The organism is Rhizobium terricola, from assembly GCF_012927355.1.
Lineage (GTDB): Bacteria > Pseudomonadota > Alphaproteobacteria > Rhizobiales > Rhizobiaceae > Allorhizobium > Allorhizobium terricola.
On record NZ_JABBGK010000003.1, the window covers coordinates 57672 to 115342 of the forward strand.

Genomic DNA, 57671 nt, shown 5'->3' on the forward strand with positions numbered 1-57671 from the left:
AGGAAGTCATCGGTGATGCCGTGCACCGCGAGCGCGTCCGGATGGACGCGGCGATCGCCCGGATTGATAAAGACATGGAAGCTGCGGCCGGTCGGAAAATGGTTCAGAAGTTCGATGCCACCGATTTCGATGACGCGGTCATTCTTGAATTCGAGGCCTGTCGTTTCCGTATCGAAGACGATTTCACGCATTGGGTCAGTCCCCTCTTCTTCCTGCTCGCAAGGCAGCAATGATTTCCGCGACACGTCGCCGGGCCGCATCTATGCCATGGCCGGTATCGACAATGAAGTTCGCCCTCTTACGCTTTTCCGCGTCCGGAACCTGGCGTGAAAGGATCATGGCGAATTTCTCCTGGGTCATGCCCGCCCGCTCCAGGACCCGCTTCTTCTGGACCTCAGCATCTGCGCTCACGACGACAACCACGTCCACCCGCTTCTCGCCACCAGTCTCGAAGAGCAGCGGAATATCGAGCACGACCATATCGTCTCCCGCCTTCTGACGGCTTTCGAGGAATGCGCGCTCACGAGCACGCACGAGCGGATGGACAATCGCCTCAAGTTCTTTGAATTTAGCCGGATTCTTCGCCAGATTCTCGGCCAAGACGACCCGGTTGACCATTCCATCGGTAACCGCATCGGGGAAGGCCGCGCGGATCGGTTCGACGGCTTCGCCGCGATAGAGCTGATGGACTACCTGATCGGCATCGTTGACTGCGATGCCCGCCTCGGCGAAGAGCCCGGCAGTGGTCGACTTACCCATGCCGATCGATCCTGTCAGGCCGATCACGATCATCAATGTTTCTCCATGTCGGCAATGATCAGGGCGCGGAGTTCCGCATCGACGACCGGCTTTTTGCCGAACCACTTTTCAAACCCCGGTGCCGCCTGATGAAGGAGCATGCCGAGACCATCGACGATCGGAACACCTGCCCTTTCAGCCTGAAGCAGAAAGGGTGTCTTCAGCGGCACATAGACAATGTCGGTGGCCACGGCCCCATCGGCGAGAGCAGCGAACGGCAATTCGGGCGCCGGCTCACCGTCCATTCCGAGCGAGGTCGTGTTGACGAAGAAGTTCGCCCCGGTCATCAGTTCGCCGCAAGCGGCAAACGGATGGGCCCGGACTTTAGCGCCGAAGCGATCGGCCAGTTCCCTTGCCCGTTCGATCGACCGGTTGACCACATGGATCTCGGCAAAGCCGCGTTCCCGGAGCGCCTGTATCACTGCGCGGCTGGCGCCTCCGGCACCGAGGACGACGGCACTGCCCCCTCTATCCCAACCCGGATGACGATCGTCGAGATTCGCCAAGAAGCCAACACCGTCGGTGTTCGTCGCGATCAGGCGCCCGCCTTCGAGCCATAAAGTGTTGGCCGCCCCAAGCTCCTGCGTAAGCGCGTCGGTCTGGTCAGCGAGACCATAGGCCGCCTCCTTGTGGGGGATCGTGACATTGCCACCGCAGAAGCCGGATGTCCCGTCCTTGAGGCTCCCGACGAAGGCGGCAAAGCCATCCGGCGCTACCTCGATGCGTTCATAGCTGCCGGCGATGCCGAGCTTGTTGAGCCAATGGGTGTGGATCAGCGGAGAGCGCGAATGCTTGATAGGGTAGCCGACAACGAAAGCCCGATGGTTAATTGTTTCACGTGAATCAGACATTCAGCACCCCTAATGAACGAAGCTCCGACAGGAGCGGCAATAGAGGTAGGCCCAGGATGGTAAAGTAGTCACCAACAATATCGTCGAAGAGCTGGATGCCGATACCCTCCAGCTGATAACAGCCGACGCTTCGCATCACCGCATCACCACATCGATCAAGATAATCCTCCAGGAATGCATCAGAGAAATCGCGCATCCTGAGATCGGCAACCGACAAATCCCGCCAGATCTCCTTTCCGTCGCTCACCAGCACCACGGCACTGTTCAACCTGTGGGTCCTGCCTCGCAGCGTGGCTAGATTGGCCCGCGCTTCCTCGCGGTCTACGGGCTTGTGATAGACACGCTCGCCCAACGACATCGTCTGATCGCAGCCGACAACCAGGGAACCCACATTACGAGTGCTCACATCCAGTGCTTTGCGAAGAGCAAGTTCCAGCGCGAGTTCACCCGGACATAGCGCCTTGTGCGCGATGTCTTGCTCTACCGCTCGTTCATCGATCTGCGCCGCTTCGGCCTGGAAAGAGAGCCCGGCATTCTCCATCAACATCCGGCGTGACGAACTTGCAGACGCAAGCACGAGTGTCTGTGGCATGCCAATCGCCTCCTCTGGTCTTTCCGATGCGGGATTCGGCTTATCGCAGCTTTACCCGCAGGGCAACGATCGCGGCGGCCGTCTCTTCAATGGAGCGGCGTGTCACGTCTATGAGCGGCCAGTTGTTCCGCGCACAAAGCGAGCGTGCATATTTCAGTTCCTCGGCAATCGTCGCCCGATCGGTGTAATCGCTCCGGTCGTAACCGGGCGTAGCCCCCAGTTCGCGATTTTCGCGAACCTGTGAGATGCGATCCGATGTCGCGATCAATCCGACGATCAAAGGCTTCTTCGCCTTCAACAGATTGTCCGGCAGAGGGACACCGACTACGATTGGAATATTGGCCGTCTTTATGCCGCGGTTGGCAAGGTAGATGCTGGTCGGTGTCTTCGACGTCCGGCTGATCCCGATAATGACAACGTCGGCTTCATCATAACCGTCAGGCGCCTGCCCGTCGTCATGATCCATCGTGAAATTCAGTGCCTCGATGCGCGCAAAATATTCGGCGTTCAAGACATGCTGCGCACCAACCCTGCCCCGCGAAGGGGTCCCGAGATAAGACTGGAATTTCTCGATGACCGGCGCAAGGACATTGACGCTTGGAAGCCCCATCTCGCGGCATGTCGTTTCCAGCAGGTTCGCAAGATCGGGATCCACGATGGTGTAAAGCACGATGCCGGGTTCATCGTCGATCGCCTGCAGCACAGGCAACAACTGTTTCTTCGAGCGGATCAGTGGATACACGTGCTCGATCGCATTGGAGAACTTGAACTGCGCTGCAGCCGCCCGACCCGTGGAGATGAGAGTCTCGCCCGTCGAGTCAGAAATGAGATGGAGATGGAAGAAGTTTTTGCGGTTCTCCACGTTCTTCTCAGCCACCTGTTGATAATCCTGGACAAGGAGAGGTAGCGGTCCGACCGAGCCGGAGGCAAGAGGAAAAGTGTCGACTTATCCACATCGGCGGGTCGGCGGGGCAGTTTTCTGGCAGGCTGTGGATTGTGGTAAGAAGCCGCAGTAGCCGTAAAAAATTCACAGCTTTTCCACAGAACGATTCCAATCGGCACCACTAAACAAGGTGCTGAATCTTCAGCGGAAATAGCAATTGTTCACGGACTTTTCCAGAAACATGAGAGACAACTGGTCTAACGGCGTCAATGCTCACCTTCTGGGGGTGGATCTGTGGAGCCGGTTTAAAGCTTGATACTCACAGACTCTTAGAAATAGAAGAAGATTCAATATCTCTTTTCTTTTTTGAAAGGGCTTAGGCCTTGAGCGCTACCGAACGGAAAATCCTCGACGTCCTGAACGGCAAGACCGTGACACCACCGCCGATCTGGCTGATGAGACAGGCAGGGCGCTATCTTCCGGAATATCGTGAGACACGTGCCAAGGCCGGCAGCTTTCTCGATCTCTGTTATACGCCTGACTTCGCCGTCGAGGTGACGCTGCAGCCGATCCGTCGTTATGCCTTCGATGCCGCCATTTTGTTCTCGGATATCCTGGTCATCCCGGATGCCTTGAAGCGCAATGTGAGGTTCAGCGAGGGTCACGGCCCGCAGATGGACCCGATCGATGAGATTGGTATCCGCCAGCTGGTCGCCGGCGATTTCATGAAGCATCTGGACCCGGTGATCGAAACCGTGCGGCGTCTTCGGAAGGAGCTCCCTGCTGAGACGACGCTTCTCGGTTTCTGCGGCGCGCCATGGACGGTTGCGACCTACATGATCGCCGGCCATGGAACGCCGGATCAGGCCCCTGCCCGTCTGTTCGCCTACCGGCATCCTGAAGTGTTCGAATATCTCCTGAACTTCCTTGCGGACATGTCGGCGACCTACCTGGTGGCGCAGATCGATGCCGGCGCCGATGCCGTGCAGATCTTCGATTCCTGGGCCGGCGTGCTCGGTGAGGAAGAATTTGATCGCTACTGCGCCAAGCCTGTGGCTCGGATCATTGCCAGCGTGCGGGCGCAGCGGCCGGATGCGAAGGTCATCGCCTTTGCCAAGGGTGCGGGATTGCTGTTGCGCGACTATCGCCAGAAGACAAAGGCGGATGCGATCGGCCTCGACTGGACGGTACCCTTAGACTTTGCAGCCGAATTGCAGAAGGAAGGCCCTGTTCAGGGAAATCTCGATCCGATGCGGGTCGTTGCAGGCGGAACGGCGCTCGAGGAAGGCATAGACCGGATTCTGGACAAGCTCGGCAATGGTCCGCTCATCTTCAATCTCGGCCACGGCATCACGCCGCAGGCCGATCCAGAACACGTGACGGCGCTGATCAACCGTGTTCGTGGCAAGAGGGCCTAAGCGTGACTACCGAGCGGCAGACCAGTGCGAAGGCGGGGCGAAAGGCGGCGTTCAGGGCTGCCACCGCGCTGCTTTTTTTTGGTGCTATTGCGGTCGCGGTGGCCGTCTTCGGTGCAGATGCGGCCTATCCCTGGATCAAAGCACTGCATGTCGTTGCCGTGATCTCCTGGATGGCCGGCATGCTCTACATGCCACGGCTGTTCATCTATCACAGCGACAGTAAGCCGGATTCGGACCAGGCCCGCACATTCTCGATCATGGAAGAGCGGCTGCTCAAAGTCATCATGAACCCGGCCATGATCATTTCGTGGGTTCTGGGTCTCTATATCGCCTGGACCGTTTTCGGCTTTCAGGGGGGCTGGCTTCATACGAAACTTGCCGCGGTGTTCGCCCTTTCCGGTGTTCACGGCTACTTCGCCAAGGCGGTGAAGTCCTTCGGCAACGGAAACTACGTGAGGACACCGCGTTTCTGGCGCCTGATGAACGAGTTGCCGACGCTTTTGATGATCATCATCGTCGTGCTTGTGGTTGTCAAACCGTTCTGAACCAATCCGGTGACCGGTCGATATTTTCGATAAATTCTGCTTTTCGCTTGCGAGGCACAGGCGGACTCGCTATTTTCGCGCCATCTCATCTTATCGGCTTGCGTAGCATTCAGTCATTTGCGGCCTTCGCGGATCGTACCGAATTCACCCGGCTCGCCTTCCCCTTAAAAAATAGAACGTGGTCCTTCTTCATGGCTGAAATGAAGCTACAAGAACTCAAAAGCAAATCGCCGACTGATCTCCTGACGTTTGCCGAATCGCTGGAAGTTGAAAATGCCAGCACGATGCGCAAGCAGGAGCTGATGTTTGCGATCCTCAAGATGCTTGCCAGCCAGGATGTGGAAATCATCGGCGAAGGCGTCGTTGAAGTTCTGCAGGATGGCTTCGGATTCTTGCGTTCGGCTAATGCAAATTACCTGCCCGGTCCGGATGATATCTATATCTCCCCCTCGCAGATCCGCCGCTTCTCCCTGAAGACGGGCGATACGGTCGAGGGCCCGATCCGCGGCCCGAAGGAAGGCGAGCGCTATTTCGCACTTCTGAAGGTCAATACGATCAATTTCGAGGATCCGGAAAAGATCCGTCACAAGGTCCATTTCGACAACCTGACGCCGCTCTATCCGAACGAGCGCTTCAAGATGGAACTCGATGTTCCGACGTCCAAAGACCTGTCGGCGCGTGTGATCGACCTGGTCGCTCCGCTCGGCAAGGGTCAGCGCGGGTTGATTGTGGCGCCGCCGCGTACTGGTAAGACGGTGCTGCTGCAGAACATCGCGCACTCGATCACCGCCAACCATCCGGAATGCTACCTGATCGTTCTGCTGATTGACGAGCGTCCCGAAGAAGTCACCGACATGCAGCGTTCGGTGCGCGGTGAAGTCGTGTCCTCCACCTTTGACGAACCGGCCGTCCGTCACGTGCAGGTCGCGGAAATGGTCATCGAGAAGGCAAAGCGTCTTGTCGAACACGGGCGCGACGTTGTCATCCTGCTCGATTCGATCACGCGTCTCGGTCGGGCCTACAACACGGTTGTCCCCTCTTCCGGCAAGGTTCTGACCGGTGGTGTCGACGCAAACGCACTGCAGCGCCCGAAGCGCTTCTTCGGTGCCGCCCGTAACATCGAAGAAGGCGGTTCGCTGACCATCATTGCGACCGCGCTCATCGATACCGGCAGCCGCATGGACGAAGTCATCTTCGAAGAATTCAAGGGTACCGGTAACTCCGAAATCGTTCTCGATCGTAAGGTCGCGGACAAGCGCATCTTCCCGGCGATGGACATTCTCAAATCCGGTACGCGTAAGGAAGATCTGCTGGTTCCGCGCCAGGACCTCCAGAAGATCTTTGTCCTGCGGCGCATTCTGGCGCCCATGGGTACCACCGATGCGATCGAGTTCCTGATCGACAAGCTCAAGCAGACGAAGAACAACGGTGATTTCTTCGACTCGATGAACACCTGAATTCAGAGAGGCAATTCAGGTTTGGTGACGAATGAGCGAGCGGCGGGGCAACCTGCCGCTCGATTCGGTTCCGGTATGTTCTGTGCTACTGAATAGGCCAATAGCCATGCACCTTCCCCGAACGGAAACAATTTTCGCACTGTCATCCGGTGCGCCGCCATCGGGCGTCGCGCTGGTTCGCGTCAGCGGGCCTGCCTGCGAGGCCATTTGCATCGCGATGGCTGGTTCTGTGCCGGAGCAGCGGCGGGCAGCGCTGCGAACGATTCGTACCCGAAATGGCTTGCTACTGGATCAGGGACTTGTTGTCTGGTTTCCCGGTCCCAATTCCTTTACCGGTGAAGATTGCTTGGAATTTCAAATACATGGCGGACGCGCTCTGGTGCGGGCCATTTTGGAAGAACTGTCTGGCTTTCCAGATTGCCGGCTCGCGGAGGCCGGTGAATTCTCTCGTCGCGCCTTTGAGCACGGAAAATTGGATCTGGTCGAGATTGAAGGCCTTTCGGACCTTCTAGCAGCCGACACCGAGATGCAGCGGCGTCTGGCGATCGAACAGAGTTCTGGTCATCTGTCTGCCGTCTATGAAGGTTGGCGGGAGAAGCTGGTCTTCGCCCGTGCAATGATCGAGGCAGAACTCGATTTCTCCGATGAAGGCGATATCCCTGGATCCGTGTCGGAGCGGGTCTGGGGGGACATGTCGATGTTGCTCGAGGAACTGGAGCGCGTCCTGGCTGGTCTGAGGACGGGCGAGATCATCCGAGACGGGTACAAGGTTGTTATTGCCGGCAGGCCGAATGCCGGCAAGTCGAGCTTGATGAACCGGTTGGCGGGACGCGACGTGGCGATCGTTACCGAATATGCTGGCACAACACGTGACGTCCTGCATTGCGAGCTCGATATTGGTGGTTTCGCTGTCCACTTTTACGATACCGCCGGTTTGCGGGATACCGATGAACCTGTTGAGCGGTTGGGTATCTCGCGTGCGCTGGAGAAGCTCGAGGAAGCGGATCTGGTGCTGTTGCTTTTAGACGTTTTGGACCGCGAGGAATTTTCTGTCTCTGTTTCGGATAGCCAGGCGCTCTTGGTGGTGCGGACGAAGGCAGACCTGCTTACCGATTCGGATCCGAAACCAGAGTGTGACGTTCTGTTGTCCAGTGAGACGGGGACAGGATTCGATGTACTGAGGCAGCGTATTCAACACGCTGTGGAGGAAAAGGTCGGCGCGTTTTCTCTTGCGATTCCCAGCCGGTTGAGGCATGGACAGCGGCTTCGGGAAGCCATGGATGAAATACGATATGCGATTTCCGGCCAGGATCTTGGTCTGGAAATCCGGGCGGAGCACCTGAGGCGTGCTTCCGACTGTCTCGGCAGGATTACGGGGCGTATCGATGTAGAGATGTTGCTCGGAAAGATCTTTTCGGAGTTCTGCGTCGGCAAGTGATTCACGTGAAACACTGATTCCTGCGTTTGCAACGCGGGACAGGGAGGACAAAGACATGACCGACGATAACTTTGATGTCCTCATCATCGGCGGTGGCCATGCTGGTGCTGAGGCGGCCAGCGCAGCTGCACGTGTCGGCGCGCGCACAGCACTCGTGACACACCGTGCGGACACTATCGGGGCCATGTCGTGCAATCCCGCCATAGGCGGCCTCGGAAAGGGCCATCTTGTCCGCGAAATCGACGCGCTCGATGGCATCATGGGTCGTTGCGCGGACTTCGGCGGCATTCAGTTTCGCATGCTGAACAGAAAGAAGGGGCCGGCGGTCTGGGGGCCGCGGACCCAGGCAGATCGCAAGCTCTATCGCAACGCCGTTCAGTTGGCCCTTGCGGAGACAGAGGGTTTGATGATCGTTGAAGGGGATGTGGTTTCCTTCACTCGTGACGAGGATGGGATTGGCTCTGTTCAGCTTTCTAGTGGAAGGGAGATTCGCTGCCGGGCGATCGTGATTACTAGCGGCACGTTCCTGCGGGGCCTGATCCACATCGGAGACGTCAAGATTCCGGCAGGGCGCGTTGGTGAGGCACCTTCTTTGGGCCTGAGCGAGGTGTTGCTTTCGGCGGGGTTAAAGCTTGGTCGGCTGAAGACGGGGACGCCCGCGCGCTTGGATGGTAGGACCATCGATTGGGCGTCGCTGGACCGGCAGGAAGCCGATTCGGATCCGATACCATTCTCGTTTTTGACCGAAGAAATTACGAACCCACAGATCTCCTGTGGTATTACGCGCACGACTGCTGCAACGCATGACATCATTCGCAGTAACATTCATCGTTCGGCGATGTATTCGGGTCAAATCGAAGGCGTCGGGCCGCGGTATTGTCCATCCATCGAAGATAAAATTATGCGGTTCGGTGATCGTGACGGACACCAAATCTTTCTTGAACCGGAGGGGTTGGACGACGATACTGTCTATCCCAACGGAATTTCTACGTCGTTGCCGGAAGATGTTCAGGATGCCTATATCCGAACGATCCCTGGACTGGAGAAGGTTCAAATTCTTCAGCCCGGATATGCCATTGAATATGACTATGTCGACCCGCGTGAACTGAGTCCGACACTGGAGGTCAAAAAGATCGCCGGTCTTTTCCTGGCAGGCCAGATCAATGGAACGACCGGTTATGAGGAGGCCGGTGCGCAAGGTCTTGTTGCCGGACTGAATGCTGCGCGCCTCGCTTGCGGGCAAGATGGCTACGTTTTCAGTCGCACCCAGTCTTATATCGGTGTGATGATTGACGATCTGACGTCGAATGGCGTGACCGAACCCTATCGGATGTTTACATCTCGTGCGGAGTATCGTTTGACGCTTCGTTCTGACAATGCCGATATGCGCCTTACGCCGGTCGGCCTTGAACTTGGCTGCGTCGGTCCGGAGCGCAGGAAGCGGTTCGAGGCATACCGCGAGGCGCGCGTTGTTACGATGGAGACTCTTGAGGGTCTGGTCGTGACGCCGAACGAAGCGGCCGCCAAGGGGATCGTGGTCAACCAGGACGGGCGTCGCCGCTCAGGTCGGGAGCTGCTTTCCTATCCCGACATTCAATGGAGTGACCTCTGCGTTTTGTGGCCCGAGCTCTCCACCGTTTCGGCTCGCGTGTCAGAAGCGGTGTCGATTGACGCTCTGTATTCTGCGTATATGGATCGTCAATCAGCAGATATCGCCGACGTTCAACGAGAGGAAGACCGCGTCATTCCGGAACTGTTTGACTATGAGTCGCTGTCCGGTCTGTCAAACGAGCTCAAACTGAAGTTGAGCGCTGCTCGGCCACGAAACATTGCACAGGCCAAGAAGGTCAACGGCATGACACCAGCAGCGGTCTCGCTGCTGATCGGTTTTTTGCGAAAATACGAGCCTTTGAGGAAGACGGGTTAAGCATGTCGGTCAAACAGATTTCCGATCTCATCGGGCTGAACGTTTCACGTGAAACGTTTGAAAGGCTTGAACGCTTTGCGAGTCTCTTTCAAAAGTGGGCTGCGACGATCAATCTGGTCGCCCCTTCGACCGTGGGAAACATGTGGTTGCGGCACATCGCGGATAGCGCCCAGATCTACAAGATCGCTCCGGGACCGAAACGGTGGATTGACCTTGGAAGTGGCGGAGGATTTCCGGGCGTCATTACTGCTATCCTGCAAACCGAGAGTGGCAATGGATGGGTTGATCTTGTCGAAAGCAACCACAAAAAGGCCAGTTTCCTGCGGACAGCGTTGACGGAGACGGGCGCTCGCGGTTCCGTGCACGCCATCCGAATTGAAGATGCGGCGAAAAAGCTGCTTGAATGTGACGCGATCTCGGCTCGGGCGCTGGCTGATCTGGATCAGTTGCTGGCTTTTGCCGAGCCATGGGCTTTGCGCAACCCGGCACTGCGTTGCTATTTTCACAAAGGCCGGGATTATCAGGCCGAAATCGACAAAGCGCGTGGCCGCTGGGTCTTCGATCTGTTAATACACAGAAGCGCGATCGAGCCGGATTCCGTAATCCTTGAGCTGGCTGGCGTCACGCGCAGGGTTCAAACAGTGTCAGGTGTGGAATGACCGTCGAAAAGAACCGCATCATCACGATTGCAAACCAGAAAGGTGGCGTCGGCAAGACGACGACCGCTATCAACCTCGCGACGGCACTTGCCGCCATTGGTGAGCGTGTGCTGATCGTCGATCTCGACCCCCAGGGCAACGCCAGCACCGGTCTCGGCATTGATCGTCGGGATCGTAAGCTCTCTTCCTATGACGTACTGGTTGGTACGCACACCGTTGCGGATGCGGCGCTGGATACCGCGGTGCCCAATCTTGCGATCGTTCCGTCGACTCTTGACCTGCTAGGTTTTGAAATGGAGATCGCGCAGCAGGCAGATCGCGTTTTCCGCCTCAAGAAGGCTCTGAATGCGGACGATGCCCTGCAGTACAGTTACGTCCTGCTCGATTGCCCGCCCTCCTTCAACCTGCTGACCATGAATGCCATGGCTGCAGCGCATTCGGTGCTTGTGCCCCTGCAGTGCGAGTTCTTTGCCCTCGAAGGGCTCAGCCAGCTGCTCGAGACGATCAATCAGGTACGTCATACCGTCAACCCAACCCTCGACATTCAGGGCATTGTCCTGACGATGTTCGATGCGCGCAACAATCTTGCCCAACAGGTGGTCAGCGATGTGCGCATGCATTTGGGTGAAAAGGTCTATACGACACTTATTCCGCGCAATGTTCGCGTTTCCGAGGCGCCGTCCTACGGCAAGCCAGCGATCCTCTATGACCTGAAATGCGCCGGAAGCCAGGCCTATCTGCAGTTGGCGTCCGAGGTCATCCAGCGGGAAAGACAACGCAAGGCGGCTTGAGCCTTGCGGTCCAGCAACGAGGTATAGTGTATGAGTGACGACATTTCCAAGCGCCGCCTGGGTCGCGGCCTGGCGGCCCTGATCGGTGAAATGGATCAGCCGGTTCCGGTCGGTGAAACGCGCCCCAGCGTGAACCCCGACCGCACCGTGCCGATCGAATTCGTCTCTCGCAATCCGAAGAACCCGCGCCGCTATTTCGACGAGGCCGAGCTGCAGGATCTGGCCGGTTCAATCCGTCAGCACGGTATCGTCCAGCCGGTTGTGGTTCGCACCCGCGAGAAAGACAGGTTTGAAATCATAGCCGGCGAAAGACGTTGGCGCGCCGCGCAACTGGCTGGATTGGTCGAGATTCCGGTGATCGTTCGTGACGTCGACGACCGCACCGCCCTCGAGCTTGCGATCGTCGAGAACGTCCAGCGTGCGGATCTCAATCCGCTTGAAGAAGCACTCGGCTATGAACAGCTGATTGCCGAACACGGCTATACGCAGAACGACCTTGGCGAGATCATTGGCAAGAGCCGCAGTCATGTGGCGAACAGTCTCCGTCTCTTGAAGCTGCCTGATCCGGTCCGCGACATGCTCGCCGATGGAAGCCTGTCGGCTGGCCATGCCCGTGCGCTCGTTTCCACGCCCGACCCGGTTACGCTGGCGAAGACTATTGCATCCAAGGGCCTTTCGGTGCGTGATGCCGAAAAGCTCGCCCAGACCCATATCAAGGCGCAGAATGCGCCGCCGGCCGAGCCGCGCGAACCGAGGGATTCGGATACCATTGCGCTTGAGCGCAGCCTGACGGATCGCCTTGGCCTTGCGGTCGCCATCAATCACAAGGGCAATGGCGGTCAGATCAAGATCGCCTACAAGACGCTCGATCAGCTCGAAGAGATCTGCCGTCTGCTTGAAGGGCGCGCGTGAGCCTCGCTCAGGCGCGGCGATTGCGCCGCGCCGACTGCAGTGTGGTTGCGAGCAAGGTCTGGAGTGCCAGATTGTCCTCCAGGGCCTGCTTCTGGCGGGTCTGAAGGATCGCGGACTGGATCCGGCTCGCCTCTCTGCTCAAATCTCTGGCGTTCCAATTGCGCAACGTGCGCTCGATGATCGGCTTGCGCCGGAAATGGATGCCACGTCCCAGTGATTGCATGACCTGGCTCGCCTGGCTCTGGCGTTCTTCCATCTCGTTGCGCATCTGTTCGAGTTGCTGGAATTGCCGCATGCAGGACTGCAGGACAAGGAAGACTGGTGTCTTCGACGTGACGATCTTCTGGATCGCATGGAGGAAAGCATCTGGCTCGCCGCTCAGCACGGCATCCACGACCTCGTCGGTGGAGATCGCGCTCGCATCGCCGATGATCTCGATGACATGCTGTTCATCGATCATTGGCTCGTGCAGGCAATAGAGCAGAAGCTTGCGGATTTCGTTGCGCGACGCAATCCGGTCGCCACCGAGCGATTCCTGCAGCGCTTCCCGAGCCGCGGGGGTGATCCGCTGGCTCGCAGCCGCAAGTTCAGCGTCGATCAGGGCATTGATCGCACGGGCATCGTCCTGATAGCAAGGAATCGTGGCAATTGCGCGGGATGCCTCGGCCACCTTACGAAGCGCCGATCCCTTCTTGAGGTCTCCGGCTTCGATAATGACGTGACTGGTCTCAGGCGGCGTCTCCGACAGAAACTGGAGCGCATCGACCAGCCCCTTCTCGTTTGCCGCACCCCGGATCCAGATCAGCTTCTCTCCGCCGAACAGACCAAACGAGTTCACCTCGTCCATCAGTCGACCCGGGTCAGACTGGATATCGCCGATGTCGAGACGAATCAGGGCAAAGCTGTCGGTGAGATCCACGCCGGTTGATTCGGCGATCTGTGCTGCCCGTTCAGCGACCAACCCTCTGTCCGGGCCAAAGATCACGAAGATGCGATAGAATCGCACCGACTTCTGCAGGAAGCTTTCGAATTCGTGAGACTTGATCTCCGCCATGGCTCCGGCCGCCTCAGCGTCCGAGAACCATGGAAAGATCGGCGCGGATCAACTCGGCAAGCTCGCGCGCACCGCGGTTTTCGGCGTCCCGAATGGCACGAAGCTTGGCGAATTCCTGGAAGGGGAAGTCGACAAGGGCAACCGTCTTGCGCGTTCCGACCTTCAAGACGGTGCCGTCCGAAACCCGCTCCAGGATGTAGTTGCCGATGACAAGCACGCGACCGGTCTGCGCGACGGTCGATTGGGAATCGAGTACCTCGCCGGCACTGGAGCTGACCTTGAGCTTGACACGATACTGCGGCGACGCCGGCTCGCCTGAGCCGCCGCCAGTCATGAAGATGAGCTGGTTACGCACTTCCAGTTCCACGCGCGATGTCGCGTCGGAATACGCAATCGCGCCCAGGTTTGCCTGGGTCGCAGCCGTTTCATTGTAGAGCGGCCTTACCTGGCAAGATGCCACAAGCGCCGTGAATGTGAGGCAAAGCGCCAGGCTCAACCGGCGAGCCGGCACGCGGACGGGGTCAAACGACAATGTTCACAATCCTCAACGGAACGACGATGATCTTCTTCGGAGCCTGCCCGTTCAGGGCCGACTTCACGGTATCGAGCGCGAGAACCGCGTCCTTTACCGCATCTTGGTCCGCGTCGCGGCTGATTGTCAATTCAGCGCGTTTCTTGCCGTTGATCTGGACGGGAAGCACGACTTCGTCGAGCTGTACCAGGCTGGGCTCGAATTCGGGCCAGGCCGCGGTTGCCACCATGCCTTCACGGCCGATCACCTGCCAGCACTCCTCCGCCAGGTGGGGTGTCATCGGGCTGATCAGCTGAATGAGGATCTCGGTGGCGTTCTTGACCGCAGCCGTGAAGACCGTGTCGGACTTGCCGGCCGCGACCTCAGTCAAGGGGCCGGCCAGGGCGTTGACCAGCTCATAGATGCGCGCCACGGCCTTGTTGAAGGCCAGTTTGTCATAATCGCCCTGGACCGCGGCCAGCGTACGATGAGCAATCTGCGAAACGGCAAGTGCTGCACCATCCTTAGCCGGATTCGCCTCAACGGATTTCATGGCTTCGGCCGCCTCGGCGATCAGGCGCCAGACACGCTGGACGAAGCGGTGCGATCCTTCCACACCGGCTTCGGACCAGATGACGTCGCGATCCGGGGGCGAGTCGGACAAGACGAAGAAGCGTGCCGTGTCGGCGCCGTAGGAGGCGATGATATCGTCCGGATCGACGACGTTCTTCTTCGACTTCGACATCTTCTCGATCGAGCCGATGCTGACTTCTTCGCCGCTTGAGAGCAGGAAGGCCTTGCGGGCGCCGTCGACTTCTTCGATGCGGATGTCGGCCGGGGCGACCCATTGGCCGTGCGCACCGGTGCCCAGCTTATAGGTCTCGTGCACGACCATGCCCTGGGTGAAGAGGCCCTTGAAGGGCTCGCTCAGGTTCACATGGCCAGTTTCGCGCATCGCGCGGGTGAAGAAGCGCGAATACAGCAGATGCAGGATCGCGTGCTCGATGCCGCCGATATACTGATCGACCGGCAGCCAATGGTCGGCGATCGCCGGAATCGTCGGAAGATCCTCGCGCGGTGCGGTGAAGCGGGCAAAGTACCAGCTCGAATCGACGAAGGTGTCCATCGTGTCGGTTTCGCGTCGTGCATCCTTGCCGCATTGCGGGCAAGCGACATGGCGCCACGTGGCATGGCGGTCGAGCGGGTTGCCGGGCACGTCGAAGGTCACGTCGTCCGGCAGCTTCACCGGCAGGTCCTTCTTCGGCACGGGCACCACCCCGCAGGCCTCGCAGTGGATCACGGGGATCGGGCAGCCCCAATAGCGCTGGCGCGAGATGCCCCAGTCGCGCAGGCGGAAATTCACCTTGCGCTCACCTTGCGGCGCGTTGCCGAGCAGCGTTGCAGAGAGCTTGTCGGCGACCGTTGCGAATGCCTGCTCGGTGTCGAGACCGTCGAGGAAACGAGAATTGATCATCACGCCGTCGCCGTCATAGGCGGTGTCGCCAACCACAAACGTCGTCGCATCGCCATCCTTCGGCATGACGACCGGCACGACAGGCAGATCGTACTTGCGGGCGAAATCGAGGTCGCGCTGGTCGCCGGACGGGCAACCGAAGATCGCGCCGGTGCCGTAGTCCATCAGGACGAAGTTGGCGACGTAGACCGGCAGTTCCCAGGAGGCGTCGAAGGGGTGACGTACCTTGACGCCGGTATCGATGCCCTTCTTTTCTGCGGTCTCGAGCGCTGCGAGCGAGGTGCCGGCGCGCCGGCATTCGTCGCAGAAGGCGGCAACGTCGGCGTTCTTTTCGGAAACGGCCTTGGCCAGCGGATGATCGGCAGCGATTGCCAGGAAGGAGGCGCCGAACAGCGTGTCCGGGCGTGTCGTGTAGACGGTAACCTCGCTGTGGCCTGCGGGAGCGGAACCAGCGATCTCCCAACGCAGGGTCAAGCCCTCCGAGCGGCCGATCCAGTTCTTCTGCATGAGCCGGACCTTCTCCGGCCACTGGTCGAGCGTGTCGAGCGCATCGAGCAAGTCCTGGCTGAAATCCGTGATCTTGAAGAACCATTGGACGAGGTCACGCTGTTCGACCAGGGCGCCGGAGCGCCAGCCGCGTCCGTCGATCACCTGCTCGTTGGCGAGCACGGTGTGATCGACCGGATCCCAGTTCACCTTCGACTGCTTGCGATAGACGAGGCCCTTTTCCAACATGTCGAGGAACAGATACTGCTGGCGATGATAATATTCGACATCGCAGGTCGCGAATTCGCGCGACCAGTCGAGCGACAGGCCCATGGACTTCAGCTGGCCACGCATGGTTGCGATGTTCTGGTAGGTCCATTCCTTGGGGTGAACCTTGTTCTGCATGGCTGCGTTTTCAGCGGGCATGCCGAAAGCGTCCCAGCCCATCGGGTGAAGAACGTTGAAGCCGCGGGCGCGCTTGTAGCGCGCGACGACGTCGCCCATCGCGTAGTTCCGGACATGGCCCATGTGGATGCGTCCCGACGGATAGGGGAACATCTCGAGGACGTAGTACTTCTCGCGCTTGTCGTTGTTGTCGGTGACGAAGACGCCTGCGTCAGACCATTTCGCCTGCCAGCGTGGTTCGGCGTCGCGCGGATTGTAACGTTCGGTGGCCATATTCTGCATTTCCGGAATAGCAAGGAAGGATGGGCGTGACCTTCACCACGAAACCGGCCAAGCGTCAAGTTTTTGAGGCCATTGCGGCCATTTGCGCGTGGCTGCTAGAAGCTATCTGCAATGCGTCGATTTTGGAGTCTCCGCAGCGGTGTCGCGGGATAGTCTGACGCTTGAAAGATAAGACAAGGAACGGGTGCAGACATGAGCGTTGAGGAAAGATTGGCCGATATTCAGGCGCGGATAAAGAAGGCGGCGGTCGAGGCGAATCGTAAGCCGGATTCCGTGCAGCTCGTTGCCGTTTCCAAGACCTTCGACGCCGACGATGTTCGCCCGGTCATCGCTACCGGACAGCGTGTCTTCGGCGAAAACAGGGTCCAGGAAGCGCAGGGAAAATGGCCGGCGCTCAAGGCCGAGACCGATGGGCTGGAACTCCACCTGATCGGGCCGCTGCAATCGAACAAGGCTGCCGATGCGGTCGCGCTCTTCGACGTGATCGAGACTGTCGATCGCGAGAAAATCGCCCGTGCGCTTGCGGAGGAAGGGAAGCGCCAAGGCCGGGCGCCGCGCTTCTACGTTCAGGTGAACACCGGGCTCGAGCCCCAGAAGGCGGGTATCGCTCCGGATGATGTCGACGCCTTTGTGCGCCTGTGCCGGGACGAGATCGGCTTGCCGGTGGAAGGGCTTATGTGTATTCCGCCGGCAGACGAAAACCCTGGTCCACACTTCGCATTGCTGGCCAGGATCGCGGCACGGAACGGCCTCGAAAAGCTGTCCATGGGCATGTCGGGCGATTTTGAAACAGCCATTGCGTTCGGGGCGACGAGCGTGCGCGTCGGTTCCGCCATCTTCGGTTCACGTTGATACAACGTTTGCGTCTTACGTATCTCTCGATGTAATCATCGTGGGTATACCGCTTTGGTCTGGCTTTCCAGATCAAGGCCTGCTCCCTACTATTGCGACAAAATTTCAAAAGTCTCGCGTCGCATCGGGAGGAATTCATGCAAGGCAAGTATTTGGAAACCTATCAGTCGTGGATGGGTAACCCTGAGGCATTCTGGAAGACCCAGGCAGATCGGCTCGACTGGTTCAAGCCTGCCGAAAAGGTCTTTGATCCCGAGGCGGGCGTTTATGGCCGCTGGTTTACCGGAGCAGAAACCAATACCTGCCACAACTGCCTGGATCGCCACGTCGCGGCAGGTCGCGGCGAGCAGAAGGCGGTCATCTACGACAGCCCGATGACCGGTGCGAAGAAGAGCTACACCTTCTACGAGGTTCTTGCGGAAGTAACGGCGATTGCTGCGGTTCTCAAGAACCACGGAATCGGCAAGGGCGATCGGGTGATCATCTACATGCCGATGATCCCGGAAGCGGTGTTCTCCATGCTCGCCTGCGCCCGTATAGGCGCGGTGCATTCGGTCGTCTTCGGCGGCTTCGCCGCGCATGAGCTTGCGACCCGCATCGACGACTGCAACGCCAAGGCCGTGATCAGTGCGAGCTGTGGTCTCGAACCTGGACGCATCGTTCCCTACAAGCCACTGCTCGACCACGCGGTGGACATGGCAAAGGTGAAGCCGGAATACTGCTTCGTCCTTCAGCGCGACGAACTGCATGCGCCGCTGCGATACGAACACGGCGACGTCGACTTGGCCCAAGCGGTCGAGGTCGAACGCGTCAACGGAACTGCGGTAGCCTGTGAACCGGTCGCGGCGACCGACCCACTCTACGTGCTCTACACGTCGGGCACGACCGGTCAGCCGAAGGGCGTCGTTCGCGACAACGGCGGCCATATGGTGGCGCTCGCCTGGACCATGGAAAACATCTACGGCGTGAAGCCCGGCGAAGTCTTCTGGGCAGCCTCCGACATCGGCTGGGTCGTCGGGCACTCCTACATCGTCTATGGTCCCCTGCTCGCCGGCAACACGACGATCATCTTCGAGGGCAAGCCGGTCGGGACGCCGGATGCCGGAACCTTCTGGCGGGTGGTTGCCGATCACGACGTCAAAGCGCTCTTCACCGCGCCGACGGCTTTCCGTGCGATTCGCCGTGATGATCCGGATGGCGATTTTGTTCGCAAATATGATATCTCCGGCTTGCGCGCGCTCTTCCTCGCCGGCGAACGCGCCGATCCCGAGACGATCAAGTGGGCCGAGAAGATGCTCAAGGTTCCGGTCATCGACCATTGGTGGCAGACCGAAACCGGCTGGCCGATCGCAGCCAATCCGGCAGGCCTCGGCCTTCTTCCGGTCAAGTATGGCTCCCCGGCTGTGCCGATGCCCGGCTATGCGGTCGACGTGCTCGACGACGCCGGTCATCCGGTGCCGCGTGGGACACTCGGCAACATCGTCGTCAAGCTTCCGCTGCCGCCTGGGTGTCTCGTGACCTTCTGGAATGCCGACGAGCGCTTCCGCTCGTCCTGCCTCGAGGAGTTTCCCGGTTACTACAAGACGGCCGATGCCGGTATCGTTGACGAGGACGGGTATGTCTTCGTCATGGCGCGTACCGACGACATCATCAACTGCGCTGGACATCGTCTGTCGACCGGCGCGATGGAAGAAGTCTGCGCTATGCATCCGGATGTGGCCGAATGCGCGGTCATCGGCATCGCCGACGAGCTCAAGGGCCAGATCCCCTGCGGTTTCCTTGTGCTGAAGCACAACGTCAACCGGGACTTCTCCGCCATCCAGCGCGAAGTGGTTCAGCTGGTGCGCGACGAAATCGGTCCGGTCGCGGCGTTCAAGACGGTGATGAAGGTCGAGCGCCTTCCAAAGACCCGCTCCGGCAAGATCCTACGCGGCACCATGCAGAAGATCGCCGACGGCATGCCATGGAAGATGCCGGCGACAATCGATGATCCGGCAATCCTTGATGAGATCACCGACGTTCTCAAGAAGCACGGTCACGGCTGAGGACAATCAAGAATCCGGGAAACCGTGCGGCGAAGCGGGACGCTACTTCGCCGCATGGTTTCTCGCTGTGACCAAAGATTTCCGTGTGTCAGCCCCTCGCCCTATGTAGAGCGCCGTAACTGCGGTCTCGCCTATTGATCACGATGCCGAACCCCGTCACGAAAAACCCCGGAGGGCAGGCCCTCCGGGGTTCAAATGCGTGACTGATAACCGAAGCAGGATCAGTAGCGATCGTCGTCTTCGTCCTGGTTGCGGTCGGACTTGAGCGACTGCAGCTTGGAGAAGACGGCGTTGACGTCGATTTCCTTCTCTTCCTCGCGTTCATAGCTGAAGCCGAGGTTCTCAGTTTCGTTTGCAGACTGCAGGGTCGCGCCGAGTTCGGCTGCGGTCGGCAGCGGTCGACCCTTCGAGGCCTTCTCGACTTCCATGTCCAGATCGATCTGGCTGCAGAGGCCGAGCGTGACTGGATCCATTGGCGTCAGGTTGGTCGAGTTCCAGTGCGTGCGATCGCGGATCTGCTCGATCGTCGACTTGGTCGTGCCGACGAGACGCGAGATCTGGGCGTCCTTCAGTTCCGGATGGTTGCGCACCAGCCAGAGAATGGCGTTCGGGCGATCCTGGCGCTTGGAAACTGGCGTGTAGCGCGGGCCGCGGCGCTTGCTGTCGGGAACGCGAACCTTCGGCTCGGAGAGCTTGAGCTTGTGGTTCGGATCCTTCTCGGCGCGGGCGATCTCGTCGCGCGAAAGCTGGCCGGTGGCGATCGGATCGAGACCCTTGATGCCCTGAGCCGCTTCGCCGTCCGCGATCGCCTTCACCTCGAGCGGGTGGAGCTTGCAGAACTGCGCGATCTGGTCGAATGACAGCGCGGTATTGTCGACAAGCCATACGGCCGTCGCCTTTGGCATGAGCAATGTCTGGGCCATGGAAACAATCCTTCTCTGCGTCCGCGCCGTGGGTCGCGGGCCGTGGTTTAAGCCACAATTTCTGGGAAATCACATGTCTTATACCCGCAATGTAGCGTAATTGCAATTCTTGAAGCCGCGAATGACCTTTGTCTAATTGCTGTGTGCTTTTGAACTGCTATGAATGTTCGTCAGGGGTCACGGGAGGAGAACCTGCGACCCGACACATAATTGGCGCGTCAACATGAGGAGGTGTTCATGTCAGCCAAAACCTATCCGGTGCTGAAGTCGGCAAAGAGCCGTGCCCTGATCGACAAGGACAAGTACCTGAAGTGGTACGAAGACAGCATCGAGAACCCGGAAAAGTTCTGGGACAAGCATGGCAAGCGCATCGACTGGTTCAAGCCTTACACCAAGGTCAAGAACACCAACTTCAAGGGCAAGGTCTCGATCAAGTGGTATGAGGACGGCCTAACCAACGTCTCGTACAACTGCATCGACCGTCACCTGAAGACCCATGGCGAACGCACGGCGATCATCTGGGAAGGCGACAACCCCTATATCGACAAGAAGATTACCTACAACCAGCTCTACGATCACGTCTGCCGCCTCGCCAACGTCCTGAAGGATCAGGGCGTCAAGAAGGGCGATCGCGTCACCATCTACATGCCGATGATCCCGGAGGCGGCCTATGCGATGCTCGCCTGTGCCCGCATCGGTGCGATCCACTCGGTGGTCTTCGGCGGTTTTTCTCCTGACGCCCTGGCCGGCCGTATCGTCGACTGCGAGTCCACCTTCGTCATCACCTGTGATGAAGGCCTGCGCGGCGGCAAGCCGGTGCCGCTCAAGGAAAACACAGACACCGCGATCGACATCGCAGCCAAGCAGTATGTGATCGTCAACAAGGTTCTCGTCGTGCGCCGCACCGGCGGCAAGATCGGCTGGGCGCCGGGCCGCGACCTCTGGTATCACGAGGAAACTGCCAAGGCGAAGCCGGATTGCCCGCCTGTCAAGATGAAGGCGGAAGATCCGCTCTTCATTCTCTACACCTCCGGTTCGACCGGCAAGCCGAAGGGTGTCGTCCACACGACCGGCGGCTATCTCGTCTATGCTTCGATGACGCACGAATACGTCTTCGACTACAAGGACGGCGAGATCTACTGGTGCACCGCGGACGTGGGCTGGGTTACGGGCCACTCCTATATCGTCTACGGACCGTTGGCGAACTGCGCCACTACGCTGATGTTCGAGGGCGTGCCGAATTTCCCCGACCAGGGACGCTTCTGGGAAGTCATCGACAAGCACAAGGTCAACGTCTTCTATACAGCGCCGACGGCTATCCGTTCGCTGATGGGCGCGGGCGACCAGTTCGTCAAGAGATCCTCTCGGTCGAGCCTTCGTCTCCTCGGTTCGGTCGGCGAGCCGATCAATCCGGAAGCGTGGGAATGGTATTACAACGTCGTCGGCGAGCAGAAGTCGCCGATCGTCGATACCTGGTGGCAGACCGAAACAGGGGGCATCCTGATCACCCCGCTGCCGGGCGCGACTGATCTCAAGCCGGGCTCGGCGACCCTTCCGTTCTTCGGCGTCAAGCCGCAGCTGGTCGACAATGAGGGTAACGTGCTCGAGGGCGCCACCGACGGCAATCTCTGCATCACCGACAGCTGGCCGGGCCAGGCGCGTTCGATCTATGGCGATCACCACCGCTTTGCCGAGACCTATTTCTCCACCTACAAGGGGAAATACTTCACCGGCGACGGCTGCCGCCGCGACGAAGACGGCTATTACTGGATCACCGGACGCGTGGACGACGTTCTGAACGTCTCCGGCCACCGCCTCGGCACGGCGGAAGTGGAATCGGCTCTGGTGTCGCACCACTTCGTCTCCGAAGCGGCCGTCGTCGGCTACCCGCATTCCATCAAGGGTCAGGGCATCTACTGCTATGTCACGCTGATGGCGGATCACGATGGTGACGAGGCGCTTCGTCAGGAGCTCATCAAGCATGTCCGCGCGGAAATCGGCCCGATCGCGACACCGGACAAGATCCAGTTCGCTCCCGGCCTGCCGAAGACCCGTTCGGGCAAGATCATGCGGCGTATCCTGCGCAAGATCGCCGAGGACGATTTCGGTGCGCTCGGCGATACCTCGACGCTCGCCGATCCGGGCGTCGTCGATGATCTGATCGCGAACCGTCAAAACAAGAGCGCCTGATCGCTTACTGTTTCAGAAGTCCCCCTTGAGCCCCTCTGCCTCGCGCATTGGGGCTCCTTTTTCATGAACAGCGCGGCGTCTTCTTGTGGCCGCCGCGATAAGGTTCGGCGAGCCCTTCGGCAAGCAGGGTGGTGGTGGGATCGCTGCCATCGGCCAGCCGGATGGCTGCGACCACCCGACCGTAATACTTGTCACCCGAAATATCGGTCAAAGACACGAGCGGCGAGGCGGCCAGAAGCTCGGAAAGCACCGCCTGGGCTTCAAGGGCGGCATGGCGCGTTGCCGGACAGTGCGATTTGAGTTCCGGCGCGTCTATGCCGCGCAGGCGCACATAGGTGGTCACACGATGACCCGGCCAGGGCATGGCGCTCACCATGACGGTGTCGCCGTCAATGACGCGAACCAGTTCTGCAGCGACCGGTCCGGCAATCCGCTCGGCGGCGTGGAGAGTACCTATTGTGCCGGGTGCACTGCTCAGGATGACAGCAAGGAATGCGCGCAGGAAGGGATGGGTTCGCATGGATATGGAACATATTCCTATCAAGCGACGCAATCAATAGGCTTTTATTCAAGCCTCAAAAGTCGATGGCCCTGCCATTGATCTCCCAGTCGCCGAAACGCGCCGGATCGGCGCCGCCGCGGCCGCCGATTTCGGGCGCCGGTTGCTGTCGCTTCTCTGCGTTGCGACGTTCTTCCGCCTCGGCGAGCGCGCGCATTGCAGCCTCGCTCAACGGCCGGCGCGCCGGCTGAGGGACGTCAACTCCGGCATCCTGTGGCTGATTGTCATTGTCGGCGATGTCGCTCATGACCGATTCATTTCCGAAATCATTGAAACTTTGCTCAGGCCTTTTACATCTAGTGCAGCCATGCGCGTCAACCAAGCTCTCATTGGCGTCCATGCGTCCAAAGACGGAGACAAAGAGATGAACTTCATGCGTACCGCCATGTTGCTCGCCTTCATGACGGCACTTTTTATGGGTGTCGGTTACCTGATTGGCGGCCAGAGCGGGATGATGATCGCGTTCGTCGTCGCCGCGGGCATGAACTTCTTCTCCTACTGGAATTCCGATCGCATGGTGCTCCGCGCTTATCACGCGCAGGAGATCGATGAGAACAACGCCCCGGAATTCTTTGCGACGATCCGCGACCTTTCGAAGAATGCCGGCTTGCCGATGCCGCGCGTCTATATCTTCGACAGTCCGCAGCCCAACGCCTTCGCCACGGGCCGCAATCCGCAGAATGCGGCGGTCGCCGCCTCGACCGGCCTGCTTCGTCGCCTGACACCGGAAGAGGTGGCCGGGGTCATGGCGCATGAACTCGCCCATATCGAGAACCGAGATACCTTGACGATGACGGTGACCGCCACGCTTGCCGGTGCGATCTCGATGCTCTCCAATTTCGCCTTCCTGTTCGGCGGCAGTCGCGACGACCGGAACAACCCCTTCGGGTTCGTCGGCGTTTTGGTCGCGATGATCGTTGCGCCACTTGCCGCGATGCTCGTGCAGATGGCCATCAGCCGTACTCGCGAATATGCCGCCGACCGGCGCGGCGCCGAAATCTGCGGCAATCCCCGGTGGCTTGCCTCCGCTCTCCAGAAGATTGCCGGTGACGCTTCCCACGTCGAGAACCTCGATGCCGAGCGCAATCCCGCGACCGCGCACATGTTCATCATCAATCCGCTGTCTGGGCAGCGGATGGACAACCTGTTCTCGACCCACCCAAATACTGAAAACCGCGTCGCCGCCTTGCTCCAGATGTCGGAAAGTGGCTTTGGGGGATCGACGCGGCCGGCACCCGCTGATAATGCGCCCCGTAAATCGCGTTCCGTACCGAATACCGGGTGGGGTCGCGGTGGCTCCGAACCACCTAAGGGACCATGGTCTTGAACGACGAGCGCAATCGGCGAAAACCTTCCGGCAAGAACCCCACGACAGGACGCCCGGGCTCTGATCCGGCCCATCACGCAGCGCCGAAGCCCGGCTTCGAGGTTCGCAGCGCGGCAACAAAGATCCTGGCGGCGGTCATCGACAAGAAGACCCCGCTCGACGGCATGCTCGACGCCGAACATGGCAACCCGGCCGTTCGCGGCCTTTCCGAAGCTGACCGCGCTCTCGTCAGGGCCATACTTCACAGCGCCCTGCGCCACCTGCCACGCATCGAGGCCATCATTGCCGGTCTGCTCGACACGCCGCTGCCCGATGGCGCTCGCTCGCTCCATCACCTGCTGGTCGTTGCGGCCGCGCAGATGCTCTACCTTGATGTCCCCGACCATTCGGCCGTCGATCTAGCCGTCGAACAGGCCAATCATGATCCCCGCAATCGCCGTTTCGCCAAGCTAACCAATGCCATCCTTCGCCGGATCGGGCGCGAAAAGGAGGCTCTGCTCGCTTCGGTCGCCGATCTCCCCTGCTTCCCGGATTGGTTCTTTGCGCGCATGGTCGAGGTCTACGGACCGGAGGCTGCACGCGCGATCGCCGAAGCACAGATGCAGCCGGCAGCGATCGACGTGACGGTCAAGCAGGACACCGCGCTCTGGGCGGAGCGGCTCAACGGCAAGGTTCTGCCCACCGGCAGCCTGCGGCTCGAGCGTTTTCGGGGCACGATCCCCGAACTCCCGGGGTTCGACGAGGGCGCGTGGTGGGTACAGGATGCGGCCGCAGCACTTCCAGCCAGGCTCTTCGGTGACATTCGCGGCAAGCGTGTCGCCGATCTCTGCGCCGCGCCCGGTGGCAAGACCGCGCAGCTGATCGCAATGGGTGCCGAGGTAACCGCCGTCGAGCAGTCCCGCTCGCGCCTGACCCGGCTTCAATCCAATCTCGCCCGGCTGGGCTTTGAGGCGACGTGTGTGCTTTCCAACCTGCTCGATTTCAAGCCGGACCAGCCCTTCGACGCCGTGCTTCTCGACGCGCCCTGCTCCTCCACCGGGACGACACGTCGCCATCCCGATGTGCTCTGGACGAAAGGGCCGGAGGACATTGCCAAGCTCGCCGAGCTTCAGGAAAAGCTGCTGCGTCACGCGCTGACACTGGTTCGCCCGGGCGGGCTGGTGGTCTTCTCCAACTGTTCGCTTGACCCGAGCGAGGGCGAGGAGATGATCGAGCGCGTTCTCGGCGGTGATGCGGGTCTTGAACGCGTCCCGGTCGATCCTGCGGACTGGACTGGCCTTGAAGATGCGGTCACCGTGCGCGGTGAAATCCGAACCACCCCGGCCATGCTTGCAACCGAAGGCGGCATTGACGGATTCTATGCATGCGCAATCGCTAAGATTTAACGGAATTTTCACTAAAATTGTTCGAATCTGAGGGAATACGCAATTGGCGGCTCGCAGATCGCGGGTTACGGCGATATGCGGAACGACTGCGCCTTGCCTTCAAGGCGGATAATGGTGCGGATCGAGGCACGCTCGACGCGTCCGGCGGGGATGTCGCCCGGGTTTCAGTGCGACAGCTTGGGAAGATGATGCGACTGACGCAACGCCAGAAGCTGGTCTATCTGTACATGGCGGAAACTGGGCGAAGGGTTGTCCGCGCTTTCCGGCGCTTCCGTGTGCCCTCCTTCGGTCTGCCGGGCGTGGCTCCAGGCCGTCTCATCGTCGCGCCGACGGATCTGCGGGTGATCGATCCCTTCGTTGCCGAAGAGATCTTCGTGGGGCGTTTCCCGCTGGCAGGCCGCATTCTCGATGCAGGCAATCAGTCGCCCTTCGCGCTTGAACTTCCGTCCCATCATTTTGCCGTACGTCTTCATTCCTTTGCCTGGTTGCGCCATATCCGTGCCGACAAGAGTGCTGCGGCCTGTGCCAACGCGCGCGCGATCGTCGACGACTGGATCGGGCTGCACGGGTCGAGGATCGGCGGCGTCGCATGGGAAGCCGATGTCATTGCCCAGCGCATCATCGCCTGGCTCTCACATTCGACGGTCGTCTTGCATGAGGCCGATGCCGGATTCTATCGCCGCTTCCTGACCAGCCTCGCCTATCAGGTGCGTTATCTTCGCCGCAATGCCGGACATTCTCCGGCCGGGTTTACCCGCCTTAGGGTGCGCATAGCGCTGGCGATGGCTTCGATCTCGATGGAAACGCGCGGGTCGACCATCCGTCGCAGTGCACGCGAACTCAATCGCGAGATCGACCGCCAGATCCTGCCCGATGGTGGTCATGTGTCGCGCAATCCGCAATCCGCTGTCGAACTGTTGTTCGACCTTCTGCCGCTGCGGCAGACCTACATCAATCTCGGACATGAAGTTCCGGCGAGGCTCATTCCTGCGATCGACCGGATGTATCCGGCGATCCGTTTCTTCCGCCATCAAAGTGGCGACCTTGCCCTTTTCAACGGTGCGAGTTCGACCCTTGCGAACGAATTGATGTCGGTTTTGCGCTACGACGAGACCGCCGGGCAACCCTTCAAGGCGCTGCCGCATTCTCAATATCATCGCATGGCGGCCGGCGGCGCAGTCGTGCTGGTTGACACCGGCGTGCCGCTCTCGTCCGACCTGTCCCGCACGGCCCATGCGGGGTGTCTGTCCTTCGAGCTCTCGTCCGGACGGCACCGGTTCATCGTCAACAGCGGGTCGCCCCGTTTTGCCGGCGACAAGCTCAGGCAACTGGCCCGCACCACGGCTGCTCATTCGACGGTCTGCATCGGCACCTCATCCTCGGCACGCTTTTCGGAATCGGAGTATCTCGGACCTCTCATGGTTTCCGGCGTCTCCAAGGTCGATGTGTCGCGTCAGACCGGGCCGGACGGCAGCGACCGGCTCTGCGCCAGCCATGACGGTTATCTCGGCAAGTTCGGCCTGGTTCACGAGCGCGAGATCCGCATGAACGAAGCCGGCAACAAGATCGCTGGAAGGGACCGTTTCCTTACGCCGGACGGCAATCCCGCGACCGAAGCGCCGGCCGAGGCTGCTGTCGCCCGGTTCCATGTCCATCCCTCGATCACGCTCGAACGGATCGACGAACGCAAGGTGCGGATGACTGCCTCCGACGGTGAGAGCTGGACCTTCTCCACGCCGACGGGACAGCTCTTGATCGGCGAGGACGTGTTTTTCGCCGACGTCTCGGGCGTGCGGCCGTCGCAACAGCTCGAACTTGCCTTCCAGGGCCCGGAAGTGCGCTGGTTTCTTGCCCATCACGCATAGAATGGTTCCCTCCGGGGGTAAGCTGTGCTAGGCGGCGGCATCGCGCACGCGATGTCCTTTTCCCCGGCAGCGCGGCAGTTCAGATCGGAGCAGAACCATGGCAGTCGTATCGAAGAAAATCCCCGTTCCAGACCGTGTCAAAGTCCGCACTGCCCTTCTGTCGGTGTCCGACAAGACCGGCATCATCGAGTTGGCCCAGGCACTGAACGACATGGGTGTACGCCTGCTGTCGACCGGTGGCACGCACAAGGCGATTGCCGCAGCCGGACTGCCCGTCACCGATGTCTCCGAGGTCACGGGTTTCCCGGAGATCATGGATGGTCGCGTCAAGACGCTGCACCCCAACGTGCATGGCGGCCTGCTGGCGATCCGCGATGATGCCGAACACGTTGCTGCGATGAAGGCGCATGGTATCGACGCGATCGATCTCTCCGTCATCAATCTCTACCCCTTCGAGGCGGTCCGTGCCGCCGGGGGCGACTATCCGACTACGGTCGAGAACATCGACATCGGCGGTCCGGCGATGATCCGCGCCTCGGCAAAGAACCACGCCTATGTCACCGTTCTGACAGACCCCTCCGACTACCCTGCCCTGCTCGAGGCCCTGAAGGCCGACGATTGCCAGACGACCTATGCGCTACGCCAGCAGTTCGCCGCTAAGGCCTTTGCCCGCACGGCTGCCTATGACGCGGTGATCTCGAACTGGTTTGCCGAGGCTCTGTCCATCGATATGCCGCAGTATCGCGCGATCGGTGGCTCGCTGAAGGAAACCATGCGCTATGGCGAGAACCCGCATCAGAGCGCCGGCTTCTACCTGACGGGCGACCAGCGCCCGGGCGTTGCCACGGCAACTCTTCTGCAGGGCAAGCAGCTGTCCTACAACAATATCAACGACACGGATGCGGCCTTCGAACTGGTGGCCGAGTTTCCGCCCGAACAGGGACCTGCCTGTGCGATCATCAAGCACGCCAACCCGTGCGGCGTCGCGACCGGTTCCAGCCTGGTGGAAGCCTATCAGCGGGCGCTGGCCTGCGATTCCATCTCGGCCTTCGGCGGCATCATCGCGCTCAACCAGACGCTCGATGCGGAGACGGCGCATGAGATCGTCAAGCTGTTCACCGAAGTGATCATCGCGCCTTCCGTCACCGACGAAGCGAAGGCGATCATCGCGGCAAAGCCGAACCTGCGTCTGCTCACCACCGGTGCCCTGCCCGACCCGCGCGCGCGGGGCATCGTCGCCAAGACGGTTTCCGGCGGTCTTCTGGTGCAATCGCGCGACAATGTCATGGTCGAGGATCTGGAGCTCAAGGTGGTGACCAAGCGCGCGCCCACCGCGACCGAACTCGAAGACATGAAGTTTGCCTTCAAGATCGCCAAGCACGTGAAGTCGAATGCGGTAATCTATGCGAAGAACGGCCAGACGGCGGGCATCGGCGCCGGCCAGATGAGCCGCGTCGATTCCGCCCGTATCGCGGCGCTCAAGGCCGAAGATGCCGCCAAGGCGCTTGGGCTTGCCGAACCGCTAACCAAAGGCTCGGCTGTCGCTTCGGAAGCTTTCTATCCCTTCGCCGATGGCCTGCTTGCCGCCATCGCGGCAGGAGCCACCGCGGTCATCCAACCGGGTGGATCCATGCGAGACGCCGACGTCATTGCCGCGGCCGACGAACATGGCGTGGCCATGGTCTTCACCGGCATTCGACATTTCCGCCACTGATCGACGATCACCAGAATGGAAAGAAGCCCGGCCTTGTCCGGGCTTTTTTCATTGCTCAAGCGGAGATGCCGGATGGGCAGCCGGATAAGGCGTCCTGAGCAGGATTACCAGGCCGCCGATGAGAAAGACGATCAGGCTCGCCATGCCGATACGGGCCGAACCGGTCCAGTAGGTCAGGAGCGAAAAACTGAGGGTGGCCATGAAGCTCGTGGCGCGGCCGGAAAGTGCATAGATGCCGAAGTAGCGCCCGGCCTCCGCAGGGCTGACACTCCGGGCCAGATAGGAACGCGACGATGCCTGGACCGGGCCGAAGGCAATGCCGATCAGCAGGCCATAGAGGATGTAGGCCTTTTCTGCGGGCGTCGAGAACAGACCCTCCGTCGTCGTCACCGGCAGGCTGACCAGCCCGAAGAGGGTGAAGTCGGTGCCCGTCGAGATGATGCCGATGGTGGCTGCCAGCAGCGACAGCAGGCTGAGTACCACGACGAACTTTGAGCCGAGCACTCGGTCGAGCGAACTTGCGGCGATGCAGCCGAAGATCGCGATGATGTTGAGGATGATGCCGTAGATGCCGATCTCCATCGTCGACCAGCCGAACATCGCTGCCGCGAACACGCCACCAAGGGTCAGCAGGCCGTTCACGCCATCCTGGTAGATCATTCGCCCGACCAGGAAACGCAGGATCCCGGGCTTGTTCCTCAGTTCGGAAAGCGTATGGCCGAGATCCCTGAGGCCCGAGCGCACGGCTGCCGGAAGCGGCTTGCCGCGTCCTGCGTCGGGTGTGAACAGGAACATCGGAAGGATGAAGACGAGATACCAGAGGGCCGAGATCGGGCCGGTGACACGTGCGTCCTCGCCGGCGGCGGGATCGAGACCGAAAATGGGCGTCCCGCCCAGGAGCGTTTTGCCAGTCTGCGGATTGCCGGCTATGAACAGGACCACACTGATCAGCACGATCATGCCGCCCAGGTAACCGAGGCCCCAGGCAATGTTGGACACGCGCCCGACGTCCTTCGTGCCGACGAGCCGCGGCATCATCGAGTCGTTGAAGACGATCGAAAATTCGGCCGAGACCGTGGCAAGCACCATCAGGAGTACGATGAAGGCGACGGGGGAACCGGGCGCCGCCGTCCAGAGGAGGCAGAGGCTGACAATCTTGATCACGGCGAAAAAGGCGATCCACGGCTTTCGTGAGCCGGATTCGTCGGCGATCGCGCCCAGGATCGGCGACAGCACGGCGATGATGATCGACGAGATCGTCGCCATGTTGCTCCAGGTCGCCTGGGCGCTCACCGGATCGCTGGTGAGGCGCGAAACGAAGTAGGGACCGAAGATGAATGTCGTGATCACCGTGAAGAAGGGTTGGGCTGCCCAGTCGAACAACATCCAGCTCATCACCCCGCGGCTATAGACCTTCTCTCCCCGGTCGTCCGTTACTCCCGCCTGTACCGTCACGCGTCCGTTCTCCCCCATCTGCCGATGGGGGACACTGTCATCTTGTCCGGTCGTTCGCAAGGTCGGTCAGCAGGCCTGCCGCCACCGTGATCTTCGCGAGGCTGCCCTCGCTGCCCTCGCTGAGGGCCGCAAGCTCCGTTGCCAGCCGGTTGACCCGCTGGCGGGCGGCTGCGAGCCAGGCGTTGACCGGATGTTTCTCGCCGCCATGCCGGGCAAAGGCCGACACAACGATATCGCGACGGGCCGCACCGATCTGGTCGAGGCTGCGACCGAGCGCGAGGCTCTCGTAGTGATCGCTGCTGACGATACGGTTTCCGGCGACGAGGATGCGATCGATCCGGAACGCTTCCGAAACAGCAAAATAGGCTTCGATGACACGCGGCAGCTGTGCTTCGGTCCGCATGGCGATCTGCATGACCTCGGGCACCAGGAGCAAGGTCTGAAGGCCGACTATTTCGCGGGCGATGTCTGCCGGGGCGCCGCCATCCTCCAGTTCTTCCACCTCCTGTTCGAAGGTTGCCTTGAGATTGGCCGGAAATGCCGAACCGAAGGCCTGGCGGGCCGATTTCACCGCAGACTTGAGGCGAGCGAGGGCCTCGGAGAGATCACCGGTGGACATGCCGGTCTCGACCAGCAGACGGGTGACACCTGCATAGACGCGGGCGACGATCGCATGCATCCGGTTCTGAGTTTCGCCAGGGATCTTCGCGTCGAGCGCATCGATCTTCTCCCAGAGCGCCGGTAGCTGCAGGCCGTCGCGGGTGAGCAGGGCCGCCCTGACGATCTCGGGCGGCATCGCGCCCGTGGCATCACCGATCGTGGTAATGAAGCCCGGGCCGCCGCGATTGATAACGTGGTTGGCGAGTACCGTCGCGATGATTTCGCGATGCAGGCGGTGCCCGGCGATATCACCTGCATAGGTCCTGCGCATCTTGGCCGGGAAGTAGTTAGTCAGCGCGCTTTCGCAATAGGGATCATCCGGCAAGTCGGAGGCGACCAGCTGGTCGAAGAGGACGATCTTGGCATAGGAAAGCAGGACGCCGATTTCCGGCCGGGTGAGTGCCTTGCCGGACGCGAAACGTTCGGACAGCGTCGCGTTGTCCGGAAGGGTCTCGACCTTGCGGTTGAGGCGGCCGAGGCCTTCCAGATAGTTCATCAGGCGGCCGAGTTCCTCGCGGTTCGCGGCGCCCTTGCGCTGTGTCAGCGAGATCGCAAGCGTCTGCAGGTAGTTGTTCCGCAGAACCAGTTCCGCCACCTCGTCAGTCATGTCCGAGAGCAGTTTGTCGCGCTTGTCGCGCGTCAGACGCTTGTCGGCCAGTGCCGAGGAGAGGGCGATCTTGATGTTGACCTCGACGTCGGAGGAATTGACGCCTGCCGAGTTGTCGATCGCGTCGGAGTTCAGGCGCCCTCCGCTCAAGGCATAGGCGATGCGGCCCTTCTGGGTGACGCCGAGATTGGCGCCCTCACCGATGACCTTGGCGCGCACTTCCCCGCCGGTAACGCGGATTGCGTCGTTGGCGCGGTCGCCGACATCGGAGTCCGCCTCGTCGGAAGCCTTGATGTAGGTACCGATGCCGCCGAACCACAACAGGTCGACAGGCGCCTTCAGGATCGCGTTCATGATGTCGAGCGGGGTAGCGACCGTCTTGTCGAGGCCGATGATCGCTGCCGCCTCAGGCGTGAGCGTCACCGATTTTTCGGCGCGCGAAATGATCATCCCGCCCTTCGACAGGAGCTTCGTGTCATAATCCTGCCAGCTCGAACGCGGCAGTGCAAACATGCGCTTGCGTTCCTTGAAGGAACGGGCCGTATCTGGATCCGGGTCGATGAAGATGTCGCGGTGGTCGAAGGCCGCGACGAGCCGGATCTTCTCCGACAGGAGCATGCCGTTGCCGAAGACGTCGCCCGACATGTCCCCGACGCCGGCAACCGTGAACGGTGTCGACTGGATATCGATGTTCATCTCGCGGAAGTGACGCTTGACCGCTTCCCAGGCGCCGCGCGCGGTGATGCCCATCTTCTTGTGGTCATAGCCGGCCGAGCCGCCGGAGGCGAAGGCGTCGTCGAGCCAGAAGCCGGCGGCTTGGGCCAATCCGTTCGCGGTGTCCGAGAAGGTTGCCGTTCCCTTGTCGGCGGCGACGACGAAATAGGGGTCGTCATCGTCCAGCCGGACGGTGTCGGCCGGCGGCACGATCCGGCCGCCGTCGATGTTGTCGGTGATCGACAGCATGGTGGTGATGTAGGTCTTGTAGGCCTCGGTGCCGGCCGCCAGCCAGGCGTCGCGGCTACCGCCGACGGGCAGGAGCTTCGGGAAGAAGCCGCCCTTGGCGCCGACGGGCACGATTACCGCGTTCTTGACCTGCTGCGCCTTGACGAGGCCGAGCACTTCCGTGCGGTAGTCCTGTGCGCGATCCGACCAGCGCAGGCCGCCGCGGGCGACCTTGCCGAAGCGCAGGTGGACGCCTTCCACTTCGACCCCGTAGACGAAGATCTCGCGATAGGGTCGCGGTTCGGGCAGGCCTTCGAGCAGCTGCGGATCGAACTTGAAGGCGAGCATAGGCCGCTCGCTCTGGGCATAGGCCTTCTGGTAGTAGTTGGTGCGAAGCGTGCAGTCGACTGAGTTGAGATAGCGGCGCAGGATCCGGTCCTCATCGAGGCTCGGAACCGATACAAGGGCCGCCTCGAGGGCTGCCCGGCCCTCGGCGAGCTTCTTCAGGCGGATTTTCTCGCCGATCCTTGGATCGAACGTCGTTTCGAACAGCGAGAGGATGGAGGCGGTGATTTCCGGATACTTGTTGAGTGTATCGGCGATGTGGCGTTGGGAGTAAACGAAGCCGCACTGGCGAAGATGGGCGGCATAGGCGCGCAGCACATTGGCCTGGCGCGCGCTGAGGCCCGCCGTCATCACCAGCCGGTTGAAGGCGTCGTTGTCGACCGTGCCGCGGAAGGCGAGCACCAGTGCCTCCTCGACGGCCTTGCCCTGGGTCGCGATGTCGAAGCTGCGCGCTCCATGGACCTGAAGTTCCATGTCGTGCAGGACGACCAGCCTTTCGGTTTCATTCCGGTCGGTGACACCGATGTCGAAGGTGCGTTCGCTGATGACGCCGAAGCCGAGGTTTTCCAGCAGCGGAACGCGGCGCGACAGCGGCAGATGCGCGCCTGCATGGAAGATTTTCAGATAGAGAAGCTGGCCCTCATCGGCGGTGACTTCGTGGAATGCGATCGATATCGGCGCGCCGGCGAGGCAGGCTTCGATATGGCGGAGATCGGCGACCGCGTCCGCGGCTTCGAAGGCCTCCTGATAGGCCTGGGTCACGGAGAGCTTGGGCGCGGCAGGCCCGGCAAGAGTGGCAAAGCGATCGTCCCAGCGCGCGGTGATTTCACGGATCGCCTGCTCGAGGCGCGCTTGCGGAATGCGGGGCGTCTTGCCTTCGGAGCGGCCGATGATGATGTGCACACGGGCGACACCGCCCTCGGGGAAGGCCGGATAGTAGGCCGATACGTGGCCCTCATAGACGGTCCTGAAATAGTTGCCGATCTTCTCGCGGACGATCGAGTTGTAGTCCTCGCGCGGAACATAGACGATCAGCGAGACGAAGCGGTCGAACTGGTCGATGCGGGGGAGGACCCGGACCCGCGGGCGTTCGGAGAGGTCGTTGATCTGTTCGCAGAACTTCGCGAGCAGGTCGGTGTCGATCTGGAAGAGATCGTCGCGTGGATAGGATTCCAGCGTATTCTGCAGGATGCGACCGGAGTGGCTCTGCGGATCGAAGCCGAAATGGCTCGTCACCTTTTCGATCTTGGCCCGGAGCAGCGGGATCTGGTTGACCGAACGGGTATAGGCCGTCGCGGTGAACAGGCCGACGATGCGGAGTTCGCCGACAACCTTGCCGTCAGGCCCGAAGCGTTTCACGCCGACATAGTCCATGTAGGCGCGGCGATGCACGACCGACTTCACATTGGCCTTGGTGACGATGAGGAAATCAGGCCCCTGCAGGAAGGCAAGAATTTCCGGCGTCGTCGTGACGGCATGCTTGCCCTGGCGGAGCACGAGGACGTCCGGGTCGGACAATATGCCGAGCCCCTGGCCGAGGCTGCGCTCGACCTTCGCTTCCGGGCCTTCGCCCGTGTAGACATATTCGCGCATGCCGAGGAAGGTGAAATTGTCGCTGCGGAGCCAATCGAGGAAGGCCAGCGCCTCGTCGCGGTCAGCCTTGCGGCGTCCTGCGCCCGAGGCGGCACCGGCAAGTTCCTGCATGGCCGCGTCGAGCAAGGCAAGCATGGGTTTCCAGTCGGCGGAGGTCATCTGGACCTGGGCGAGCACCAGGGCCAGACTTGCCTTCAGCGCGGTAGCCTGATCGGCCGTCAGCGGTGCGATGTGGATCTGCATGTAGCTGACACGGACCGCTCCCTCGACCTCGTGTTCCGGGGTCGAGAGCGAGACTTCGCCTTCCTCGGTCCGGGCGAGGATCGGATGGACCGCCATGAAGACGTCGCGGTAGAGGCTCGTTACCTCACCCATGACGGAATCGTAGAGGAAGGACTTGTTGCGATCGACGACCGACAGCACGCTGACCGGAACGCCGTCCGGGCTCACATCGGCGATCGGCTCGATGGTGATGCACGGCTGCTCGCCGTCCCAGGCGGCCAGGTCTTGCGCGGCGCGTACGGCGGAGAATGCGAGCATTTCGGGTGTGTAGAGATCGAGGTCGTCGTTGCTTGCGCGACCGAACAGAATGCCGGGATCGATGAAGGCCTCCCCGTTCGCCACGGCGATACGGCGTGCGCTTTCGAATTGCTGCTCCCGCCGGGGTTTCCTGTTCGCGACCATTCTCTTTTCCTCCCTGTCATCGACACTTTGTGCGGATGATCCATAAAACTGTTTTCCGAAAGGTGTATCTGCTTCGGGCCGCATATGGGAAGTCCATTGTACGGCCGTGCAATTTCTAGGAGCCAATTGGTGCACGATATTGACAGCCCCGGGCGAAAAGCGTGATCAGAAGACCGAAACAACAGGAATTTTCCGCCATGACAGAGAAATCCCAAGGCGCCGTGATCGTCATCTCGAGCCACGTCGTCCGCGGATCGGTCGGCAATCGTGCCGCCGTGTTCGCGCTCGAGAGCCTCGGTTTTCCTGTCTGGGCGCTTCCGACGATCGTCCTGCCCTGGCACCCCGGCCACGGTCCCTCGACGCGGCTGACCTTCGGGGAAGAGGAATTCGATCACGCCATCGACGATCTCATCCGCGCGCCCTGGCTTCCGGAGGTCAAGGCGGTCCTGACCGGCTATTTCAGCAATGCTGCCCAGCCTCACGCGGTTGCCCGGCTTGTCAGGGCCCTGCGGGCGCAAAATCCCGATCTGCTCTATGTCTGCGATCCGGTCATGGGTGACCTCGGCGGTCTCTATATCCGCGAGGAGACGGCGATTGCCGTCCGCGATCAGCTGATCCCGCTCGCCTCGCTCGCCACGCCGAACCGCTACGAGCTCGAGTGGCTTGTCGGTGCCCGGCTTTCCACCAATGCCGAGATCATGGAAGCGGCTCTTTCACTCGGGCCACCCCGCATGCTGGTCACGTCGGCGGTGCCGATGATGGCCGGAGGTACCGGCAATCTTTATCTGAGCGGCAAGCATGCGCTCCTCGCCGAGCACCGGCTGATCGACAATCCACCGAACGGGCTCGGCGACCTGACATCGGCCGTCTTCCTCGCTCGTTTGCTGGACGGTGTGCCGGACGAGCGTGCGCTACAGCTCACGACGGCGAGCGTCTTCGAGGTTCTCGCCCGCACCGCCAAGCGTGGCGGCGACGAACTGACGCTCGAAAGCGATGCTGCCAGCCTATCAACGCCGATGGCGCTGGTTCAGATGCGGCACCTGCTGCATCCCGCACAAAGGCCGAAACGCAGCTGAACGCGATTCGCATTGCCGCTTTGCGTTCGAAGCTTGCGTGAAACTGTTGCCATGACGGCCTGGTCGCGCTAATCGATGGGCATGAAGCGTTTTCCAGTTCCCCTCCTCAACGGTTATCGCAACTTCATGTCCGGGCGTTATGTCGACGAACGGGAGCGATATCGCGTTCTGGCGGACCAGGGGCAGAAGCCGCACACACTGATTGTCGCCTGCTGCGATAGCCGTGCCGCGCCTGAGACGATCTTCGATGCCGGCCCCGGTGAACTCTTCGTGGTTCGCAACGTCGCGAACATGGTTCCTCCCTACGAGCCGGACGGGCAGTATCACTCGACTTCTGCCGCTCTGGAATTTGCCGTCCAGGCACTTCGTGTGCGTGACATCATCGTCATGGGCCATGGCCGCTGCGGTGGTATTCGCGCCGCGCTCGACCCCAGCGCCGAACCGCTGTCGCCGGGTGATTTCATCGGCAAGTGGATGAACCTGGTCAGCACCGCCGCCGAACAGATCCAGGGCAATTCGGTGATGACCGACAGCGAGCGGCAGACGGCGCTGGAACGCATCTCCATCCGCAATTCGATTGCCAATCTTCGCACTTTCCCGTGTGTGAAGATCCTGGAAGAACGCGGTAAACTGCAGCTCCATGGTGCCTGGTTCGACATTTCGAACGGCGAACTCTGGATCATGGATCCCGATACGCGTGATTTCGTTCGCCTCGACAAGTGAATACGACGCGAAATATCCGTCCACCGTCGAGTCTAATTTAGAACTTATTCATGTCATGGCGCTAGCGTCACCCTTGAAATTATAGGGTGGGCCACGACCTGACTGCTACCGCCGGGCCGGGGCCACCAATGCCCTCTCCACTTTCCTGGTGCGTGGATGAACTTGAAAGCCACTCAGAAGGTCGTCATGGCGGCCCTTTTGCTCCCCAGCGTCGTGATTGGAGCAATGGCGATCCTTCTATTGGAGCACTACTACGACCGCTTCCGCGTTCTGGATGCCGACAAACGCTTCGCTTACGCCTCGTCCGATGCCGGCCGCATCGGTTCCTCCACCATCCCGACCGAAGCGCTCATCACGATCCGGTACCTGACCGAGACGACCGACCGAAACCGACGGGACATGCTTGAGTCGCGTATCACCCTCGACCGGGAGATAGAGGCATTCGAAGCGCTTCTCGATGAGGATAGTGCGCCGATCTTCCAGCCGTTCAGAGAGAAGCTGCGACTTCTGGTCGATGGAATGCGGCGCTACCGCATCCGGGTGGACAACGGCAAGGCCGTGACCGCAGAAGTCATCGACCAGTACAAGCCCGTATCGGTCACCTATCTCGACATCGTCGGAGCGCTGCGCTTCGAGATCGACGACGCCCTGCTGTCGCGCGAGCTGCAGCTCTTCCTCGATCTGCTGGTGGCCAACGAGGCAGGGCTTGTCACCAATTTCTACGGCACCGAATATCTTCGCGGCCATGATCTTTCCGCTGCCGACCTCGATCTCTTCTCGCGGGCAACCGCAGTAAAGGAAGATGCGCTTCAGCGCCTCTCCGTTCGGATGGCCAGCCCCGGACTGAAGCCGCTTCTCGATTTCGAATCGACGCCGTCGGGCCAATGGCTCCGCGCGACGGCCCAGGCCATCCTTCACGACAACGTCGCGCCCTCGCCCGAACTGCTGCGGCGCTGGTCTCTCGAGAGCGACCAGCGGATCTTGTTCTGGAAACAGGGTATCAGCGCCGTCATCGGCGAGATCCGTGCCGCAGGCGACAATCTCGCTGACCAGGCGCGGACGCAGCTCGGATCGCTCGTGGTGGCCACGTTGGTCCTGTCGTTCATTCTCGGTTTCATTCTGCTGATGGCAATCAAGGGCGTCGGGCTCGCGTCCCGCCTGCTTGCCGAGCGGGCCTTGCTGGTCGACGAACTGCGCAACGCCGCCCAGACAGACCTGCTGACAGGGCTCTTCAACCGTCGCGGTTTCGAGGCCATGGCCCGTGAGATGCTGACCCGGAACGAGATCATCCGGCAGATGTCGGTCGTCATCTTCGACCTCGATCGTTTCAAGCAGGTCAACGACATTTACGGCCATGATGTCGGTGACATCGTTCTCCAGCGGATCGGCGACCTGGCACGCGGCAACTTTCGCAATGGGGATCTGCTGGCGCGCCATGGCGGCGAGGAATTCGTCGCGGTGCTGCCCAACAGCTCGCTCGATGCTGCAGCCGACGTCGCCGAGCGGGTCCGACAGGCCATCGAAGCAACGGAGTTTACGCTGGACGATGGCACGGTGCTGCAGGTAACCGCCAGCTTCGGCTGTTCGAGCGCCGTCGAGCCGATCAACGAGGCTTTGTTGCATGATCTGGTCCGTCGGGCGGACCTGGCGCTCTACACGGCAAAATTCTCCGGTCGCAACCGCGTGGCGCGGGACGGAGACAATGATGGACTGATGTTCGACAGACGTGTTTCGAGACCGGCCTGAGCCGGTCCCGGATTCGACGAGCCCTTACTGGCCGTCGATCTGTGCGCCGATATAGGCAATTGCCTGCTGATAGACCTTGGCCGCATTCCAACCCTGCAGCGCGCCGAAATTCGGCTCGCCCGGCTGATAGCCCGCACCCGGCTGCCAGCCATGGCCACGCAGGAAGTTTGCGGTCGAAGCCAGCGCATCGGCGCGCGAGCGGACGAGGTCGACGCGGCCGTCGCCGTCGCCGTCGACGCCGAAGCGGGCGACGTTGCGCGGCAGGAACTGGGTCTGGCCGATTTCGCCGTGAGCGGCGCCTCGGGCGGTCAGCGGAAGCGTGCCGGTCGAGGCGAGCTGAAGCGCAGCGTAAAGCTGGTCTGTGAAGTATTCGGAGCGGCGGCAATCATAGGCCAGCGTGGCGACCGCAGACAGAGTGTGCTCGTTACCCATGTACGAGCCGAAGCCGGTTTCCATGCCCCAGATGGCGATCAGGGGACCGGCCGGCACGCCGTAGCGCTGCTCGATCCGCGAGAACAGGGCTGCGTTGCCCTTCTTCATGCTCTTTCCGCGCGAGATGATGGTCGATCCGCCACGCTTCTGCATGAACTGCTCGAAGGAAAGCTTGAAGCTCTTCTGGCCACGGTCGGCGCGGATCGTGGCATTGTTGTAGGAAACGGTGGCGAAGGCCTTGTCGAGAAGCTTGGGGCTCAGTCCCTGTGCGCTTGCCTCGGTCTTGAACTGCTCGACCCATTGCTCGAAACCCGCGGAGGTCTTGCCGCATTGCGCGGCGGAAGCCACGGTTGTTGCGGTTGAAAACGCGGCGGCGGTCAGAAACGCCGCGGACAAGATCTTGAACAGTCGCATTTATGCCTCGAATCCTGCAATTTTAGACTTGCTGCGCACCATGCCAGCGACGGTTGATTCTGTCACGGGGCGTCGAGCTGTTTCGATGCTGCTTTTTTTGTCTTTCCGGTCACGAAAGGACGAGCTTGGCCGGCCCTGTTGTCCGTTTGGACGAAGGACCGGCCAGGAACGATCAGGCAGCAGCCTTCTTCGGCTTGATCAGGCCGCGATTGACCAGCAGTTCCGCGATCTGCACCGCGTTGAGCGCCGCGCCCTTGCGCAGGTTGTCGGAGACGATCCACATGTTGAGGCCGTTCTCGACAGTTGCGTCTTCGCGGATGCGCGAAATATAGGTCGCGTCTTCGCCGGCGCATTCAACCGGCGTCACGTAGCCGCCGTTCTCGTGCTTGTCGACCACGAGGCAGCCCGGCGCGTCGCGCAGGATGTCACGGGCCTGATCGGCAGTGATCTCGTTCTCGAACTCGATGTTGACCGATTCAGAATGACCGATGAAGACCGGAACGCGCACGGCGGTGCAGGTCACCTTGATCTTCGGGTCGAGCATCTTCTTGGTTTCGGCGAGCACCTTCCACTCTTCCTTCGTGTAGCCGTCTTCCATGAACACGTCGATGTGCGGGATGACGTTGAACGCGATGCGCTTGGTGAACTTCTTCGCTTCGACCGGGTCGGCGACGAAGACGGCGCGAGTCTGGGTGAAGAGCTCGTCCATGCCTTCCTTGCCGGCGCCAGAGACCGACTGGTAGGTGGAGACCACGACACGCTTGATCTTGGCGGCATCGTGCAGCGGCTTCAGGGCCACGACGAGCTGCGCGGTCGAGCAGTTCGGGTTGGCAATGATGTTGCGCTTCTTGAAGTCGACGACGGCGTCCGGGTTTACTTCCGGAACGATCAGCGGAACGTCGGCGTCGTAGCGCCAGGCGGAAGAGTTGTCGATGACGACGCAGCCCTGGGCGCCGATCTTCGGAGACCACTTCTGCGAGATCGTGCCCCCTGCCGACATCAGGCAGATATCGGTGTCGGAAAAGTCATAGTTTTCCAGGTTCTGAACCTTCAGCACCTTGTCGCCGAAGGAGACTTCGGTGCCCTGGGAGCGGGCAGATGCCAGAGCCACGACCTCGTCGGCGGGAAAGCCGCGCTCGGCGAGAATGTTCAGCATTTCGCGCCCGACATTGCCGGTTGCGCCTGCGATTGCGATCTTGAAACCCATTTACATGCTCTCTTTCTGTCTCTCCGCGGTATGGTGAGGGGGAGAGCCGCGCATTGCGCGTCTTCCTTGTCCCCGGCCGTGCCGGGGAGAGAGCGGGGGCCAGAGACGTCAGACGGTTTTCGTCGTCGTTTTGGCCTTGGTCGTGAACGAAGCGGAGAAACGCATCGAGATCCCGGCGCTGTGCGCCAGGGCAAACCTGTCTGCGAAGTGCGAGCAGAGCGAATGCATGAAGCGAATCCTTATTCCGCCGAGCTATTAAAAGGTTTTTGCGGAGAGTCAAGCAAGAGCCGGGCCGATTCCTGCGATTCCTGAGTTCCTACAACCCTTTGGGTGCAGTGCAGCAGTTTGGCGCGCCTGTGAATTGCATGTCGCAAATTGGCGACAAAAGCGGTTCTATTTTCTTATTTGCGTCGCTCATCAAACTTCGCGTTAGACTTAAGTCATAAGCCCAAAGCATCTCTCTTGATTTCTCCTGTTTTCTGCCAGTGTGTAAACAACCCGTAACCGCGACAAAGCGACCCGGAGGAGTGGTGGGTCGGCGGGCAACGGGGAACCTGATTTTTGTGGAGGAATAGCAATGGCAAATGTCGCAGCCGTCACCGGCTCGCCCAGAGGCATGACCGCCGAAGAGCGCAAGGTTATCTTTGCGTCGTCTCTCGGTACGGTTTTCGAGTGGTACGACTTCTATCTTTACGGTTCACTGGCGCTTTATATCGGCGCGACCTTCTTCTCTCAGTATCCGGAAGCAACCCGTAACATCTTCACCTTGCTCGCCTTTGCTGCGGGCTTCCTTGTCCGTCCGTTCGGCGCGCTGGTTTTCGGTCGCCTGGGCGACCTGGTCGGCCGCAAGTACACCTTCCTTGTCACGATCCTTATCATGGGCTTGTCGACGTTCCTGGTCGGCCTTCTGCCCGGCTCGGCAACGATCGGCATCGCTGCTCCGATCATCCTGATCGCACTTCGCATGCTGCAGGGTCTCGCCCTTGGCGGTGAATATGGCGGTGCTGCCACCTACGTGGCCGAGCATGCCCCGCACGGCCGTCGTGGCTTCTACACCTCGTGGATCCAGACGACCGCAACGCTCGGCCTGTTCCTGTCGCTTCTCATCATTCTCGGCATCCAGACCGCAATGGGCAAGGAAGCCTTTGCTGCCTGGGGCTGGCGCATTCCGTTCCTGCTTTCGGCACTCCTCCTCGGCGTTTCCGTCTGGATCCGCATGAAGATGAACGAGTCCCCCGCCTTCAAGAAGATGAAGGAAGAAGGCACGCATTCCAAGGCGCCGATCTCCGAGGCCTTCGGCCAGTGGAAGAATGCCAAGGTTGCCATTCTCGCTCTCGTCGGCGCCGTCGCCGGCCAGGCCGTGGTCTGGTATTCCGGTCAGTTCTACGCGCTCTTCTTCCTGCAGAACGTTCTGAAGGTCGACGCGCAGGCTGCGAACATCATGGTCGCCATCGCGCTTGCCATCGGCACGATGTTCTTCGTCGTGTTCGGCTGGCTGTCCGACAAGATCGGCCGCAAGCCGATCATCATGGCCGGCCTCCTGCTCGCCGTTCTCACCTATTTCCCGCTCTTCAAGGCCATGACCCAGTTCGGTAACCCGGCTCTGGCAACGGCCCAGGAAAATATCCGTGCGACGGTCACCGCCGATCCGGCAGACTGCAACTTCCAGTTCAACCCGACCGGTACCGCCAAGTTCACCACGTCGTGCGACCTCGCGACCTCGACGCTGACCAAGAACTCGGTTCCCTATGACGTCGTTGCCGGCCCCGCCGGTGCGGTTGCCACGATCAAGATCGGCGATGCGACGATCGAGAGCTATGACGCCGTCAAGGCCGGCGATCAGGCCAAGGCAAGCGATGCCAAGATGCAGAAGGGCATCAACCTCGCCCTGCAGGCCAACGGTTACCCGCTGGTTCGTGCTGCCGCAACGGTTCCGGAAAGCAAGCTCGACGGCTTCGTTGCCGCCAATTCGGAGCTCTCGCTCGACGCAGCTGCAATCCGTGCGGGCGAAAAGGCGATGGTTCCCACCAGCAAGCTCGTTGCCGACAAGGTCCTGACGGCCGACGAAGCCGCTGCTGCGGGCGCCGCAGAAGTCCCGGTCTACACCATCGCCAACGCCGGTGCGTTCAAGATGGTGGCCGATCCGGCCCAGGTGAACTGGACGGGCGTCATCGGCGTGCTCACGATCCTGATGATCTACGTCACCATGGTCTACGGCCCGATCGCCGCCATGCTCGTCGAGATGTTCCCGACCCGTATCCGCTACACCGGCATGTCGCTGCCGTACCACATCGGCAACGGCTGGTTCGGCGGTCTTCTCCCGGCAACGGCCTTCGCAATGAGCGCCGCCAAGGGCGATATCTACTACGGTCTCTGGTATCCGGTCATCATCGCTGGCGTCACTTTCGTCATCGGCATGATCTTCCTGCGCGAAACCAAGGACAACGACATCAACGGCTGATCGGCGCGATGTCCAAACCAATGGAGCCCGGTGCGAAAGCGCCGGGCTTTTTCGTGGCCGGAGCCCTGTCCGGCTTCTCTGGTCGTGTTGCTTGAAGTACCCCTGCGGCTGTGAAAGAGTGGGTCATTCCTGCCTCCTGACGGTGATCCCATGACAATCAGCCTTCGACCCGCCGACGTCTCCGACATTGCGGCGATCACCCGCATCTACGCGGATGCGGTGTCGACCGGAACGGCGAGCTATGAGCTCGCGCCGCCCGATGAAGCGGAGATGGCCAAGCGCTTTTCGGCGATTACCGGTCAGCGCTATCCCTATCTCGTGGCGACCGCCGAGGACGGTGCTGTGCTCGGTTACGCCTATGCCTCGGCCTTCAGGACGCGGCCCGCCTATCGCTGGCTGGTCGAGGATTCCATCTATATCGCGGCCGAAGCCCGCGGCCGTGGGATCGGCCGCCTGCTGCTCGAGGCACTGGTGAAGCAGTCCACCGATCTCGGCTTTCGCCAGATGGTCGCCGTGATCGGCGGGGCGAGCCTCGCCTCGATCGCCGTCCATCGCGCCTGCGGGTTCCGTATGGTTGGGACGCTGAACGGAACGGGCTTCAAGCTCGGCCAATGGCTCGATACGGTCTTCATGCAGGTTACGCTCGGAGAGGGCGACTCGACCGACCCCGATCCGGCACGTTATCCTGGAACGCTCTTTTCCGGCTAAGACGTCAGTCGACCAGCTTCAGGGCCTTGTCGAAGACCTTGAGCACCTGTTTCAGCTCATGGCCGCGCTTCAGGATGCGCCCGTCGGCGCCGATCACCGAAAAGGCGCCCTGCTTGGCGGCGAGCTTGGGATTCTTCTCGATGCGGTAGAGCGGATACTCGCCCGAACGCTTGAAAACGGAGAAGACGGCCTTCTCCTTCAGGTGATCGATGGCATAGTCACGCCATTCTCCCTCGCCGACCATGCGTCCGTAGATCCAGAGGATGGCGTCGAGTTCGCGTCGATGGAAGGTGACGGGCAGGGGATCGCGGCTCTGCCTGTATTCGCGGAGGTCGACAACCGAAGCAAGGCTGGCGTCCGGGCTTTCGATGTCCTGGCGCCCTATGTCCGGCTGATCGCTCATCGGTGGTTCGCAACCCTGCATTCATGACGAATGGATGACAGTTTGCCTCAAGGAGGCGAAATTGCAAGCCTCGTCCGGCCATTGCCGCGGCCGGTGCCGCAAAGGCAGACAGTCATCCGCGTCTGCGGTTGTCGAACTCAGACATGACCAATTCGCGCATGCGGGCAGCGATCGGGGTCATGCGTTTTCCTGCGACCGTGATCAGGTGATACGGCGCCACCGCGATCGGAAGCTCGATGTCGAGCTGGAGGAGGCCCGTGCCAGTCGTGTGCCGGCACAGCAGTTCGGAGACCTCTCGCGACATCGGGGCGATTGCGTTGGAGGCGGCGAGCATCGCGATCATCACCAGCAGCGAGGTGGTGTTGACGATGTTGGAGGGGATCGCCGCGCCCTGTTCGATGAAGACGCCTTCGAGAGCCTGACGCACCGGCGCGCCCGGGGCCTGCATGACCCAGGGGAAGTGGACGAGGTCGGCCATGGTCAGCCGTTCGGCATAGGCGAGCGGATGGCTCTGGTGGACGAGAAGGTCGACCTCTTCCGACAGGACACCGACGATCGAGAACTGCCGGGCATCGACGCCGTTCGGAATGCGGCCGAGGACGAAATCGAGCTGGCCGGCGAGGAGATCGTTGATCAGGGCGCCGCTCGGCGCGACGTCGACATGGATGTCCGCCGCTTCCGCCTCCGCCTTCAGCGTCTGGATCGCGGGGACGACATAGCCGACCGCGCCGCCGGTCACCGCGCCGACCCGGACCGTGCCGGTCATGCCGCGCCGGATGGCCTCCACCTCGCGTGCAGCTTCGCGAATCTCCTCGAGCAGGTTCTGGGCGCGGCGTGCCAGCGCGACGCCGATCGCCGTCGGCTCCATGCCCTTCGGGGTGCGAACGAAGATCGCGGCGCCGACATGGCGCTCGATGTCGGCCAGCATGCGGGATGCGGCCGGCTGGGTGAGCGCCAGTGCATTGGCTGCAAGACTGAGCTGGCCGTATTCGGCCACGGCACGAATCAGGCTGAAATGCTTCGGGAGCAGTCGATTTGCGAGGATATCGGACATGGCTCACATATCATTCATGGTATGCAGAAAGTCAAACTAATCATTTGATCGGTATATTCGCGGCGCTAAGACTCGCCTCGGATCAGGCGGGGCTCGTGCGGTCGCCGGTTCTCGCAGTGTGCGGTCATCAGAAGGAGCTGGGACCGGACTTATAGCCAAGGGAGGAATTCCGTGAAGAAAATTGCTACTCTTATTGCCTCTGCCGCACTGGGCATTTCGATGCTCGCGTCGCAGGCGATTGCGGAAACTAAGGGAATTGTCGGTATCTCGATGCCGACCAAGACATCGACGCGCTGGATCTCGGACGGCGAGACGATGGAAAAGCTTTTCAAGGAAGCCGGTTACGAGCCGGACCTGCAGTTCGCGGATGACGACATCCCGAACCAGCTCGCCCAGATCGAAAACATGGTCACCAAGGGTGCCAAGGTTCTCGTCATCGGCGCCATCGACGGTACCACGCTGTCGGACATCCTGCAGAAGTCGGCAGACGCCGGCGTCAAGGTTATCGCCTATGACCGTCTGATTCGTGACTCGGGTAACGTCGACTACTACGCCACCTTCGACAACTTCCAGGTCGGCGTTCTCCAGGCAACCAGCCTCGTTGACGGTCTGAAGGCCAAGTTCGCCGACACCAAGCCGTGGAACGTCGAACTGTTCGGCGGTTCGCCGGACGACAACAACGCCTTCTTCTTCTACGATGGCGCGATGTCGGTCCTGCAGCCCCTGATCGACAGCGGCGACATCGTCGTGAAGTCGGGCCAGATGGGCATGGAACAGGTTGGTACGCTGCGTTGGGACGGCACCGTCGCCCAGGCTCGCATGGAGAACCTGCTGTCCTCGACCTACACCGATGCCAAGGTCAACGGCGTTCTGTCTCCCTATGACGGTCTGTCGATCGGCATTCTCTCGGCTCTGAAGGGCGTCGGCTACGGCTCGGGCGACATGGCAATGCCGGTCGTCACCGGTCAGGACGCCGAACTGCCGTCGGTCAAGTCGATCCTCGCCGACGAACAGTATTCGACCGTCTTCAAGGACACCCGCGAACTCGCCAAGGTCGCCGTCAAGATGGTTGATGCTGTCCTCCAGGGCAAGGAGCCGGAAGTTAACGACACCAAGACCTACAACAACGGTGTGAAGGTCGTTCCGTCCTACCTGCTGAAGCCGGTCGCCCTCGACAAGGCCAATGCCAAGGACGTGCTCACGTCTTCGGGCTACTACACCGCCGACCAGATCGACAAGTAATCATCTGATCGACATTCGGGTCCGCGATCCTTCGCGGACCCTTTTCCCGTAGAGACTAGGGAGCTCGCGCTTCGGCTTGACGATATCGTCGCCGAACCTGCGCCGGAATTCTGCACATGGACAACATCATTCTCGAGATGCGCGGCATCACCAAGACGTTTCCCGGCGTGAAGGCCCTGGACAATGTCAGCTTCAAGGTGCGCGAAGGCGAGATCCACGCGCTGGTCGGTGAAAACGGAGCCGGCAAGTCGACGCTGATGAAGGTGCTTTCGGGGGTCTATCCCGCCGGTACCTACGAGGGCGAAATCCACTTCGACGGCGAAGTGCGTCGTTTCTCGACCATCTCCGACAGCGAGCATCTCGGCATCATCATCATTCACCAGGAACTGGCGCTCGTGCCGCTCCTGTCGATCGCCGAAAACATCTTTCTCGGCAACGAGATAGCCAGCAACGGCGTGATCAATTGGCCCGCTACGTTTGCGCGGACCCAGGACCTTCTGGCCAAGGTCGGCCTGAAGGACGCCCCCTCGACGCTCATCACCGACATCGGTGTCGGCAAGCAACAGCTGGTCGAGATTGCCAAGGCGCTGTCGAAGAAGGTCAGGCTGCTGATCCTCGACGAGCCGACCGCATCGCTCAACGAAACCGATTCCGACGCCCTGCTCAATCTGCTTATGGAATTCCGCAAGCAGGGCATGACATCGATCATCATTTCCCACAAGCTCAACGAAATCCGCAAGGTCGCCGACCAGATCACCATCCTGCGAGATGGCGGCACCGTCGAGACGCTCGACTGTCACGGGACGGACGTGAGCGAAGACCGGATCATCCGCGGCATGGTCGGCCGTGCGATGGAAGACCGTTATCCGCCGCGCGAACCGAAGATCGGCGATACGCTGCTCGAGGTGAAGAACTGGAACGTCTTCCACCAGAATCATCGTGACCGTCAGTTCCTTCACAATGTGAACTTCAAGGTCCGGGCCGGTGAAGTCGTCGGCATCGCCGGCCTGATGGGAGCAGGGCGCACCGAAACCGCGATGAGCATCTTCGGCAAGTCCTGGGGCCACAAGATCACCGGAGACGTCACGATGCACGGCAAGCCGGTCGATGTCAGCACGATCCCGAAGGCCATCGAGGCGGGGCTCGCCTACGTCACCGAAGACCGCAAGCATCTGGGTCTCGTGCTGAACAACAACATCATGCACAACACGACGCTTGCCAATCTGTCGGACGTATCGTCGAACGGTTTCATCGACGAGCGGAAGGAGGCGAGCGTCGCCTCCGGCTATCGCCAGAAGCTCAGGATCCGCTCGCACTCGATCTACCAGGAAGCCGTCAACCTCTCCGGCGGCAACCAGCAGAAGGTCGTGCTGTCGAAGTGGCTGTTCACCAATCCCGAGGTCCTGATCCTCGACGAGCCGACGCGCGGCATCGACGTCGGCGCAAAATTCGAAATCTACACCATCATCAACCAGCTTGCCGCAGAGGGTAAGGGCATCCTGATGATCTCGTCGGAAATGCCCGAACTGCTCGGAACCTGCGACCGCATCTACGTCATGAACGAAGGCCGGATCGTCGCCGAGCTCTCGAAGGAAGAAGCGAGCCAGGAATCCATCATGCGTGCCATCATGCGCTCGGGGGAGAAACACTAATGGCCATCGACACCCGCACCGAAACCCCGAAAGTCTCCGTCAGCGACTATCTGAGGAAGAACATCCGCGAATACGGCCTGCTGCTCGCGCTCGTCGTCATCATGCTGTTCTTCCAGTTCATGACGAACAACGTTCTGTTCAAACCGGTCAACATCACCAACCTGGTGCTGCAGAACTCCTTCATCGTCATCATGGCGCTCGGCATGCTGCTGATCATCGTCGCCGGACACATCGACCTGTCGGTCGGGTCGATCGTCGCCTTCATTGGTGGTATCTCGGCGATCATGCTGGTCAAATGGGGCTGGCACTTCTCGCTGGTCGTGCCGCTCTGCCTCATCCTCGGCGCTGCCATGGGTGCTGCCCAGGGCTACTGGGTCGCCTATCAGAAGATCCCGTCCTTCATCGTGACGCTCGCCGGCATGCTGGTCTTCCGCGGCCTGACCTATGTCGTGCTCGAGGGCCGCCCGATCGGTCCGTTCCCGAAGGAATTCCAGCTGCTGTCGACCGGCTTCATCCCGGACTTCCTGTCGTTCACCGATCCGGCCACCAGCCTGATCAAGAACTACGTGGCGCTGGTCGCGGTCCTCGCGCTGGTCGGCTGGGCCGTCTATTCGGGTCTCAAGAGCCGCGCGCTCAACGACAAGCACGGCACGCCAAACGAGCCCTTCATCTTCTTCGCCGGCCAGATGCTGGTCATCAGCGCGGTCGCCATCTTCCTCGGCTTCCAGCTGTCGACCTATCGCGGCCTGCCGAACGTGCTCGTCGTCATGGGCGTGCTCATCGCCTTCTACACCTTCATTACGACCCGCTCGACGATCGGCCGTCGCATCTATGCGATGGGCGGCAACGAAAAGGCGGCCAAGCTCTCGGGCATCAATACCGAGCGGCTGACCTTCTATACCTTCGTCAACATGGGTGTGCTTGCGGCGCTTGCCGGCATGATCATCGCGGCCCGCCTCAATTCGGCGACCCCGAAGGCCGGCGTAGGCTTCGAGCTCGACGTTATCGCGGCCTGCTTCATCGGCGGCGCATCGGCCTCGGGCGGCGTGGGACGCATCATCGGCGCGGTCATCGGCGCCTTCATCATGGGTGTCATGAACAACGGCATGTCGATCATGGGTATCGGCATCGACTACCAGCAGCTCATCAAGGGCCTGGTCCTGCTCGCAGCCGTCTTCTTCGACGTGTACAACAAGAACAAAGCAGTCTGAGGTAAGGGCATGTTTCTTTCGCAATTGAAGGCCGGTGGTGTGATCTGCCGCCAGGGGGAATCCGCGCGCATCGTTCCGGGCTTCTCCTCGACATATGATCTCGCGAAGGCCGCCGTCGAAGCCGGTTCGTCGCTGGCGGCCGTGATCGAGAGCGCGGGTGCCGGCGAAACCGTCGATCTTGCGGCTCTTGCGGCCTCCGGCAAGCTCGACTGCCCGGTCCGTCACCCGGATGCCGCCCATATGTTCCTCACCGGTACGGGGCTCACCCATACCGGATCGGCTTCGGCCCGCGATAGCATGCACGCCGACACCGTCGGCATGAGCGACTCGATGAAGATGTTCCGCATGGGCCTCGAGGGCGGCAAGCCGAAGGCCGGCGAAACCGGCGTCCAGCCCGAGTGGTTCTACAAGGGCACCGGCGTCAATGCCGTCGCCCCGGAATCGCCGCTGGTATCGCCGTCCTTCGCGCTCGACGGTGGCGAAGAACCCGAGATCGCTGGCTTCTACCTGATCGGCAAGGACGGAACGCCGTTCCGCATGGGCTTCTCGCTGGCGAACGAGTTTTCCGACCACGTGACGGAAAAGATCAACTATCTCTACCTTGCCCATTCCAAGCTCCGGCCGGCCTCCTTCGGCCCCGAAATGCTGGTCGGCCCGCTGCCGGCCCATATCGAGGGCACCTCCCGCATCCTGCGCGGCGGCAAGGTGGTCTGGGAAAAGCCGTTCCTGTCAGGCGAGGACAACATGTCCCACACGATTGCAAACCTCGAATACCATCACTTCAAGTACGGCCTGTTCCGTCAGCCCGGCGACCTGCATGTGCACATGTTTGGCACGGCGACGTTGTCGTTTGCCGACGGCATGAAGGCCGAGGAAGGCGATGTGTTCGAAGTCCAGGCAGCCCAGTTCGGCCTGCCGCTCAAGAACCCCCTGGCACATGCCAGCTCTGAAGCCATCGACGTAACAACCCTCTGAACAGGCCGCCGACGAGGGGCGGGCAGGTTCGGATAAGAGAACAGAGAATAGCCATGAGCGCATTCAAACCGGCCGCTTGGCCACGCAAGCTCAGATCCCAGGAATGGTTCGGCGGCAACAGCCGCGACAACATCTATCACCGCGGCTGGCTGAAGAACCAGGGCCATCCGCACGACCTGTTCGACGGCCGTCCCGTGATCGGCATCATGAACACCTGGTCGGATCTCACCCCCTGCAACGGGCACCTGCGCGAACTCGCCGAGAAGGTGAAGGCAGGCGTCTGGGAAGCCGGTGGCTTCCCGGTCGAAGTTCCGGTGTTCTCGGCTTCCGAAAACACCTACCGTCCGACGGCGATGATGTACCGCAACCTTGCCGCACTCGCGGTCGAGGAAGCGATCCGCGGCCAGCCGATCGACGGCGTCGTGCTGCTGGTCGGTTGCGACAAGACCACGCCGTCGCTGCTCATGGGCGCCGCCTCCGTCGACCTGCCGACCATCATGGTGTCCGGCGGACCGATGCTGAACGGCTATTTCCGTGGCGAGCGCGTCGGCTCCGGCACCCATCTGTGGAAGTTCTCCGAAGCCGTGAAGGCCGGCGAGATGACGCAGGAGGAATTCCTCGAGGCCGAGGCCTCGATGTCGCGCTCGACCGGCACCTGCAACACGATGGGCACCGCTTCCACCATGGCCTCCATGATGGAATCGCTCGGCATGACGCTGTCGGGCAATGCCGCCATCCCGGCGGTCGACAGCCGCCGCCGCGCGATGTCGCAGCTCACCGGCCGCCGCATCGTGCAGATGGTCAAGGACGACCTGAAGCCCTCCGACATCCTGACCAAGGCCGCCTTCGAGAACGCCATCCGCACCAACGGGGCGATCGGTGGTTCCACCAATGCCGTCGTGCATCTTCTGGCGATCGCCGGTCGCGTCGGCATCGACCTGACGCTCTCCGACTGGGACCGCCTCGGCCGCGACATCCCGACCATCGTCAACCTCATGCCGTCGGGCGAATACCTGATGGAAGAGTTCTTCTACGCCGGCGGCCTGCCGGTCGTGCTGAGGATGCTCGGTGAAGCCGGCAAGCTCCACAAGGATGCACTCACGGTCTCCGGCGGGGCGATCTGGGACGAAGTCAAGGACGTCCGCAACTGGAACGACGACGTCATCCGTCCGGTCGAGCGGGCGCTCACCCAGCAGGGCGGAATCGCCGTGCTCAAGGGCAACCTTGCGCCGAAGGGCTGTGTTCTCAAGCCGTCGGCGGCTTCTCCGCACCTGATGCAGCATCGTGGCCGAGCCGTGGTGTTCGAAGACATCGACGACTACAAGGCCAAGATCAACGACGAGTCCCTCGACATCGACGAGACCTGCGTGATGGTCATGAAGAACTGTGGTCCGCGCGGCTATCCGGGCATGGCCGAGGTCGGCAACATGGGCCTGCCGCCCAAGGTGCTCCGCAAGGGCATCACCGACATGGTTCGCATTTCGGATGCTCGCATGTCCGGCACGGCTTATGGCACGGTTCTCCTGCACACCTCTCCGGAAGCCGCCGTAGGCGGGCCGTTGGCCGTGGTCAGGAATGGCGACATGATCGAGATCGACGTGGCCAACCGCCGCGTTCACCTCGACATTCCGGACGAGGAACTGCAGCGGCGCCTGGCCGCCTGGCGTCCGGCGACCGAACCGCCGGCAAGCGGCTATGCGCGGATGTTCCACGACCATGTCGAAGGTGCCGATACCGGCGCCGACTTCGACTTCCTGAAGGGTTGCCGCGGTTCGGCCGTCGGCAAGGACTCGCACTGACAGAGACAGGCTGATGACTGCCCAGACCCGTATCCCGCTCGCCATTGCCGGCATCGGCAAGATCGCCCGAGACCAGCATATCCCGTCGGTCGCAGGCGGCGAAGACTTCGACCTGAAGGCAGCCGTCAGCCGTCACGGTAAGGTTGAAGGCATCGAGAACTTCGAAGATTTCGATGCCTTCCTCGCAAAACGTCCGGATATCCGTGCGGTGTCGCTCTGCACGCCGCCGGAAGTCCGTTTCGACATGGCCAAGAAGGCGATCGCCGCCGGCCATGACGTCCTGATGGAGAAACCGCCGGCGACCACGCTCGGCGAGGCCGAAGCGCTGGCTGACCTGGCAAGGGAGGCGGGCGTCACGCTTTTTGCCACTTGGCATTCGCGCTTCGCCCTCGGCGTCGAGCCGGCCCGTGCCTGGCTCGCCGACAAGGCAATCCGGTCGATCGAGATCGTCTGGAAGGAAGACGTGCGCCGCTGGCATCCCGGCCAGGCATGGATCTGGGAGCCGGGCGGCTTCGGCGTCTTCGATCCGGGCATCAATGCCCTGTCGATCCTGACCGCCATCGTGCCCGGGCGGATCCGGGTCGAAAAGGCGAACCTGTCCTTCCCCGCCAATCGCAAGCAGCCGATCGCGGCCGACATTTCCATGCGCACGGCGTCTGGTGCTCCGATCTCCGCCGCGTTCGACTGGCGCCAGGAAGGTCGGCAAACCTGGGACATCACGGTCGAGACCGATGCCGGTACGCTTCGCCTGTCGAAGGGGGGCGCCGAGCTTTTCATCGACGGCGTCGAGAAAACCGCTGGACCCGACCGGGAATATGCGGGCATCTACGAGCGCTTTGCCGCGCTCATCCGGGCGCGTGAGAGCGACGTCGACTATCAGCCGCTGCGGCTGGTAGCGGATGCCTTCCTCTGTGGCGAACGTCGCGAAGTCGCGGCCTTCGAAGATTGAAATCTGACAGGATAAAAGATCATGGCGTATGAGTTCACGGGCAAGCACCTGATTGCCGGCCGTTGGGTCGGTGGCGAGGAGACCTTTGCGTCTTCGCCAGCGGAAGGCCCTGTGCGCCGTTTCTCGGTCGGTTCGGCCGAGCTGGTCGACGATGCAGTTCGCGCCGCCGAACAGGCCTTTGAAACCTATGGCTATTCGAGCCGGGCCGAGCGTGCCGCCTTCCTCGAAGCCATTGCCGAGGAAATCGACGCACGCGGCGACGACATCACCGAAATCGGTTCCGGTGAAACGGGGCTGCCCAAGGCGCGCCTCGTCGGTGAACGCGGCCGGACCGTCGGCCAGCTTCGGCTGTTCGCCTCGCACATCCTGAAGGGTGACTATCTCGACCGGCGCCATGACGCGGCCCTGCCGGACCGCCAGCCCTTGCCGCGCTCCGACCTCAGGCTGATGCAGCGCCCGATCGGGCCCGTCGGCGTCTTCGGTGCCTCGAACTTTCCGCTTGCCTTCTCGACTGCCGGCGGCGATACGGCCTCGGCGCTTGCGGCGGGCTGCCCCGTCGTGGTCAAGGGTCATGAAGCTCATCCTGGTACGGCCGAAATCGTCGCGGCGGCTATCGATGCCGCGATCCGCCGTACCGGTGTGCATCCCGGCGTCTTCTCGCTCGTACAGGGCGGTCGCCGCGACGTTGGCACGGCGCTTGTCCAGCACCCGTTGATCAAGGCCGTCGGCTTTACCGGCTCGCTTGCAGGAGGCAGGGCGCTTTTCGATCTCTGCACACGTCGCCCGGAGCCCATCCCGTTCTTCGGTGAGCTCGGCTCGGTCAACCCGATGTTCCTCCTTCCCGAGGCGATTGCGTTGCGCGGCGAGGCCATCGCGAAGGGCTGGGTCGGTTCGTTGACCATGGGGGCAGGCCAGTTCTGCACCAATCCGGGTATTGTCGTGCTGATCGAAAGCGCGGCCTCCGACGCCTTTTCCAAGGCAGCCGAACAGGCGCTTTCCGCAATCGGCCCGCAGACCATGCTGACGGATGGCATGGCGGATGCCTACCGCAAGGGTGCGACGAAGATCGCTTCCGCGGAAGGGGTTCGGACCGTGCTCACCTCGACCTGCGACCTGCGCAATGCAACGCCTTATCTTTTCACCACGACCGGTGCCGAATGGCTTGCGAACCATGCGCTCGGCGAGGAGGTCTTCGGGCCGCTCGGAATGATCGTGACGGTCAAAGATGCCGACGAGATGGTCGCGGTCGCCCGTAGCCTCGAAGGCCAGCTGACCGCTTCGCTGCATCTGGAAGCGGCAGACCAGCGCCTCGCGGCGCGGCTTCTGCCCATCCTTGAGCGCAAGGCCGGCCGCATTCTCGCGAATGGGTTCCCGACCGGCGTGGAGGTTGCCGATTCGATGGTTCATGGTGGCCCCTATCCGGCGTCCACCAACTTCGGCGCCACCTCGGTCGGCACCATGGCCATCCGCCGCTTCCTGCGCCCGGTGTGCTACCAGGATATTCCGGTCGCACTTCTTCCCGAAGACCTGCGCTGAGGTCCTCCATGAACGACAGCGCAGCCGTCGCACTGGTCGATTGGGGAACGAGTAACCTGCGCGTCTGGCTGGTTGACCGCACGTCCCAAGTGCTCGGCGAACGCCAGTCCCCTGAAGGCATGGGAAGCCTGACGCCCGATCGCTTTGCAGGCGTCCTCGAGGCGCATCTCGCCGCGCTCGGCGCGTCCGACGATCTGCCGGTTGTCGTGGCCGGCATGGCCGGTGCCCGCGCCGGCTGGATCGAGGCACCTTATGTGGAGACGCCTGCGCCGCTCGGCGATCTTTTCCGCCAGGCTGTTGCGGCTCCGGGTGTGTCGCGTCGCGTGCATATCCTTCCCGGGGTCTGCCAACGGCAGGCCGGTGGCGAAGACGTGATGCGCGGCGAGGAGACGCAGTTGCTCGGTGCCGTCGAGGCCGGGCTTCGCGACGCCCTGTTCTGCATGCCGGGAACCCATTCGAAGTGGGTGTCGCTGGAAGACGGTCGCGTCGTCCATTTCAACACCGTCATGACCGGTGAACTGTTCCAGCTGATCAGTCGGCAATCGATTCTCCGACTGTCGATCGGCGAAGGCAGGGCGGACGATCATCATCCCGCCTTCCGTTCCGCTGTCGAGGAAGCCTTGACCGCCGATTTCAGCCTGACGACGCGGCTCTTTTCCATCCGTGCCCGGGCACTCCTTGCCGGCGCTGACGAGGCGAGTGCGGCGGCCCGCCTGTCGGGGCTGCTGATCGGCGCGGAAGTGGCCGCCATGCGTACCTTCATTGGCCCGGACCGCCGGGTACAGCTGATCGGCAGTGGGGCGCTCAACGATCTCTATTCGCAGGCGCTCGTTCTTGCAGGTGCCGAGCCGGTTCCGCTCGACGGTGGCGCGCTCGTGCGCCGCGGGCTGTTTGCCGCCGCGAAGGCCCTCTATCCCGAACGTTTTGCGGAGACCGCGTGATGACATCCTCCACCGTCGCCTGGCCCAGCCTGAAGCGCAATCTCGTCGCCATCCTGCGCGGCATCAAGCCCGAGGAGATCGAGGGCGTGGTCGGCGGTCTGGTCGAAGCTGGTTTCGAGGCGATCGAGGTGCCGCTCAATTCGCCGGATCCGTTCGTGTCGATCGAAAAGGCGCGGCGTCTGGCTCCGGCCTCCTGCCTGATCGGTGCGGGGACGGTGCTCGACGTTCCAGACGTCGATCGGCTTCACGATGTGGGCGGCAATCTGCTGGTCACCCCGAATGTCTGGCCGGATGTCATCCGCCGGGCGGTCAGCCACGGTATGGTGACGATGCCGGGTGTCTTCACCGCTTCGGAGGCGCTGCTTGCCGCCAAGCATGGCGCGGCGGCCCTCAAGTTCTTCCCGGCCAGCGTGCTTGGCCCGCAGGGCATAGGCGCCCTTCGCGCCATTCTGCCGCCGCATCTGCCGATCGGCGCCGTCGGTGGCGTTTCGGAAGGTGATTTCGCCGCCTATCTCAAGGTCGGTGTTACCTGCTTCGGTCTCGGTTCCAGCCTCTACAAGCCGGGCGACAGCGCGGCAGTCGTGGCCGAGCGAGCCGCGCGCACGATTGCGGCCTATGACGAGGCCGTTTCGGCGGCCTGAGGCTGTCCAGCGACCTTTTGAGGTCTCCGTCTTCCATAAAATGTTTCACGGGAATCACGCATCGTCTCGCGACGATGTGCGGTCACCTCAAGTCATTTCCACATGCCGCGCATGCGGGCGCCGACATCCAGCCGGATCTGGCGGGCGTCGCGCGTTGCACCTGAGGACGGCTGCGCCTGCGGCCAGGCGCTGCTTTCGAAGAACTGCAGGAGTGTCGCCGGAATGAAGCGGGTGCGTGCGGCATAGACATGCCGGTCACCCTGCGCATTCTGCCCATGGGTGAAGAAGCGCTGCGGGATAGTCAGGTGGAGGCTGTCCTTTGCCCGCGTCATCGCTACGTAGAGCAGGCGCCGCTCTTCCTCGATCTCGGCCGTCGTGCCAACGGCAAGGTCGGAGGGAATGCAGCCGTCGACGCAGTTCAGTACGAAGACCGAGGTCCATTCCTGGCCCTTGGCGGAGTGGATCGTCGAGAGGATCAAATAATCCTCGTCGAGCAGCGGCACCCCGGCCTGGTCGCTGGTCGCGTCCGGCGGATCGAGCGTGAGATCGGTCAGGAAGCGATCCCGTGACGGGTAACCGGAGGCGATCTGGCCAAGCTGCAGGAGATCGGCCTTGCGGGTGTCGCCATCTTCATGGAGGCGTTCGAGATGCGGCTCATACCACAGCCGCGCGATTTCGATCTCGCCGGGCCAGCCGGCCTCGCCCTTGCCCAAGGAATTCAGCATGTCGACGAAACGGCCCCAGTCTTCGCCGGTCCGTGGTGGCGGCGGGATCTCCGCGAGGGCCGCGAGCGGCTGTGGGTCGGTGGCGATCGCATCGAGGATTTTCGAGGCCGTCTGCGGGCCTACGCCCGGAAGCAGCTGCATGAGGCG

General features: G+C 61.4%; 47 protein-coding genes (2 of these 47 cut by a window edge). 29 read left to right on the top strand and 18 right to left on the bottom strand.

The window, feature by feature from the left end:
- The 5 genes in view from dnaQ to HHL25_RS15370 are tightly spaced (at most 40 nt apart) and all read right to left on the bottom strand, a layout consistent with a single transcriptional unit that may run on beyond the window.
- Positions 1–191, bottom strand: partial view of a DNA polymerase III subunit epsilon gene (gene dnaQ, locus HHL25_RS15350; protein ID WP_169593123.1) — the 5' end (the start) only. Its footprint begins 514 nt before the window's first position; only the first 191 of its 705 coding nucleotides appear in the window; the start codon lies at positions 189–191; the stop codon falls past the left edge of the window.
- 4 nt (positions 192–195) lie between these two features.
- Positions 196–792 carry a dephospho-CoA kinase gene (coaE, locus tag HHL25_RS15355; RefSeq protein ID WP_169593126.1) on the bottom strand — a complete coding sequence of 199 codons (597 nt, stop codon included), beginning with the start codon at positions 790–792 and terminating at the stop codon, positions 196–198.
- Positions 792–1649 carry a shikimate dehydrogenase gene (locus tag HHL25_RS15360; RefSeq protein WP_169593129.1) on the bottom strand — a complete coding sequence of 286 codons (858 nt, stop codon included), beginning with the start codon at positions 1647–1649 and terminating at the stop codon, positions 792–794. Before HHL25_RS15360 ends, coaE begins: the two co-directional genes overlap by 1 nt.
- Positions 1642–2241, bottom strand: a complete 600-nt coding sequence (locus tag HHL25_RS15365; RefSeq protein ID WP_169593131.1) for a Maf-like protein — start codon at positions 2239–2241, stop codon at positions 1642–1644. The genes HHL25_RS15360 and HHL25_RS15365 overlap by 8 nt, the downstream gene beginning before the upstream one ends.
- Positions 2242–2281: 40 nt before the next feature.
- Entirely contained in the window at positions 2282–3103 is an 822-nt protein-coding gene (locus HHL25_RS15370) for a pyruvate, water dikinase regulatory protein (RefSeq protein WP_169594005.1), read from the bottom strand.
- Between the two features lie 404 nt (positions 3104–3507).
- Between HHL25_RS15370 and hemE the strand changes: the two genes are divergently transcribed.
- The 8 genes from hemE (at position 3508) to HHL25_RS15410 (ending at position 12271) form a co-directional block, all read left to right on the top strand.
- Positions 3508–4542, top strand: coding sequence for a uroporphyrinogen decarboxylase (gene hemE / locus HHL25_RS15375; protein WP_169593134.1), 1035 nt, complete (start codon positions 3508–3510; stop codon positions 4540–4542).
- A 2-nt stretch (positions 4543–4544) separates the two neighbouring features.
- Positions 4545–5087, top strand: a complete 543-nt coding sequence (hemJ, locus tag HHL25_RS15380; RefSeq protein WP_169593136.1) for a protoporphyrinogen oxidase HemJ — start codon at positions 4545–4547, stop codon at positions 5085–5087.
- A gap of 191 nt (positions 5088–5278) precedes the next feature.
- A complete protein-coding gene (gene rho / locus HHL25_RS15385; protein WP_185808999.1) occupies positions 5279–6544 on the top strand; it encodes a transcription termination factor Rho in 1266 nt (421 codons plus the stop codon).
- Between the two features lie 106 nt (positions 6545–6650).
- Positions 6651–7982: a tRNA uridine-5-carboxymethylaminomethyl(34) synthesis GTPase MnmE gene (mnmE, locus tag HHL25_RS15390; RefSeq protein WP_169593139.1), complete on the top strand. Its 1332-nt coding sequence runs from the start codon at positions 6651–6653 to the stop codon at positions 7980–7982.
- 55 nt (positions 7983–8037) lie between these two features.
- On the top strand, positions 8038–9909 hold the full coding sequence (gene mnmG / locus HHL25_RS15395; protein ID WP_169593141.1) for a tRNA uridine-5-carboxymethylaminomethyl(34) synthesis enzyme MnmG: 1872 nt from the start codon (positions 8038–8040) through the stop codon (positions 9907–9909).
- A 2-nt stretch (positions 9910–9911) separates the two neighbouring features.
- Positions 9912–10568, top strand: coding sequence for a 16S rRNA (guanine(527)-N(7))-methyltransferase RsmG (rsmG, locus tag HHL25_RS15400; RefSeq protein ID WP_169593143.1), 657 nt, complete (start codon positions 9912–9914; stop codon positions 10566–10568).
- The gene (locus tag HHL25_RS15405) at positions 10565–11359 is read left to right on the top strand and encodes a ParA family protein (protein ID WP_169593146.1); all 795 of its coding nucleotides are present in this window, start codon (positions 10565–10567) and stop codon (positions 11357–11359) included. Before rsmG ends, HHL25_RS15405 begins: the two co-directional genes overlap by 4 nt.
- A 30-nt stretch (positions 11360–11389) precedes the next feature.
- Entirely contained in the window at positions 11390–12271 is an 882-nt protein-coding gene (locus HHL25_RS15410; RefSeq protein ID WP_169593150.1) for a ParB/RepB/Spo0J family partition protein, read from the top strand.
- A gap of 7 nt (positions 12272–12278) precedes the next feature.
- Here HHL25_RS15410 and holA read toward each other — a convergent pair whose 3' ends face one another.
- The 3 genes from holA to leuS are packed head-to-tail and all read right to left on the bottom strand — an operon-like array spanning position 12279 to position 16474.
- On the bottom strand, positions 12279–13325 hold the full coding sequence (gene holA, locus HHL25_RS15415) for a DNA polymerase III subunit delta (RefSeq protein ID WP_169593153.1): 1047 nt from the start codon (positions 13323–13325) through the stop codon (positions 12279–12281).
- A 13-nt stretch (positions 13326–13338) separates the two neighbouring features.
- A complete protein-coding gene (locus HHL25_RS15420) occupies positions 13339–13857 on the bottom strand; it encodes a hypothetical protein (RefSeq protein ID WP_246701844.1) in 519 nt (172 codons plus the stop codon).
- The gene (leuS, locus tag HHL25_RS15425; RefSeq protein WP_169593155.1) at positions 13847–16474 is read right to left on the bottom strand and encodes a leucine--tRNA ligase; all 2628 of its coding nucleotides are present in this window, start codon (positions 16472–16474) and stop codon (positions 13847–13849) included. The genes HHL25_RS15420 and leuS overlap by 11 nt, the downstream gene beginning before the upstream one ends.
- Before the next feature lie 201 nt (positions 16475–16675).
- Here leuS and HHL25_RS15430 point away from each other — a divergent pair, with 201 nt between their 5' ends.
- Together HHL25_RS15430 and HHL25_RS15435 are read left to right on the top strand one after the other, a co-directional pair.
- Positions 16676–17335, top strand: coding sequence for a YggS family pyridoxal phosphate-dependent enzyme (locus HHL25_RS15430; protein ID WP_169593157.1), 660 nt, complete (start codon positions 16676–16678; stop codon positions 17333–17335).
- 137 nt (positions 17336–17472) lie between these two features.
- Positions 17473–19380, top strand: a complete 1908-nt coding sequence (locus HHL25_RS15435) for a propionyl-CoA synthetase (RefSeq protein ID WP_169593159.1) — start codon at positions 17473–17475, stop codon at positions 19378–19380.
- A gap of 221 nt (positions 19381–19601) precedes the next feature.
- Here HHL25_RS15435 and HHL25_RS15440 read toward each other — a convergent pair whose 3' ends face one another.
- Entirely contained in the window at positions 19602–20303 is a 702-nt protein-coding gene (locus HHL25_RS15440) for a DUF1013 domain-containing protein (RefSeq protein WP_169593161.1), read from the bottom strand.
- A gap of 237 nt (positions 20304–20540) precedes the next feature.
- On the opposite strand from HHL25_RS15440, the gene acs reads away from it, so the two are divergent.
- A complete protein-coding gene (acs, locus tag HHL25_RS15445) occupies positions 20541–22493 on the top strand; it encodes an acetate--CoA ligase (protein WP_169593163.1) in 1953 nt (650 codons plus the stop codon).
- Positions 22494–22554: 61 nt separating this feature from the next.
- Here the strand turns inward: acs and HHL25_RS15450 are convergent, their stop codons facing one another.
- Together HHL25_RS15450 and HHL25_RS15455 are read right to left on the bottom strand one after the other, a co-directional pair.
- Positions 22555–23013, bottom strand: coding sequence for a thermonuclease family protein (locus tag HHL25_RS15450; RefSeq protein WP_169593165.1), 459 nt, complete (start codon positions 23011–23013; stop codon positions 22555–22557).
- Positions 23014–23068: 55 nt separating this feature from the next.
- A complete protein-coding gene (locus HHL25_RS15455) occupies positions 23069–23299 on the bottom strand; it encodes a DUF1674 domain-containing protein (RefSeq protein ID WP_169593168.1) in 231 nt (76 codons plus the stop codon).
- A 117-nt stretch (positions 23300–23416) separates the two neighbouring features.
- On the opposite strand from HHL25_RS15455, the gene htpX reads away from it, so the two are divergent.
- From htpX to purH, 4 genes are all read left to right on the top strand, one after another.
- Positions 23417–24379, top strand: a complete 963-nt coding sequence (gene htpX, locus HHL25_RS15460) for a zinc metalloprotease HtpX (protein WP_169593170.1) — start codon at positions 23417–23419, stop codon at positions 24377–24379.
- On the top strand, positions 24370–25764 hold the full coding sequence (locus HHL25_RS15465; RefSeq protein ID WP_169593173.1) for an RsmB/NOP family class I SAM-dependent RNA methyltransferase: 1395 nt from the start codon (positions 24370–24372) through the stop codon (positions 25762–25764). Before htpX ends, HHL25_RS15465 begins: the two co-directional genes overlap by 10 nt.
- 188 nt (positions 25765–25952) lie before the next feature.
- Positions 25953–27629: a heparinase II/III family protein gene (locus HHL25_RS15470; protein WP_169593175.1), complete on the top strand. Its 1677-nt coding sequence runs from the start codon at positions 25953–25955 to the stop codon at positions 27627–27629.
- Positions 27630–27726: 97 nt separating this feature from the next.
- Positions 27727–29343 (top strand): bifunctional phosphoribosylaminoimidazolecarboxamide formyltransferase/IMP cyclohydrolase, encoded by a 1617-nt coding sequence (gene purH / locus HHL25_RS15475; RefSeq protein ID WP_169593177.1) that lies wholly within the window; start codon positions 27727–27729, stop codon positions 29341–29343.
- A gap of 48 nt (positions 29344–29391) precedes the next feature.
- On the opposite strand, the gene HHL25_RS15480 is transcribed toward purH, so the two are convergent.
- Positions 29392–30738 carry an MFS transporter gene (locus HHL25_RS15480; protein WP_246701867.1) on the bottom strand — a complete coding sequence of 449 codons (1347 nt, stop codon included), beginning with the start codon at positions 30736–30738 and terminating at the stop codon, positions 29392–29394.
- 97 nt (positions 30739–30835) lie between these two features.
- Positions 30836–35629: an NAD-glutamate dehydrogenase gene (locus HHL25_RS15485; protein ID WP_169593179.1), complete on the bottom strand. Its 4794-nt coding sequence runs from the start codon at positions 35627–35629 to the stop codon at positions 30836–30838.
- Between the two features lie 197 nt (positions 35630–35826).
- Here HHL25_RS15485 and pdxY point away from each other — a divergent pair, with 197 nt between their 5' ends.
- The 3 genes from pdxY (at position 35827) to HHL25_RS15500 (ending at position 39174) form a co-directional block, all read left to right on the top strand.
- Positions 35827–36705 (top strand): pyridoxal kinase PdxY, encoded by an 879-nt coding sequence (gene pdxY, locus HHL25_RS15490; protein ID WP_169593181.1) that lies wholly within the window; start codon positions 35827–35829, stop codon positions 36703–36705.
- Between the two features lie 81 nt (positions 36706–36786).
- Positions 36787–37428 carry a carbonic anhydrase gene (locus HHL25_RS15495; protein ID WP_169593184.1) on the top strand — a complete coding sequence of 214 codons (642 nt, stop codon included), beginning with the start codon at positions 36787–36789 and terminating at the stop codon, positions 37426–37428.
- Between the two features lie 186 nt (positions 37429–37614).
- Positions 37615–39174, top strand: a complete 1560-nt coding sequence (locus tag HHL25_RS15500; protein ID WP_169593187.1) for a diguanylate cyclase — start codon at positions 37615–37617, stop codon at positions 39172–39174.
- A gap of 24 nt (positions 39175–39198) precedes the next feature.
- On the opposite strand, the gene HHL25_RS15505 is transcribed toward HHL25_RS15500, so the two are convergent.
- On the bottom strand, positions 39199–40020 hold the full coding sequence (locus HHL25_RS15505) for a lytic murein transglycosylase (protein WP_169593189.1): 822 nt from the start codon (positions 40018–40020) through the stop codon (positions 39199–39201).
- A 172-nt stretch (positions 40021–40192) separates the two neighbouring features.
- The gene (locus HHL25_RS15510) at positions 40193–41227 is read right to left on the bottom strand and encodes an aspartate-semialdehyde dehydrogenase (RefSeq protein WP_169593192.1); all 1035 of its coding nucleotides are present in this window, start codon (positions 41225–41227) and stop codon (positions 40193–40195) included.
- Between the two features lie 577 nt (positions 41228–41804).
- Between HHL25_RS15510 and HHL25_RS15515 the strand changes: the two genes are divergently transcribed.
- Both HHL25_RS15515 and HHL25_RS15520 read left to right on the top strand, forming a co-directional pair.
- Positions 41805–43688 (top strand): MFS transporter, encoded by a 1884-nt coding sequence (locus tag HHL25_RS15515; protein ID WP_169593195.1) that lies wholly within the window; start codon positions 41805–41807, stop codon positions 43686–43688.
- 150 nt (positions 43689–43838) lie between these two features.
- Positions 43839–44396, top strand: a complete 558-nt coding sequence (locus tag HHL25_RS15520; RefSeq protein ID WP_169593197.1) for a GNAT family N-acetyltransferase — start codon at positions 43839–43841, stop codon at positions 44394–44396.
- Positions 44397–44400: 4 nt separating this feature from the next.
- On the opposite strand, the gene HHL25_RS15525 is transcribed toward HHL25_RS15520, so the two are convergent.
- Together HHL25_RS15525 and HHL25_RS15530 are read right to left on the bottom strand one after the other, a co-directional pair.
- On the bottom strand, positions 44401–44799 hold the full coding sequence (locus HHL25_RS15525) for a DUF2794 domain-containing protein (RefSeq protein WP_169593200.1): 399 nt from the start codon (positions 44797–44799) through the stop codon (positions 44401–44403).
- Positions 44800–44911: 112 nt separating this feature from the next.
- Entirely contained in the window at positions 44912–45853 is a 942-nt protein-coding gene (locus HHL25_RS15530; protein ID WP_169593203.1) for a LysR substrate-binding domain-containing protein, read from the bottom strand.
- A gap of 171 nt (positions 45854–46024) precedes the next feature.
- On the opposite strand from HHL25_RS15530, the gene chvE reads away from it, so the two are divergent.
- The 9 genes from chvE to HHL25_RS15575 all read left to right on the top strand — a co-directional run bounded on the left by chvE (position 46025) and on the right by HHL25_RS15575 (position 56799).
- Positions 46025–47095 carry a multiple monosaccharide ABC transporter substrate-binding protein gene (chvE, locus tag HHL25_RS15535; protein WP_169593205.1) on the top strand — a complete coding sequence of 357 codons (1071 nt, stop codon included), beginning with the start codon at positions 46025–46027 and terminating at the stop codon, positions 47093–47095.
- 116 nt (positions 47096–47211) lie between these two features.
- Positions 47212–48747 (top strand): multiple monosaccharide ABC transporter ATP-binding protein, encoded by a 1536-nt coding sequence (gene mmsA / locus HHL25_RS15540; protein WP_169593207.1) that lies wholly within the window; start codon positions 47212–47214, stop codon positions 48745–48747.
- Complete coding sequence (gene mmsB / locus HHL25_RS15545) at positions 48747–49958, top strand: multiple monosaccharide ABC transporter permease (RefSeq protein WP_169593210.1); 1212 nt, start codon at positions 48747–48749, stop codon at positions 49956–49958. Before mmsA ends, mmsB begins: the two co-directional genes overlap by 1 nt.
- Before the next feature lie 9 nt (positions 49959–49967).
- Positions 49968–50933, top strand: coding sequence for an AraD1 family protein (gene araD1 / locus HHL25_RS15550; RefSeq protein WP_169593213.1), 966 nt, complete (start codon positions 49968–49970; stop codon positions 50931–50933).
- A gap of 53 nt (positions 50934–50986) precedes the next feature.
- On the top strand, positions 50987–52732 hold the full coding sequence (gene araD, locus HHL25_RS15555) for an L-arabinonate dehydratase (protein WP_169593215.1): 1746 nt from the start codon (positions 50987–50989) through the stop codon (positions 52730–52732).
- Positions 52733–52745: 13 nt separating this feature from the next.
- Positions 52746–53681 (top strand): Gfo/Idh/MocA family protein, encoded by a 936-nt coding sequence (locus HHL25_RS15560; protein WP_169593217.1) that lies wholly within the window; start codon positions 52746–52748, stop codon positions 53679–53681.
- A gap of 21 nt (positions 53682–53702) precedes the next feature.
- Positions 53703–55217 carry an aldehyde dehydrogenase (NADP(+)) gene (locus tag HHL25_RS15565; protein WP_169593220.1) on the top strand — a complete coding sequence of 505 codons (1515 nt, stop codon included), beginning with the start codon at positions 53703–53705 and terminating at the stop codon, positions 55215–55217.
- An 8-nt stretch (positions 55218–55225) separates the two neighbouring features.
- The gene (locus HHL25_RS15570; protein ID WP_169593222.1) at positions 55226–56158 is read left to right on the top strand and encodes a 2-dehydro-3-deoxygalactonokinase; all 933 of its coding nucleotides are present in this window, start codon (positions 55226–55228) and stop codon (positions 56156–56158) included.
- The gene (locus tag HHL25_RS15575) at positions 56158–56799 is read left to right on the top strand and encodes a 2-dehydro-3-deoxy-6-phosphogalactonate aldolase (RefSeq protein ID WP_169593225.1); all 642 of its coding nucleotides are present in this window, start codon (positions 56158–56160) and stop codon (positions 56797–56799) included. Before HHL25_RS15570 ends, HHL25_RS15575 begins: the two co-directional genes overlap by 1 nt.
- A gap of 92 nt (positions 56800–56891) precedes the next feature.
- On the opposite strand, the gene HHL25_RS15580 is transcribed toward HHL25_RS15575, so the two are convergent.
- Positions 56892–57671: the end of an ATP-dependent helicase gene (locus HHL25_RS15580; protein WP_169593227.1), read on the bottom strand. Its footprint extends 1290 nt past the window's final position; the window shows 780 of its 2070 coding nt (coding positions 1291–2070); its start codon lies off the right edge, out of view; it ends in the stop codon at positions 56892–56894.

Bases quoted from the DNA above. Each gene is read 5' to 3' on its own strand.
- coaE (WP_169593126.1), bottom strand. From the start codon at position 792: ATGATCGTGATCGGCCTGACAGGATCGATCGGCATGGGTAAGTCGACC.
- HHL25_RS15360 (WP_169593129.1), bottom strand. From the start codon at position 1,649: ATGTCTGATTCACGTGAAACAATTAACCATCGGGCTTTCGTTGTCGGC.
- HHL25_RS15365 (WP_169593131.1), bottom strand. From the start codon at position 2,241: ATGCCACAGACACTCGTGCTTGCGTCTGCAAGTTCGTCACGCCGGATG.
- rho (WP_185808999.1), top strand. From the start codon at position 5,279: ATGGCTGAAATGAAGCTACAAGAACTCAAAAGCAAATCGCCGACTGAT.
- mnmE (WP_169593139.1), top strand. From the start codon at position 6,651: ATGCACCTTCCCCGAACGGAAACAATTTTCGCACTGTCATCCGGTGCG.
- mnmG (WP_169593141.1), top strand. From the start codon at position 8,038: ATGACCGACGATAACTTTGATGTCCTCATCATCGGCGGTGGCCATGCT.
- rsmG (WP_169593143.1), top strand. From the start codon at position 9,912: ATGTCGGTCAAACAGATTTCCGATCTCATCGGGCTGAACGTTTCACGT.
- HHL25_RS15405 (WP_169593146.1), top strand. From the start codon at position 10,565: ATGACCGTCGAAAAGAACCGCATCATCACGATTGCAAACCAGAAAGGT.
- HHL25_RS15410 (WP_169593150.1), top strand. From the start codon at position 11,390: ATGAGTGACGACATTTCCAAGCGCCGCCTGGGTCGCGGCCTGGCGGCC.
- holA (WP_169593153.1), bottom strand. From the start codon at position 13,325: ATGGCGGAGATCAAGTCTCACGAATTCGAAAGCTTCCTGCAGAAGTCG.
- leuS (WP_169593155.1), bottom strand. From the start codon at position 16,474: ATGGCCACCGAACGTTACAATCCGCGCGACGCCGAACCACGCTGGCAG.
- HHL25_RS15430 (WP_169593157.1), top strand. From the start codon at position 16,676: ATGAGCGTTGAGGAAAGATTGGCCGATATTCAGGCGCGGATAAAGAAG.
- HHL25_RS15435 (WP_169593159.1), top strand. From the start codon at position 17,473: ATGCAAGGCAAGTATTTGGAAACCTATCAGTCGTGGATGGGTAACCCT.
- HHL25_RS15440 (WP_169593161.1), bottom strand. From the start codon at position 20,303: ATGGCCCAGACATTGCTCATGCCAAAGGCGACGGCCGTATGGCTTGTC.
- acs (WP_169593163.1), top strand. From the start codon at position 20,541: ATGTCAGCCAAAACCTATCCGGTGCTGAAGTCGGCAAAGAGCCGTGCC.
- HHL25_RS15450 (WP_169593165.1), bottom strand. From the start codon at position 23,013: ATGCGAACCCATCCCTTCCTGCGCGCATTCCTTGCTGTCATCCTGAGC.
- HHL25_RS15455 (WP_169593168.1), bottom strand. From the start codon at position 23,299: ATGAGCGACATCGCCGACAATGACAATCAGCCACAGGATGCCGGAGTT.
- htpX (WP_169593170.1), top strand. From the start codon at position 23,417: ATGAACTTCATGCGTACCGCCATGTTGCTCGCCTTCATGACGGCACTT.
- HHL25_RS15465 (WP_169593173.1), top strand. From the start codon at position 24,370: ATGGTCTTGAACGACGAGCGCAATCGGCGAAAACCTTCCGGCAAGAAC.
- HHL25_RS15470 (WP_169593175.1), top strand. From the start codon at position 25,953: ATGCGACTGACGCAACGCCAGAAGCTGGTCTATCTGTACATGGCGGAA.
- purH (WP_169593177.1), top strand. From the start codon at position 27,727: ATGGCAGTCGTATCGAAGAAAATCCCCGTTCCAGACCGTGTCAAAGTC.
- HHL25_RS15480 (WP_246701867.1), bottom strand. From the start codon at position 30,738: ATGAGCTGGATGTTGTTCGACTGGGCAGCCCAACCCTTCTTCACGGTG.
- HHL25_RS15485 (WP_169593179.1), bottom strand. From the start codon at position 35,629: ATGGTCGCGAACAGGAAACCCCGGCGGGAGCAGCAATTCGAAAGCGCA.
- pdxY (WP_169593181.1), top strand. From the start codon at position 35,827: ATGACAGAGAAATCCCAAGGCGCCGTGATCGTCATCTCGAGCCACGTC.
- HHL25_RS15495 (WP_169593184.1), top strand. From the start codon at position 36,787: ATGAAGCGTTTTCCAGTTCCCCTCCTCAACGGTTATCGCAACTTCATG.
- HHL25_RS15500 (WP_169593187.1), top strand. From the start codon at position 37,615: ATGGCGGCCCTTTTGCTCCCCAGCGTCGTGATTGGAGCAATGGCGATC.
- HHL25_RS15505 (WP_169593189.1), bottom strand. From the start codon at position 40,020: ATGCGACTGTTCAAGATCTTGTCCGCGGCGTTTCTGACCGCCGCCGCG.
- HHL25_RS15510 (WP_169593192.1), bottom strand. From the start codon at position 41,227: ATGGGTTTCAAGATCGCAATCGCAGGCGCAACCGGCAATGTCGGGCGC.
- HHL25_RS15515 (WP_169593195.1), top strand. From the start codon at position 41,805: ATGGCAAATGTCGCAGCCGTCACCGGCTCGCCCAGAGGCATGACCGCC.
- HHL25_RS15520 (WP_169593197.1), top strand. From the start codon at position 43,839: ATGACAATCAGCCTTCGACCCGCCGACGTCTCCGACATTGCGGCGATC.
- HHL25_RS15525 (WP_169593200.1), bottom strand. From the start codon at position 44,799: ATGAGCGATCAGCCGGACATAGGGCGCCAGGACATCGAAAGCCCGGAC.
- HHL25_RS15530 (WP_169593203.1), bottom strand. From the start codon at position 45,853: ATGTCCGATATCCTCGCAAATCGACTGCTCCCGAAGCATTTCAGCCTG.
- mmsA (WP_169593207.1), top strand. From the start codon at position 47,212: ATGGACAACATCATTCTCGAGATGCGCGGCATCACCAAGACGTTTCCC.
- mmsB (WP_169593210.1), top strand. From the start codon at position 48,747: ATGGCCATCGACACCCGCACCGAAACCCCGAAAGTCTCCGTCAGCGAC.
- araD1 (WP_169593213.1), top strand. From the start codon at position 49,968: ATGTTTCTTTCGCAATTGAAGGCCGGTGGTGTGATCTGCCGCCAGGGG.
- araD (WP_169593215.1), top strand. From the start codon at position 50,987: ATGAGCGCATTCAAACCGGCCGCTTGGCCACGCAAGCTCAGATCCCAG.
- HHL25_RS15560 (WP_169593217.1), top strand. From the start codon at position 52,746: ATGACTGCCCAGACCCGTATCCCGCTCGCCATTGCCGGCATCGGCAAG.
- HHL25_RS15565 (WP_169593220.1), top strand. From the start codon at position 53,703: ATGGCGTATGAGTTCACGGGCAAGCACCTGATTGCCGGCCGTTGGGTC.
- HHL25_RS15570 (WP_169593222.1), top strand. From the start codon at position 55,226: ATGAACGACAGCGCAGCCGTCGCACTGGTCGATTGGGGAACGAGTAAC.
- HHL25_RS15575 (WP_169593225.1), top strand. From the start codon at position 56,158: ATGACATCCTCCACCGTCGCCTGGCCCAGCCTGAAGCGCAATCTCGTC.